The sequence below is a fragment of the Orenia metallireducens genome (assembly GCF_003001995.1).
Classification (GTDB): domain Bacteria; phylum Bacillota; class Halanaerobiia; order Halobacteroidales; family Halobacteroidaceae; genus Orenia; species Orenia metallireducens_B.
Genome location: NZ_PVNB01000006.1, coordinates 115,344 through 173,014, shown reverse-complemented (window position 1 = coordinate 173,014; position 57,671 = coordinate 115,344). Strand labels below are relative to the sequence as shown.

General features: G+C 32.9%; 57 protein-coding genes, 1 tRNA gene and 2 riboswitches (2 of these 60 cut by a window edge). Of the genes, 51 read left to right on the top strand and 7 right to left on the bottom strand.

Annotation, left to right across the window (positions count from 1 at the left end; genetic code table 11):
• Together BX659_RS06400 and BX659_RS06395 are read left to right on the top strand one after the other, a co-directional pair.
• Positions 1 to 1,069: the 3' portion of a LysM peptidoglycan-binding domain-containing protein gene (locus BX659_RS06400; protein ID WP_253250717.1), read on the top strand. The gene continues 494 nt to the left of window position 1, outside the view; 1,069 of the gene's 1,563 nt are visible here — the last part of the coding sequence; its start codon lies beyond the left edge, outside the window; it ends in the stop codon at positions 1,067 to 1,069.
• A gap of 161 nt (positions 1,070 to 1,230) precedes the next feature.
• Positions 1,231 to 1,872 carry an InlB B-repeat-containing protein gene (locus BX659_RS06395; RefSeq protein ID WP_097017700.1) on the top strand — a complete coding sequence of 214 codons (642 nt, stop codon included), beginning with the start codon at positions 1,231 to 1,233 and terminating at the stop codon, positions 1,870 to 1,872.
• Between the two features lie 12 nt (positions 1,873 to 1,884).
• On the opposite strand, the gene BX659_RS06390 is transcribed toward BX659_RS06395, so the two are convergent.
• The gene (locus tag BX659_RS06390) at positions 1,885 to 2,934 is read right to left on the bottom strand and encodes an IS30 family transposase (protein ID WP_097017701.1); all 1,050 of its coding nucleotides are present in this window, start codon (positions 2,932 to 2,934) and stop codon (positions 1,885 to 1,887) included.
• Positions 2,935 to 3,033: 99 nt separating this feature from the next.
• Here BX659_RS06390 and BX659_RS06385 point away from each other — a divergent pair, with 99 nt between their 5' ends.
• The 28 genes from BX659_RS06385 (at position 3,034) to BX659_RS06250 (ending at position 36,534) form a co-directional block, all read left to right on the top strand.
• Positions 3,034 to 4,491, top strand: coding sequence for a leucine-rich repeat domain-containing protein (locus tag BX659_RS06385; RefSeq protein ID WP_097017702.1), 1,458 nt, complete (start codon positions 3,034 to 3,036; stop codon positions 4,489 to 4,491).
• A 30-nt stretch (positions 4,492 to 4,521) separates the two neighbouring features.
• On the top strand, positions 4,522 to 5,193 hold the full coding sequence (locus BX659_RS06380) for a hypothetical protein (RefSeq protein ID WP_097017703.1): 672 nt from the start codon (positions 4,522 to 4,524) through the stop codon (positions 5,191 to 5,193).
• Between the two features lie 201 nt (positions 5,194 to 5,394).
• On the top strand, positions 5,395 to 5,667 hold the full coding sequence (locus tag BX659_RS06375; protein ID WP_097017704.1) for a LysO family transporter: 273 nt from the start codon (positions 5,395 to 5,397) through the stop codon (positions 5,665 to 5,667).
• Between the two features lie 7 nt (positions 5,668 to 5,674).
• Positions 5,675 to 6,268 carry a lysine exporter LysO family protein gene (locus tag BX659_RS06370; RefSeq protein ID WP_097017705.1) on the top strand — a complete coding sequence of 198 codons (594 nt, stop codon included), beginning with the start codon at positions 5,675 to 5,677 and terminating at the stop codon, positions 6,266 to 6,268.
• A gap of 666 nt (positions 6,269 to 6,934) precedes the next feature.
• Positions 6,935 to 7,870, top strand: a complete 936-nt coding sequence (gene rsmH, locus BX659_RS06365) for a 16S rRNA (cytosine(1402)-N(4))-methyltransferase RsmH (RefSeq protein ID WP_097017706.1) — start codon at positions 6,935 to 6,937, stop codon at positions 7,868 to 7,870.
• Positions 7,871 to 7,902: 32 nt separating this feature from the next.
• Complete coding sequence (ftsL, locus tag BX659_RS06360; protein ID WP_097017707.1) at positions 7,903 to 8,409, top strand: cell division protein FtsL; 507 nt, start codon at positions 7,903 to 7,905, stop codon at positions 8,407 to 8,409.
• 113 nt (positions 8,410 to 8,522) lie between these two features.
• Positions 8,523 to 10,604 carry a stage V sporulation protein D gene (locus BX659_RS06355; protein ID WP_097017708.1) on the top strand — a complete coding sequence of 694 codons (2,082 nt, stop codon included), beginning with the start codon at positions 8,523 to 8,525 and terminating at the stop codon, positions 10,602 to 10,604.
• 113 nt (positions 10,605 to 10,717) lie between these two features.
• Positions 10,718 to 12,190 (top strand): UDP-N-acetylmuramoyl-L-alanyl-D-glutamate--2,6-diaminopimelate ligase, encoded by a 1,473-nt coding sequence (locus BX659_RS06350; RefSeq protein WP_097017709.1) that lies wholly within the window; start codon positions 10,718 to 10,720, stop codon positions 12,188 to 12,190.
• Between the two features lie 213 nt (positions 12,191 to 12,403).
• Positions 12,404 to 13,783 (top strand): UDP-N-acetylmuramoyl-tripeptide--D-alanyl-D-alanine ligase, encoded by a 1,380-nt coding sequence (locus BX659_RS06345; protein WP_097017710.1) that lies wholly within the window; start codon positions 12,404 to 12,406, stop codon positions 13,781 to 13,783.
• Positions 13,784 to 13,795: 12 nt separating this feature from the next.
• On the top strand, positions 13,796 to 14,776 hold the full coding sequence (gene mraY, locus BX659_RS06340; RefSeq protein WP_097017711.1) for a phospho-N-acetylmuramoyl-pentapeptide-transferase: 981 nt from the start codon (positions 13,796 to 13,798) through the stop codon (positions 14,774 to 14,776).
• A gap of 14 nt (positions 14,777 to 14,790) precedes the next feature.
• Entirely contained in the window at positions 14,791 to 16,152 is a 1,362-nt protein-coding gene (gene murD / locus BX659_RS06335; protein WP_097017790.1) for a UDP-N-acetylmuramoyl-L-alanine--D-glutamate ligase, read from the top strand.
• A gap of 43 nt (positions 16,153 to 16,195) precedes the next feature.
• Positions 16,196 to 17,293 (top strand): stage V sporulation protein E, encoded by a 1,098-nt coding sequence (spoVE, locus tag BX659_RS06330; protein WP_097017712.1) that lies wholly within the window; start codon positions 16,196 to 16,198, stop codon positions 17,291 to 17,293.
• 13 nt (positions 17,294 to 17,306) lie between these two features.
• Positions 17,307 to 18,416, top strand: coding sequence for an undecaprenyldiphospho-muramoylpentapeptide beta-N-acetylglucosaminyltransferase (murG, locus tag BX659_RS06325; protein WP_097017713.1), 1,110 nt, complete (start codon positions 17,307 to 17,309; stop codon positions 18,414 to 18,416).
• A gap of 381 nt (positions 18,417 to 18,797) precedes the next feature.
• On the top strand, positions 18,798 to 19,703 hold the full coding sequence (murB, locus tag BX659_RS06320) for a UDP-N-acetylmuramate dehydrogenase (protein ID WP_097017714.1): 906 nt from the start codon (positions 18,798 to 18,800) through the stop codon (positions 19,701 to 19,703).
• Between the two features lie 17 nt (positions 19,704 to 19,720).
• A complete protein-coding gene (gene murA, locus BX659_RS06315; RefSeq protein ID WP_097017715.1) occupies positions 19,721 to 20,974 on the top strand; it encodes a UDP-N-acetylglucosamine 1-carboxyvinyltransferase in 1,254 nt (417 codons plus the stop codon).
• Positions 20,975 to 20,990: 16 nt separating this feature from the next.
• Positions 20,991 to 21,929, top strand: a complete 939-nt coding sequence (locus BX659_RS06310) for a D-alanine--D-alanine ligase (protein WP_253250719.1) — start codon at positions 20,991 to 20,993, stop codon at positions 21,927 to 21,929.
• A gap of 438 nt (positions 21,930 to 22,367) precedes the next feature.
• The gene (locus BX659_RS06305; protein ID WP_097017716.1) at positions 22,368 to 23,075 is read left to right on the top strand and encodes a cell division protein FtsQ/DivIB; all 708 of its coding nucleotides are present in this window, start codon (positions 22,368 to 22,370) and stop codon (positions 23,073 to 23,075) included.
• A gap of 295 nt (positions 23,076 to 23,370) precedes the next feature.
• Entirely contained in the window at positions 23,371 to 24,672 is a 1,302-nt protein-coding gene (ftsA, locus tag BX659_RS06300) for a cell division protein FtsA (RefSeq protein WP_097017717.1), read from the top strand.
• Between the two features lie 24 nt (positions 24,673 to 24,696).
• On the top strand, positions 24,697 to 25,803 hold the full coding sequence (gene ftsZ, locus BX659_RS06295) for a cell division protein FtsZ (protein ID WP_106231735.1): 1,107 nt from the start codon (positions 24,697 to 24,699) through the stop codon (positions 25,801 to 25,803).
• A 158-nt stretch (positions 25,804 to 25,961) separates the two neighbouring features.
• On the top strand, positions 25,962 to 26,864 hold the full coding sequence (spoIIGA, locus tag BX659_RS06290; RefSeq protein ID WP_097017719.1) for a sigma-E processing peptidase SpoIIGA: 903 nt from the start codon (positions 25,962 to 25,964) through the stop codon (positions 26,862 to 26,864).
• A gap of 31 nt (positions 26,865 to 26,895) precedes the next feature.
• On the top strand, positions 26,896 to 27,624 hold the full coding sequence (sigE, locus tag BX659_RS06285; RefSeq protein ID WP_097017792.1) for an RNA polymerase sporulation sigma factor SigE: 729 nt from the start codon (positions 26,896 to 26,898) through the stop codon (positions 27,622 to 27,624).
• Between the two features lie 128 nt (positions 27,625 to 27,752).
• Positions 27,753 to 28,085 (top strand): hypothetical protein, encoded by a 333-nt coding sequence (locus tag BX659_RS06280; protein ID WP_097017720.1) that lies wholly within the window; start codon positions 27,753 to 27,755, stop codon positions 28,083 to 28,085.
• 508 nt (positions 28,086 to 28,593) lie between these two features.
• Positions 28,594 to 28,788: riboswitch (cobalamin riboswitch) on the top strand.
• Between the two features lie 124 nt (positions 28,789 to 28,912).
• Positions 28,913 to 29,830, top strand: a complete 918-nt coding sequence (locus tag BX659_RS06275) for an ABC transporter substrate-binding protein (protein ID WP_172431879.1) — start codon at positions 28,913 to 28,915, stop codon at positions 29,828 to 29,830.
• Positions 29,831 to 29,832: 2 nt separating this feature from the next.
• Positions 29,833 to 30,828, top strand: a complete 996-nt coding sequence (locus BX659_RS06270; protein ID WP_097017722.1) for a FecCD family ABC transporter permease — start codon at positions 29,833 to 29,835, stop codon at positions 30,826 to 30,828.
• 116 nt (positions 30,829 to 30,944) lie between these two features.
• Positions 30,945 to 31,721, top strand: coding sequence for a heme ABC transporter ATP-binding protein (locus tag BX659_RS06265; protein ID WP_097017723.1), 777 nt, complete (start codon positions 30,945 to 30,947; stop codon positions 31,719 to 31,721).
• A gap of 451 nt (positions 31,722 to 32,172) precedes the next feature.
• Entirely contained in the window at positions 32,173 to 33,081 is a 909-nt protein-coding gene (locus BX659_RS06260) for a mechanosensitive ion channel family protein (protein ID WP_253250721.1), read from the top strand.
• Positions 33,082 to 33,090: 9 nt separating this feature from the next.
• Positions 33,091 to 33,368, top strand: a riboswitch (cobalamin riboswitch).
• A gap of 214 nt (positions 33,369 to 33,582) precedes the next feature.
• Positions 33,583 to 35,403, top strand: coding sequence for a TonB-dependent receptor plug domain-containing protein (locus tag BX659_RS06255; RefSeq protein WP_097017725.1), 1,821 nt, complete (start codon positions 33,583 to 33,585; stop codon positions 35,401 to 35,403).
• Positions 35,404 to 35,460: 57 nt separating this feature from the next.
• Positions 35,461 to 36,534: an energy transducer TonB gene (locus BX659_RS06250; protein ID WP_172431880.1), complete on the top strand. Its 1,074-nt coding sequence runs from the start codon at positions 35,461 to 35,463 to the stop codon at positions 36,532 to 36,534.
• A 394-nt stretch (positions 36,535 to 36,928) separates the two neighbouring features.
• Here BX659_RS06250 and BX659_RS06245 read toward each other — a convergent pair whose 3' ends face one another.
• The 3 genes from BX659_RS06245 to BX659_RS06235 form a co-directional block, all read right to left on the bottom strand.
• A complete protein-coding gene (locus BX659_RS06245; protein WP_097017727.1) occupies positions 36,929 to 37,273 on the bottom strand; it encodes a hypothetical protein in 345 nt (114 codons plus the stop codon).
• Positions 37,263 to 37,667: a helix-turn-helix domain-containing protein gene (locus tag BX659_RS06240; RefSeq protein WP_097017728.1), complete on the bottom strand. Its 405-nt coding sequence runs from the start codon at positions 37,665 to 37,667 to the stop codon at positions 37,263 to 37,265. The genes BX659_RS06245 and BX659_RS06240 overlap by 11 nt, the downstream gene beginning before the upstream one ends.
• Positions 37,668 to 37,928: 261 nt before the next feature.
• Positions 37,929 to 38,456, bottom strand: a complete 528-nt coding sequence (locus BX659_RS06235; protein ID WP_097017729.1) for a LysM peptidoglycan-binding domain-containing protein — start codon at positions 38,454 to 38,456, stop codon at positions 37,929 to 37,931.
• A 300-nt stretch (positions 38,457 to 38,756) separates the two neighbouring features.
• Between BX659_RS06235 and sigG the strand changes: the two genes are divergently transcribed.
• The 6 genes from sigG to BX659_RS06210 all read left to right on the top strand — a co-directional run bounded on the left by sigG (position 38,757) and on the right by BX659_RS06210 (position 42,543).
• Positions 38,757 to 39,536, top strand: coding sequence for an RNA polymerase sporulation sigma factor SigG (gene sigG, locus BX659_RS06230; RefSeq protein ID WP_097017730.1), 780 nt, complete (start codon positions 38,757 to 38,759; stop codon positions 39,534 to 39,536).
• A gap of 11 nt (positions 39,537 to 39,547) precedes the next feature.
• Positions 39,548 to 40,255 (top strand): stage II sporulation protein R, encoded by a 708-nt coding sequence (gene spoIIR / locus BX659_RS06225; RefSeq protein WP_097017731.1) that lies wholly within the window; start codon positions 39,548 to 39,550, stop codon positions 40,253 to 40,255.
• Between the two features lie 152 nt (positions 40,256 to 40,407).
• Positions 40,408 to 40,671, top strand: coding sequence for a YlmC/YmxH family sporulation protein (locus BX659_RS06220; RefSeq protein ID WP_097017793.1), 264 nt, complete (start codon positions 40,408 to 40,410; stop codon positions 40,669 to 40,671).
• A 176-nt stretch (positions 40,672 to 40,847) separates the two neighbouring features.
• On the top strand, positions 40,848 to 40,991 hold the full coding sequence (locus tag BX659_RS18975; RefSeq protein ID WP_172431881.1) for a hypothetical protein: 144 nt from the start codon (positions 40,848 to 40,850) through the stop codon (positions 40,989 to 40,991).
• A 190-nt stretch (positions 40,992 to 41,181) separates the two neighbouring features.
• On the top strand, positions 41,182 to 41,634 hold the full coding sequence (gene nrdR / locus BX659_RS06215; RefSeq protein WP_097017732.1) for a transcriptional regulator NrdR: 453 nt from the start codon (positions 41,182 to 41,184) through the stop codon (positions 41,632 to 41,634).
• 249 nt (positions 41,635 to 41,883) lie between these two features.
• The gene (locus BX659_RS06210) at positions 41,884 to 42,543 is read left to right on the top strand and encodes a hypothetical protein (protein ID WP_097017733.1); all 660 of its coding nucleotides are present in this window, start codon (positions 41,884 to 41,886) and stop codon (positions 42,541 to 42,543) included.
• Between the two features lie 156 nt (positions 42,544 to 42,699).
• On the opposite strand, the gene BX659_RS06205 is transcribed toward BX659_RS06210, so the two are convergent.
• Entirely contained in the window at positions 42,700 to 43,068 is a 369-nt protein-coding gene (locus BX659_RS06205) for a hypothetical protein (RefSeq protein ID WP_258176115.1), read from the bottom strand.
• 198 nt (positions 43,069 to 43,266) lie between these two features.
• On the opposite strand from BX659_RS06205, the gene BX659_RS06200 reads away from it, so the two are divergent.
• A complete protein-coding gene (locus BX659_RS06200) occupies positions 43,267 to 44,028 on the top strand; it encodes a tetratricopeptide repeat protein (protein WP_097017734.1) in 762 nt (253 codons plus the stop codon).
• A gap of 64 nt (positions 44,029 to 44,092) precedes the next feature.
• Here the strand turns inward: BX659_RS06200 and BX659_RS06195 are convergent, their stop codons facing one another.
• Entirely contained in the window at positions 44,093 to 44,488 is a 396-nt protein-coding gene (locus BX659_RS06195; RefSeq protein WP_097017735.1) for a hypothetical protein, read from the bottom strand.
• Between the two features lie 301 nt (positions 44,489 to 44,789).
• On the opposite strand from BX659_RS06195, the gene BX659_RS06190 reads away from it, so the two are divergent.
• The 7 genes from BX659_RS06190 to BX659_RS06160 all read left to right on the top strand — a co-directional run bounded on the left by BX659_RS06190 (position 44,790) and on the right by BX659_RS06160 (position 51,300).
• Entirely contained in the window at positions 44,790 to 45,869 is a 1,080-nt protein-coding gene (locus tag BX659_RS06190) for a YkvI family membrane protein (protein ID WP_097017795.1), read from the top strand.
• A 531-nt stretch (positions 45,870 to 46,400) separates the two neighbouring features.
• On the top strand, positions 46,401 to 48,005 hold the full coding sequence (locus BX659_RS06185) for a bacteriohemerythrin (protein WP_097017736.1): 1,605 nt from the start codon (positions 46,401 to 46,403) through the stop codon (positions 48,003 to 48,005).
• A gap of 111 nt (positions 48,006 to 48,116) precedes the next feature.
• Positions 48,117 to 48,193: transfer RNA gene (locus BX659_RS06180), tRNA-Arg, on the top strand.
• A gap of 174 nt (positions 48,194 to 48,367) precedes the next feature.
• Entirely contained in the window at positions 48,368 to 48,625 is a 258-nt protein-coding gene (locus tag BX659_RS06175; protein ID WP_143786666.1) for a hypothetical protein, read from the top strand.
• 32 nt (positions 48,626 to 48,657) lie between these two features.
• Complete coding sequence (locus BX659_RS06170; RefSeq protein WP_181186421.1) at positions 48,658 to 48,942, top strand: hypothetical protein; 285 nt, start codon at positions 48,658 to 48,660, stop codon at positions 48,940 to 48,942.
• A 133-nt stretch (positions 48,943 to 49,075) separates the two neighbouring features.
• Positions 49,076 to 49,807 carry a M48 family metallopeptidase gene (locus tag BX659_RS06165; protein WP_097017739.1) on the top strand — a complete coding sequence of 244 codons (732 nt, stop codon included), beginning with the start codon at positions 49,076 to 49,078 and terminating at the stop codon, positions 49,805 to 49,807.
• Between the two features lie 239 nt (positions 49,808 to 50,046).
• Positions 50,047 to 51,300 carry an EAL domain-containing protein gene (locus BX659_RS06160; RefSeq protein WP_216358776.1) on the top strand — a complete coding sequence of 418 codons (1,254 nt, stop codon included), beginning with the start codon at positions 50,047 to 50,049 and terminating at the stop codon, positions 51,298 to 51,300.
• A 206-nt stretch (positions 51,301 to 51,506) separates the two neighbouring features.
• Here BX659_RS06160 and BX659_RS06155 read toward each other — a convergent pair whose 3' ends face one another.
• On the bottom strand, positions 51,507 to 51,812 hold the full coding sequence (locus tag BX659_RS06155; protein WP_097017740.1) for a hypothetical protein: 306 nt from the start codon (positions 51,810 to 51,812) through the stop codon (positions 51,507 to 51,509).
• A gap of 448 nt (positions 51,813 to 52,260) precedes the next feature.
• Between BX659_RS06155 and BX659_RS06150 the strand changes: the two genes are divergently transcribed.
• The 7 genes from BX659_RS06150 to BX659_RS06120 all read left to right on the top strand — a co-directional run.
• On the top strand, positions 52,261 to 53,262 hold the full coding sequence (locus tag BX659_RS06150; RefSeq protein ID WP_097017741.1) for a 2-hydroxyacyl-CoA dehydratase family protein: 1,002 nt from the start codon (positions 52,261 to 52,263) through the stop codon (positions 53,260 to 53,262).
• Entirely contained in the window at positions 53,259 to 54,029 is a 771-nt protein-coding gene (locus tag BX659_RS06145) for an acyl-CoA dehydratase activase (RefSeq protein WP_097017742.1), read from the top strand. The genes BX659_RS06150 and BX659_RS06145 overlap by 4 nt, the downstream gene beginning before the upstream one ends.
• 69 nt (positions 54,030 to 54,098) lie before the next feature.
• Positions 54,099 to 54,770: a 7-cyano-7-deazaguanine synthase QueC gene (queC, locus tag BX659_RS06140; protein ID WP_097017743.1), complete on the top strand. Its 672-nt coding sequence runs from the start codon at positions 54,099 to 54,101 to the stop codon at positions 54,768 to 54,770.
• Positions 54,771 to 54,847: 77 nt separating this feature from the next.
• Positions 54,848 to 55,303: a 6-pyruvoyl trahydropterin synthase family protein gene (locus BX659_RS06135; protein WP_097017744.1), complete on the top strand. Its 456-nt coding sequence runs from the start codon at positions 54,848 to 54,850 to the stop codon at positions 55,301 to 55,303.
• Between the two features lies 1 nt (position 55,304).
• On the top strand, positions 55,305 to 56,051 hold the full coding sequence (locus BX659_RS06130) for a radical SAM protein (RefSeq protein ID WP_097017745.1): 747 nt from the start codon (positions 55,305 to 55,307) through the stop codon (positions 56,049 to 56,051).
• Between the two features lie 119 nt (positions 56,052 to 56,170).
• Entirely contained in the window at positions 56,171 to 56,956 is a 786-nt protein-coding gene (folE2, locus tag BX659_RS06125; protein ID WP_106231733.1) for a GTP cyclohydrolase FolE2, read from the top strand.
• A 571-nt stretch (positions 56,957 to 57,527) separates the two neighbouring features.
• Positions 57,528 to 57,671, top strand: partial view of a hypothetical protein gene (locus BX659_RS06120; protein ID WP_097017748.1) — the 5' portion only. Its footprint extends 1,383 nt past the window's final position; 144 of the gene's 1,527 nt are visible here — the first part of the coding sequence; the start codon lies at positions 57,528 to 57,530; its stop codon lies beyond the right edge, outside the window.

The window sequence follows — 57,671 nt, the reverse complement described above, 5'->3', positions numbered from 1 at the left end:
AAAAAAGGTAATTAAAGAGTTAGATAAGCCAAATAAACAAGTAGTAATAGAAGCTCGAATTGAGGATATTTCCCGTGATAAGTTAGACAATATGGGGATAGATTGGAGTTTTGCTACAGGAACTACTTCAAATGGATCATCGATTATTTGGGATAATAATGATAATGAACAAGTTAAAAAACCAAATCAATTTGAAATTGGAAATATAGGGATAGAGTATCAAAGCGTGTTAGCTGCTTTAAATGAAAATGGTGATAGTGTTACTTTGGCTAATCCACATCTAGCCACTGTTGATGGAAAAGAAGCTATAATTAACATAGGGCAAGAGATTCCTGTTATTAGAGAGACAAAGGATGATGATGAAGTAACAAGAGAGGTTGAGTTTAGAACTGTAGGTACTATTTTAAAATTAACTCCAAGGGTTAATGATGGTGCTGTTACCCTATCAATTAATCAAGAAGTGAGTGAAGTAAATAGTTATGTTGAGAATATGCCAGTAATTAATACTAAGAATGTTACCACAAATATAATGGTTGAAGATGGTAAAACCATTGCAATTGGGGGACTGATCTCCGATAAACAGATTGAAAAGTTATCTAAAGTACCACTATTAGGTGATATGCCTATTTTAGGAAAGATATTTAGTAAACGAAGAGTAGATAATGAAAAAAGGGAGTTAGTTATCTTCATTACCCCTAAGATTATTGATACTGAAAAGGATAATTCAAATGAATTATGGGGAGAAGATATTAAACCATTTAGATATGAGGTAAAGAAAGCAGATACTTTCTGGAGTATAGCAAAGTTATTTAAGGTATCTTTTGCTAAAATTATGGTTTATAATAATATAGATTCTCCAGAGAAGCTAGAAGTTGGTCAAGGATTATTAATTCCTGTTCCTAAGAATCGTTATTACCGACTTAAGGCTAGTGATTCTATTAATAATATAGCAAAAAAATATGATGTTTCTATAGATGATCTTAAGAGGATAAATGGATTAGAGGTTTTTCAAAGTAAAGAGGATGCTGAGTTGGTTCTTCCTGTAGCAGTGGAAGAAGTAGATAAATAGAGATTTAAAAGAAATTTACAATTAATTGTAAATTTCTTTTAAATCTAATAGTATATAGCTCTTATATTCAATTACATATTAAATAATTTAAGAAGAGAGATTTTTATTGTAATAAATCTTCACTTGATTTTACAGTAGATATTAGAAGGAGGAATTGAGATATGATTACTTATGTAAGTAAAAGGTTATTTCCATTAATATTGATTACAACTTTAGTATTTTTATTAACAGGTTGTTCAGAAGATAGTGATGAATTTACTAAGTCAATAATTCAAATAGAAAAGGAGGGGGCTGGAACAGTAACTAAATCACCAGATAAAGATGCTTATAAAATAGGTGAAAAGGTAACTTTAACTGCTACTCCAGCTAAAAATTATAAGTTTGCTGGGTGGCAAACTGCTGATTCTTCAGATACAAATAAAACTATAACTCTTACTGTACAGGCTCCGATTATTAAGGTAAAGGCTATATTCGAAAAAGATGAGAATGCTTCAGATGATGACTCTGATAATAGTTCAGGAGATGAAGAATCCAATTCAGGAGAATATCAACTTATCGTTAATTGTGAGAGTACTAATCATTCTGTTCTAGGTAATGAAGTTGGTGAGATTACTATACGTGATGTAGAAAATGAAGGAATTACTTACTATAGTGGTGATAATATTCCGGCAGGTACAAAGGTTCAAATTTATGCTGAACCCAATGGTAGATATGATAATTATTATTTTAATTACTGGGAGTCTGAAGACAATACTATAAATAACTTAAATTGCAATAATAAATTGAACATTTCCAAACTGTAATAAAATGGTTATTTAGTCATAAAGAATTTCTTTTAATTTATCTTCAAACATTTCATCAGGGGTTAGGTAACCTAAGATTTTTCTTGGTAAAGTATTGCACCAGTTTTGGACTCTAGCAATAGATTCGATAGAAAACTCATTTAAACTATTACTTTTAGGGATAAAGCGTCTTATAAGACCATTATGACGCTCATTAGTTCCTCTTTCCCATGATGAATATGGATGTGCAAAGTATACTTTAGTATCACTAATTTGCTCTAAAGATGACATTTTAGCAAACTCAGAACCATTGTCACAAGTGAAGCTTTTAAATACTTTTGAAAAGTAATCTCCTGTTTCATTAATTAACTTTAAAATAGCATCTTGAACTGCTTCAACAGTCTTTGCGGGGATTTTACGAATAATCTCTTTACGAGTCACACGTTCTGTCATAGTAAGTAAGACTGCTTCATCTTTAGTCTTTTTACCAATCATAGTGTCAATTTCCCAATGACCAAATTCACTACGATTATTAATGCTTTCAGATCGTTGATCTATACTTGTACCAAGCTTCTTTTTATGATTTTTAGTACATTTTGCTTTTGAAGAGCGTTTAAGCTTTAAGGGTAAATCAATGTTTTTAATAGTTAGTAATCCAGCATTCACATAGTTATACAGAGTTTTAGTAGATACCATCTGTGATTTAGAGAATTTATTATGGAGCTTTGCTGAACCACATATAGCATCAAGAGAATGTCCTTTGTCGTAGAATTGTTCTGTAACATACTCAATGAACTCTTCACATTGTAAAAGCTTAAACTTAGGACCACAATTTTTACGATTAGATTCATAAACTCTTTGACCAGTGTCAGGATAATAAACCATAACCTTTTTATTAGCTTTAATTTGAGAAACTGTACCACGCTTTAGCTCGTTTCTAATGGTATTAGAAACTCTACCTAAACGTTTTGCAATAGCATTTGGATTCATTCCTTCGGAATGTAATAATGCAATTTGACCACGCTCATAAGCATTTAGGTGTTTATTTTTTCGAGATTTTGGTGTATCATTTAAGTAATCCATAGTGTGCACCTTCCTGTAATTAGTTATTTTGTGGTGATTTAATTATATTACAGTTCGGTCCACTATGGGTATTTTTATTTTGTTCAATTTGATTTTACAATGAAGCATACTATAAATAATAATAATAAATTTAGAAATCCATTGTCTATAACTATGGATAGTAATAAGGAGCTTACAGTTGTATTTTCTAATGAATTTACAGTTTCAGCTACTGCCAATAGAGCGGGGATAATCAAGGTTAAAGGTGGAGAGATTTTATTTTCTACAGAGGTAGAGAAGGAAGGTAGATTTAGTTATGGTAAAGAGATTACTTTAATAGCAACCCCTCCGGCGGATTATGGCATTGCATATTGGGAAGTAAATGGACAGAGGTTTAATGATAGTGATAATATGAATTTAGATCAGACTGAAATTAGCATCAAGATAGATGGAAATAAAGATGTTAAGGTTATATTTAGCCCTAATGTTTATGAGGGAGATTATGATCAGGATGAAGGAACAATTTGGGGTGCTATCAGAGAAGAGATTAATAAAAAGAAAGGGCCTATTACAGAAGCTAATTTAAAAGAACTGCTCTATATCAATGCTACTGGATATGATATTAGTGATTTAAGTGAAAGTTCAGAGTTAACAGGGGAGAAGTATACTAGCTATTTAATCAATCTAGAGACCCTTATTTTAGATGGATCTGAAATTGGAGATCACCCAGTTGATGCTGATATGTTAGAAACAATCTCTGAAATTAATAGCTTACGCCAGTTAGAAATCTCTGATATCATTGTAAATGATAATGGTGATGATGATTATACTAGTGACGATTTAGGTTATGACCATACTGATTTCGCAGTAATTGATGCTTTTTCTAAATTTGATAAATTAAATAATCTTGAAGTTTTGAAATTAAATCACAATGGGATTACTGATATAAACTTTATTCAAAATTTAACGAAATTAAAGAGTTTGTGGTTATTAAATAATAGATTAAAAGATATTACTCCATTAGAAAACCTAAAAGATAATTTAGAAGAAGTATATTTAACAGGAAATAAATATATTAGAATTGGCACTGATGAATTGCCATCTTCTGGGGATGAGCATTTAGATGATTTAATGATTGAGAATTATCATGTGCTAAATAAATTAAGTAGTGTATATACTGAAGAATGGCCTGAAGTTATTGTAGATATTGAAGGTGATGGAAAATTGAATATTTCTCCAACAAATAATGAAAATTATTTCTTCCCTGGTAGAGATATTTTTATTATTCCTACCCCTCTTGCAAGAGTAGGTGAAGGAGATGTTTTAACAGGCTTAAGTATAGATGGTAATCCAATAAAGATACAGGAAACTGATAATACAGTTGATGATAATAGTGTTCAGGCACTTTTAAATTCTGAAGGAAGAGTCATTAAAGGTGCTATTATTAGTGATGATGATATAATTTATGCTACTTACTATACTAATCCTGACAATGGTCAAACCCATAATATAATAGGAAAAATAGTAGTAATAGATTGTAAAAGTGACATTGATATCTCTGCAACCTTTGAAGAGTAATGATTAATTTATATATAAAGAGGTGATTTTTTGAATAAAAAAACTGTATTATTTGCTATGATGATTATTTTAATCTTTTCATTTAAAGCTATGGCAACTAATGAATTAGGCATTAAATTTGGATTGAATGAATTAGATAGTCAAGATGAGAAGTTAAAGGGTGGAGTTTTAATCTTAAAAAGTAATGAACTTACTCCTTATAACTTATATGAGGAGTTATTTGTAAGAGACTCCTTTGCTAAAAATGGAGATTATGGTTTTAATATTCTTGATGTATTGTTCTATAATAAGGCTGATAGTTTCTCTAAAGATAGTTATATGGGGTGGGGAATTAAGAGAATATTTTTAGATAATTCTACGGCATCGGATTTCTGGTTTACTACAGATATTACTGGATATTTGTTACCAATTAGTTTAAGGATAGGAAAAGAGATTAATGATAATCTTGAGTTAGTTCTTGTTGGAGATTATTTTGCCATTGGAAAATATGAAATGTTAGTTCCTGGTGATAATGGAGAAGGGAATATAGATGGATATAGCGCAAGCTTTGAGATCAATTTTAGATTAAGTGAGAGTTTTAAATTAAATGCTACTTATATTCTTGAAAATTATAACTTTGATAAAGACGATGATATAATTGGTTATAGCGATTTTAGTGAGGGATACCATGGGATTTATTTAGGTGCTCAGATGGTTTGGTGATTTAATAAAACCCTGGAAATACTAACGTTTCCAGGGTTTTATCATTTTTTAAAACAGCTTTTTGATAAGATATATTTAGTGGCAAGATTATTAAAAAGTATGTTATAATTATAGCTGAGTATTAGAAGTAATGTTTAGGATTGATTAAGGAGTAATTAATGAAAAATAAACACTTGTTTTTATTATTTAGGGGAGGGCAGTATGGGGCTGATAGTTATATCTTTAATAATGGGGATTTTAATTTCTTATAAAGGCTTATTAGCAGAGAATTTATATAGTTTTACAGATAAGTTGACTTTAGTTGGATTATTTTTATTATTATTTACTATGGGGGTTAAAATTGGTGGTGATCCAGAGGTAGTAAGTAACCTTAAAACCTTGGGATTTAAAGCTATTGTTTTATCATTAGGGAGTGTATTAGGTAGTGTAATCTTATTGTTCTTATTTGAATTTAAGTTTAAAAGGGAGGATTAAGGGTGTTATGTTAGTGGCTATAATAATTATTATAATCTTGGGAGTGATATCTGGTTATTTTATTATCCCAACTTCATCACTAGAGTATTTAGATTTAATTTCAACTATATCTTTATCTATTTTATTATTAGGAGTAGGTATAGATATTGGAAGAAATAAGGAAGTAATAGCTGATTTAAAGAGATTAGGCTTTAAAATAATGTTGGTTCCTACCTTAATAGCGATAGGTAGTATAGCAGGAGCAATTCTTTTTGGTATTTTAATTAAATTGCCAGTTAATGAGTCATCGGCTATTGCTGCTGGCTTTGGTTGGTATAGTCTTTCAGCAGTTATATTGACTAAAACCTATAGCACAGATATCGGTGCTTTAGCATTTTTAAGCAATGTGTTTAGGGAGTTATTTGCACTAGTCTTAATACCACTACTGGCTAAAATAGGCACTAAGCTTACAGTAATTGCTCCTGGAGGGGCTACAACAATGGATACAACCTTACCCTTAATCACTAAGAGTGTAAATGATGCTGAGATTGCAATAATCGCTTTTGTTAGTGGTGCAGTACTATCTGCATTTGTTCCAATTTTAGTTCCACTTTTGATTTAGTTAGAATTGGTGATTTATGAAGCAATAATTACTTTTTAAAGAGGGATTTAAACCATTTAATAGGTGCAGGTAACTTAAAACCTCCACCAACAGCTTTCATATCATCATGTTCATTTTTAGACCAAGCAAATAAAAAATCAACCTTCATAGTATAACCTCCTTTTTATGTAGGTTCAACTTACTATTTACTTTATGAGAGAGTAGGGATTTTGGTTACAGATTTTTAGGATTTATTTTTATTATATTCATTTTATTATTCTCTTTAGTCCAATTTATACCATTTATGAAAAGGAGATTAATAGTGAGTATAGAATTATTATTAATTGCGGGTATTTTTATCTTTGAGAATTGGTGAGTATTTATATAAGATATATTTAAATGTAAAGATTATTTTAAAATTGTAAGTAGTATGAAGTTCTATAGAAGTTTTTAGCTAAATTGAGCAGAATATAATCTAAATTGCTATTTATATAGAGATGAATTATAAATGTAATAACTTAGTAGAGAAAATAAAGGTTATAGTTTTGGGTTTATGTAGGGTACTTTTATTTTAAATATATATTTATAACATATTAAATTAGAGAATAATTCTTCAATTCATACTTTTTGATACTTATTCAAATAATAAATCTGTATAATATTCATAAGAAAAAGGGTGATAGGGATATGGAATTTGAACATGTGACAGTATTATTAAAAGAGACTATAGATTATTTAAACTGTAAAGAGGGCGGAATTTATGTTGACTGTACTTTGGGAGGAGCTGGACACTCTGAAGAGATAGTCAAAAGAATCGGTGCTGAGGGTAGATTGATTGGAATTGATCAAGATAGTGCAGCAATTAAAGCTGCTCAAGAGAGGTTAAGTAAGTATGATGCTCAGATAGATTTAGTCAAAGATAATTATCGGAATTTGACCTATGTATTAGATGATTTAGGAATAGAGAAAGTAGATGGGTTTGTCTTTGATTTAGGGGTTTCATCTTATCAGCTAGATACTCCACAACGGGGCTTTAGCTATAATTATGATGCTCCTTTAGATATGAGGATGAATCCAGATAGGGGAAAAACTGCAGCTGATTTGGTCAATACATTATCTGAGGATGCACTCTCAGAGATTATTACTGAATATGGTGAAGAGCGCTGGGCAAGTCGAATTGCTGAGTTTATTGTTGAACGCCGTAAAGAAGAGAAGATAGAGACTACCTTTCAGCTAGTAGATGTGATTAAAGCTGCTATTCCAGCTGGGGCAAGGCGAGAAGGACCCCATCCAGCAAGAAGAACCTTTCAAGCCTTGCGGATAGCTGTCAATAATGAATTGGGTATTATTGAAGATGCAATCAAGGATGCAGTGTCTAGGTTGAAGAAGAAGGGAAGAGTCAGTATTATCACTTTCCATTCCTTAGAGGATAGAATAGTTAAACATACCTACAAAGATTTAGCTAAAAAGTGCACCTGCCCACCAAAGTTTCCAGTATGTACTTGTGATACTAAACAAGAGGTGAAGATTATAACAAGAAGTCCAATTGAACCAAGCCCAGAAGAAATCAGTCAAAATCCAAGGTCTAGAAGTGCCAAATTAAGGGTAGCAGAGAAGCGATAAATTGTTCTAAAATAGAAGGTTGGTGAATAAAGTTGGTAAAGAGACCTAGAAGAGAATATCTTGATCATCACCAAGGTGGAATTAGACACAATAGTGAACATAAAGTCAGACAAAAGAAGGATAATAATACCTTTAAGTTGATGTTCTTTTATAGCTTTTTGCTCTTTTTAATAGGGGTGGTCTTCATCATATATATTAATCAATATGTTCAGGTATCTAGATTGAATTTTCAAGTTGAAAAGTTAGAAGAGCAGAGGGATAAATTAAAGACTGAGAAGGCTTATTTACAATTGGAGATATCTAGCTTGAAATCTTTGCGTAGAATTGAAAAGATTGCTAAGGATGATTTGGGAATGGCTGAGCCTGATGAGATAAATTATATTATTGTAGAAGAGCCTCAAGATAAAAAGAATAAAGATATCAATCTAGCTGAGAATAAAGACAAGGAAATAAAAACTGTTAAGAAGAAAGGGATTAAAGATAGAATATTTGCTTGGTTTAATAATATATCTCAAGTGCAGGCAGGAACCCTGGACTAATAATCTTTATTTATAAATTAATATCTTATAAAATATATATCTTAATAGGGGGCACTAATAGAAATTGAAGTCTGTATAAAACCCTCCTAATAATTGGATAAGGAGGTAGTTAGTTGAGAAATCTAAGATTAGAGACTAAAAAGAGGATTAATTTTTTATTTATAATTTTAATGGCGGTAATGTTATTCTTATTAGGTAGATTTTCATGGATACAGATTATAAGTAATAATCTCTATCAAGAAAAAGCCTTAGGACAACGCTTAAGAGAGCTAAAGGTTGAGCCTAAGCGGGGGATAATCTATGACAAAAACGGTGTAGAGCTAGCAGTTAGTGCTAGTGCTGATACTGTTGTAGCAATTCCAAAAGAGATTAAGAATCCAGAAGAGACAGCAAGGAAGTTATCTGAAATTTTAGATCAAGATCAAGATGAAATTTATAAGAGGATAACTAAGAAGGCTGCTGCTGTATATATTTCAAGGAAGATAGGTGATGAACAGTCTAAGGCAATTAGAGAGTTGAATTTATCGGGAATAACCTTTACTGAGGAGACTAAACGCTTTTATCCTAAAGGTATGCTTGCTTCCCATCTATTAGGCTTTTCAGGGGTTGATAATCAAGGGTTACAGGGTATAGAGTTATCATATGATAATCAGCTTAAGGGGAATCCAGGAAGGATTTCGATTGAAAGTGATGCAGTTGGTCGTAAGATTCCAGAAGGGATTAAGGATTATAAAGCTCCTGATGATGGTAATAATATTTATTTGACAATAGATAATGTACTCCAATATATAGCAGAACGGGAATTGGATAAGGCATTGACAGAACATACTGCTGAAGCAGCTACTATTGTGATGATGGATCCCAATACTGGAGAGATTTTAGCTTTAGCAAATCGTCCAGCTTATGATCCCAATAATTTTGCTGAATATTCTCCAGGATTATGGAGAAATCGTGCTGTTTCCGATACTTATGAACCAGGCTCTACTTTTAAGATTATTACCACTGCGGCTGGTTTAGAAGAGGGTGTAGTTCATCCTAATGATAAATTTTTTGATCCAGGGTATATAGAGGTGGCAGGTCAGATTATCCATTGCTGGAAGCATGGAGGCCATGGTAGTCAGACCTTTGCTGAGGTTGTACAGAACTCTTGTAACCCTGGTTTTGTTCAAGTGGGGCAACGCTTAGGAAAAGAGACCTTCTATAAGTATATCAAAGCCTTTGGATTTGGTGATAAGACAGATATCCAATTTCCAGGTGAAGCTAAAGGATTAATGTATACTCTACCTCAAATTGGACCAGTAGAGTTAGCTACTATGGCTTTTGGTCATGGGGTTTCAGTTACTCCAATTCAATTAATAACTGCAGTATCAGCAGTAGCAAATGGTGGTCAACTATTAAACCCCCATTTAGTCAAAGAGGTTAGGAGTACAGATGGTAAGTTAATTAAGAAGGTAGAACCAGAGCCTATTAGAAAGGTTATCTCTGAAAAGACTGCTAGAATTGAAAGAGAGCTTCTAGTTGGTGTTGTTGAGAATGGTTCTGGACAGGCAACGAAATTGGATGGGTATGAGATAGGTGGTAAGACAGGAACAGCCAAGTATTATGGGCAGCGGAAGTACAATGTCTCCTTTGTAGGGATGCTTCCAGCAGATAAACCAGAGTTGGTTGCCTTAGTTGTGGTTTATGGCTTAACTAGTGAGCCCCATTATGCATCTCAAGTAGCAGTTCCTATCTTCCATAATGTGATTAAGGATGCTGTAAGATATTTAGAGATACCACCAAAAAAAGAGAATGAGGACAAGGAAGATGAGAAAGAACATATAAAAAGAGTAAAGGTTCCAAATGTTAAGAACTTATCTTTGAGTGTAGCAGAAGAGATGTTGGTAGATCAAGGGTTAAAGGTTAAGTTAGAAGGAGAAGGGGACATTATTGTTGATCAGGTACCTAATCCTGAAGTAGTTGTTAATAAAGGAAGTACAGTTATATTATTTTTTGATGGTGCTGAGAAGAATAAGAATAGATATAAAGTAACTGTGCCCAATTTAAAGGGAATGAGAGTTAGAGAAGCAGCCAATATAATGAGCGATTTAGGTTTGAGGTTGAGATGGCAAGGGGCTGGAGAAGTTGTAAAACAGCAGCCAGTAGCGGGAAAAACTGTTGACTCTGGAGACTATATTAAAGTTTGGTTAGAATAAATGCACAATTTACAATCTACAATTAAAATATTTTAATTGTAGATTCAATAAATTTTGATTATATGATTTTTATTGTACACTGTACGTTGTCAACTGATATTAGGGGGGGTAAAATGATTAAATTACAGGAACTACTTAAAGTGTTAGAGTATAAAGAGCTTAATCAAGATTTAGATATAGATATTGCAGGGATAACTTATGACTCTAGAAAGGTGGAAGAGGGGTATTTATTTGTAGCTATTACTGGTTTTAAGTCTGATGGGCATCAATTTATTGCCAATGCAGTTGAGAATGGAGCCAAAGCTATCATTGTAGAAAAAGATGCTGAGGCTAGTGGGGTTGCAGTAATTAAAGTAGAGGACTCAAGGAAGGCTTTAGCCCAATTAAGTGCTAAGTTCTATGGATATCCATCTAAAGAGCTAACAGTAGTGGGGGTAACAGGTACCAATGGTAAGACAACAACTACCTATTTAATCGAATCTATGCTAAAAGAGTTAGGAATTAAGACAGGTTTAATTGGTACTATCAAGACTAAGATTGGTGATAAAGAGGAGGATGCAAGTAGAACAACACCTGAATCTGTAGATTTACAGAGAATCTTTGCTGAGATGCTAGAAGATGGAGTGACCCATGCAGTGATGGAGGTCTCTTCTCATGCATTAGAGTTGGATAGGGTATTGGGAGTTGATTTTGATCGTCAAGTCTTTACCAACCTCAGTCAAGATCATTTGGATTTTCATGAATCCTTTGAGGATTATCTAGCAGCTAAGATTAAATTATTTAAGATGAATGATAAGCCCTCTATAATCAATGTAGATGATGTTAGAAGTGAAGCGATTATCAAAGAGGCTAGAGGTGAAGTGATTAGCTATAGTATCAACTCTGAAGCTGACTTGAAGGCAGAGGAGATTGAAGTAAACAAAAAGGGTGTAAGTTATACTCTAAAAACTAATCAGGAGAAGCTAGCAATCAAATTAAACTTGACAGGGCGTTTTAATGTCTATAACTCTTTGGCTGCTATTGGAACTGTTTATAGCTTAGGGTTTAGCCTAGCAGAGATTAAGAAGGGGCTTGAAAAGATTGAAGGGGTACCAGGTAGATTTCAGATTATAAATGAAGGTCAAGATTTTGGTGTGATAGTAGACTATGCCCATACACCTGATGGAATGGAGAATGTATTAAATACTGCCAGTGAATTTACTAAGGGGCGCAAGATAGTAGTCTTTGGCTGTGGTGGAGACCGTGATAGAACTAAAAGACCTATTATGGGTAGAATTGGAGTAACTCTAGGCGACTTTGCTATCGTAACCTCTGACAATCCCCGTAGTGAAGAGCCAATGGCTATTATCGAGGATATTAAGGCAGGTATTGAAGAGGAAGGTAAAGTAGAGGGAGAAGAGTATATTATAATTGAAGATAGAGCAACTGCTATTAAAGAAGCGATTAAGCTGGCTAAAAGTGAGGATATAGTCATTATTGTAGGTAAAGGCCATGAAACCTATCAGATTCTTAAGGATAAGACAATTGATTTTGATGATAGAGAGATAGCTAGAGAAGCGATTAAACAGTTAAGAATTAAGAGTTAAAAGTTAAGAATTGAAAAAATATGAGTAAATAATTTTTAGATATATAAAATATGAAAAAGAAATTAAATTAATCTAGTGGCGAATTTAGTAGGAATGGTATGAATTAAAAGTTTAAAGGTTAAATTCATATTTAAAATTTGTTTTGCTTTAAATTCGTGTAATTCGTTACTAATAATCCTTTTTATTTTTATATATAGAAATTGAGGTGATAGGGTGGAGACTCTCTGTTTAGAGGAGATAGCTCAGGCTATTTCAGGAGAAATTATAGGAGATAAAGGGATAAAAATCGATAATATCTCTATAGATTCTCGTCAGATTGAGCAAGGTGACTTATTTATAGCTATTAGGGGTGAGAATTTTGATGGGCACAATTTTATGATGGATGCCTTTACTAGAGGGGCAAGTGTAGCAATAGTTTCAAAAGAGATTGATTTAGATATTGATAAGACCATAATTAAGGTAGAAGATACCACTAAAGCATTACAGGATTTAGCCCATTATTATCGAAATAAATTTGATATTACTGTAGTTGCAGTTACTGGTAGTACAGGCAAAACTACAACTAAGGATATGATTGCTGCAGTTTTGGGTATGGAGTATAAGACCTTAAAGACAGCTGGTAACTTTAATAATGAGATTGGTCTGCCCTTGACTCTCTTTCGCTTAGATAGTAGTTATGAAGCTGTAGTAGTAGAGATGGGAATGAGAGCCTTAGGTGAGATAGACCTTCTTGCTAAGATAGCTGAGCCAGATATTGGGGTAATTACCAATGTAGGTGTTGCTCATATTGAAATACTAAAGAGTGTTGATAATATTGCTAAAGCCAAATCGGAGTTAATAGTTGCTTTAAAAGCCGATGGAGTTGCTATCTTAAATGGTGATGATGATAAGGTTAAGAAGATGGATAGATTAACTACAGCAGAGGTTATTAACTATGGATTAAAGGAGTATAATAAAGTAAGAGCGACTGAGATAAAAAGCTTAGATGATGGTGCTATCTCCTTTAATCTGCTGATAAGCAATAACTGTTACCAAAAGCCCCTTACTTTACCTGTTCCAGGAAGATATAATGTCTATAATGCCTTAGCTGCTGTAGCGGTAGGATTGGCTTTAGATATTTCTTTAAAAGAGATAGTAGAGGGACTGAGTAACTTTCAATTAACTAAGATGAGAAATCAGATTTTAACTACTGAAGATGATGTTAAAATTATTGATGATACCTATAATGCCAATCCAGCATCAATGAGAGGGGCTATAGATACCTTATTTGATATTGGAGAAGGTAGAAGAATAGCAGTTTTAGGTGACATGCTAGAGTTGGGAGATATAGCTATAAAAGAGCATCAGGCTATAGGTAGTATCCTTGCCGAAAAAGGAATAGATTATCTCTTTACTTATGGAGAATTGGGTAATTATATTGGAGAAGGTGCTAAAGATAGTGGAATGGATAATTCATCTATCTTTAGCTATCAAGATAAAGCTAAATTAATAGAAGATTTATTGGATATTATAACTGTTAATGATACAATTTTAGTAAAAGCTTCAAGAGGGATGAAACTTGAAGAGGTTTCACAGGCCTTATTAGAGGATTAGGGAGTGATAGTAATGATTGACTTAATATTTGCAGCGACTATAGCTTTGGTTGTCACACTATTAACTGGACCCTTTTTAATAAACTGGTTAAGGGTAATGAAGTTTGGACAGAGCATTAGAAAGGTGGGACCTCAAAGCCATCAGAAGAAAGCAGGTACTCCTACTATGGGTGGGATTATAATCATCTTGGCTGTAGTAGTAGCTACTCTAGCCATTGGTGAGATAAGCCAAGAGGTAGTTTTGGCTTTATTTGTACTTCTTGGTTATGGTTTCTTAGGTCTATTAGATGATTCTATCAAGATAATTAAAAAGCAGAATGAAGGTCTAACCAGTAAACAGAAGTTACTGGGGCAGATTATAATTGCTGGAATGTTGGCTTTCTTTGTTCTAACTAGGTTGGAAATAGGGACTGATATCTTAATTCCTTATCTACATAAGAGTATAGATTTAGGTAATCTATTTATCCCCTTTGTGATTATTGTTCTAGTAGGAGCCTCTAATGCTGTGAATCTAACAGATGGTTTAGATGGTTTAGCAGCAGGTGTTACTATTATAGTTACAATTACCTATGCTTATATTCTTTATCAATTCGGAGCTACAGATCTAGCTATCTTTTCTACAGCTATTGCAGGGGCTTGTTTAGGGTTTTCTTGGTTTAATAGTTACCCTGCCCAAGTATTTATGGGTGATACAGGTTCTCTAGCCTTAGGAGGGGCCTTAGCTGCCTTAGCGGTTTTAACCAAGACTGAGCTCTTTTTATTTATTATAGGTGGAGTTTATGTAATAGAAGCTACTTCTGTGATGATCCAGGTGACTTACTTTAAAATTACCCGCCGCTTATATCAAGAAGGTAGAAGAGTCTTTAAGATGACCCCTATTCATCACCACTTTGAAAAAAGTGGATGGGCAGAATCTAAGGTTGTTGTTAGGTTTTGGATTATAGCAATTATATTATCATTAGTAGGATTATTAGGTTTTGCCAAGCTAAGTTAAGAAAGGAAGATAATATGGAATTAAAAGATAAGCTAATAACAGTTGTGGGATTAGGGAAGAGAACTGGTGTAGAGACTGTTAAATTTTTAGATAAACAAGGTGCTAAGATTATAGTGACTGATGCTAAGCAAGAAGCTCAATTAAAGGAAGAGATTGCTGCTTTAAGAGGTTGTAAAGTCAACTTTGATTTAGGTGGACATACTTTAGAGTTAGTTTTAAAATCTGATTTAATTATTATCAGCCCTGGAGTTCCAACAGATATTCCTCTTTTACAGCAGGCAAGAAGTGCTGGAATAGAGATAATTAGTGAGGTAGAGCTTGCTTATCGCTTCTGCAAGGCTCCTATAATTGCTATTACAGGAACTAATGGTAAGACAACAACTACTACTTTAATTGGAGAGATATTTAAGGCTACAGGAAGAAAGACTGTGGTTGGCGGTAATATAGGAAGGGCATTAATTCAGGATCTACCTCAGCTAGAGAAAGAGGATATTGTAATAGCAGAGATTAGCTCCTTTCAATTAGAGGAGATTAAAGAGTTTAGACCTGATATCAGTCTCTTCTTAAATATTACACCAGACCATTTAGACCGACATGGTAGCTTTGAAGCATATATTGAGGCTAAAAGAAAGTTACTTATGAATCAAACTCAAGATGATTATATTATCTTAAATTATGATGACCCTATAGTTAGAAAATTTGCCGACAATACTCAAGGTCAAGTGGTATTTTTCAGTCAGCAAGAAGAGTTAACAGAGGGGGTCTATTTAAGAGATAATAAAATAGTAGCTAATCTATTAGGAAGTAAAGAAGAGATTATTGATAGCAAGGAGATTGGAATTGAGGGGCCTCATAACTTAGAAAATGCTTTAGGAGCAGTAGCAGCTTCTTTATTAATGGGAGCTAGTAAAGATATATTAGTAGAGATATTAAAGATCTTTTCGGGAGTTGAACATAGGATTGAAGATGTGGCTACTATTAATGGTGTTAGGTATATCAATGATTCTAAAGGAACAAACCCTATTGCTTCTACTAAGGCAATAGAGACCTTTGAACCACCACTAGTTATAATTGCAGGTGGTAAGGATAAAGGTTCTGAATTTGATGATTTTGCCAAGATTATTAAAGAAAAGGTTAAAGGTGTAGTCCTCTTAGGAGAGACTGCCGATAAAATTGAAGCCAGTCTCAATAAGCTAGAATATGACTCTATTTACCATGTTAAAAGTATTCAGGAGGCTGTTAAAGTAGCCACAGAGGTAGCTTGTGGTGAAGGGATTGTCTTATTATCACCAGCCTGTGCTAGTTGGGATATGTTCGATAACTATGAACAAAGAGGAAGAGAGTTCAAAGAAGCGGTCAAGAAAGTTGACAGTTAGCAATAAATAGTCAATTGTGTACTATTTTTAGGGAGGAAATATTATGTATAAAAAAGCTCCTGATTTTATAATCTTTTTTGTAGTAGTAACTCTGCTATGCATAGGGGTAGTGATGGTCTTTAGTTCTACATCAATCTCATCTTCTCAAAAGTATGATGATAGTTTTTATTTTCTAAAGAGACAGTTGATGTGGTCGATTGTTGGAATTGGGGTAATGATCTTCTTTATGAGGTTTGACTATCACCAGTATATCAAGTGGGCTCCTAAGATTTTATTGGGAAGTATTGCACTTCTTATCCTAGTTTTGATTCCAGGGATAGGAAAGAGTGTTAAGGGTTCAAGCCGATGGATCGATTTAGGACCTTTACCGCCCTTACAGGTTTCAGAGATTGCCAAGGTATCTATGGTAATTTATATGTCCCGTTTTTTGGCTTTAAAGAATAAAGAGGTTAAGAACTTTTGGAAGGGGCTAGTACCAGCTTTATTTATCTTAGGAATTGTCTTTGCCTTGATCTTGATGGAGCCAGATTTGGGAACTGCTGTTACTATTGGAGGGACTGTATTTGTTATGCTCTTAGCCTCAGGAGCTAGATGGGGTCATTTAATAGGCTTAGGGTCTTTGTCGATTCCAGCGGTATTTTATATGATTATTACAGCACCTTATCGCTTAAAAAGGCTACTCTCTTTTCTAGATCCTTGGAAGGACCCCTTAGGCTCAGGGTTTCATATTATTCAGTCTTTATATGCTTTGGGTTCAGGAGGGTTATTTGGATTAGGGCTAGGTCGGAGTAGGCAGAAGTTTTTTTACTTACCAGAACCAGGAACCGACTTCATCTTCTCTGTATTGGGAGAGGAGCTAGGTTTTGTAGGAACATCTACAGTTATTTTACTCTATTTTGTCTTTGCTTGGAGAGGATTACAGATTGCCCTACAGGCTGAGGACTTATTTGGTTGTTTAATCTCTGTAGGAATTACAACTATGATTACTCTACAGGCGATGGTTAATCTAGCAGTGGTAAGTGGGTCTATGCCAGTTACTGGAATCACTTTACCTTTTATCAGCTATGGAGGTTCTTCTTTAGTATTTATGTTAGCTGGTGTGGGTATTCTATTGAATGTATCACGATTTACTATAAATTAGAGGTGACTAATATATGAAAGTTTTAATTTCTGGTGGTGGAACAGGAGGGCATATCTATCCTGGTTTAGCAATTGCTCGTGGTTTAGAAGAGGAGTTTGATGATTTAGAGATTATCTTTGTTGGGACTAAGCAGGGGCTAGAGGCAGATATTGTTCCAAAAGCAGGCTATGATTTAAAGACTATCTCTGTACAGGGTCTGCCTAGAAAGTTATCCTTGAAATTATTCAAATCTATCTTAAAGACAGGGGTAGGTTTAATTGAGGCTAGAAGGATTGTTAAGAATTTTAAGCCTGATATAGTTATTGGAACAGGGGGCTATGTCTGTGGACCTATAGTGTTAGCAGCAGCTTTATCCAAGGTTCCTACTTTAATTCATGAACAGAATGCCTATCCAGGTATAACTAATAAATTATTATCACGATTTGTAGATAGGATTGCTTTAAGTAATATTGATGCTAAGAAATACTTTAAATCTAAAGAGAAGACCATTTTAACAGGTAATCCAATTAGACCAGAGATTTTAAAGAAGGATAGAAGTGAGGCGCTAAGAGATTTAGGGCTAGCTGAAGATAAGAAGGTTATTTTGGTTTTTGGCGGTAGTAGAGGGGCTAGGAGTATTAATCAGGCTGTTATAGGTCTATATCCTAAGATTAAGAGGTCAAACTTACAGCTTTTGCACATTACAGGTAAGCAAGATTTTGATTTTGTAATAGAGAAAGCTAATGAAATGGGAATAAAGGATATAGAAAGAGGGAACATTATGATTAAGCCCTATTTGTATAACATGGCTGCAGCATTGGCAGTTGCTAATCTTGTAATATCTAGAGCTGGAGCAACAGGCTTGGCAGAGATTACAGCCTGTGGGATTCCTGCTATTTTGATTCCTTATCCTTATGCTGCTGAAAATCATCAACTCCATAATGCCCAATCTTTAGAGAAAAAGGGTGCAGCCAAGGTTATCTTAGATGATCAATTGACAACAGAACTCTTAAATGAGTTTATTAATGATTTATTTACTGATCAAGAAGAATTAATTGAGATGGCTGATGCTAGTAAAAATTTAGGTCAACCAGAGGCTATAGAGAAATTAATTAATTTAATTAAAGATTTACTAGGGGTGTAATAGATTACACCCTATAAATTGTATATAAGTTGGACAGGCTTAATCAGATGGATATTGTGACCTTTAAGTTGAGTTTAGAACTGATAAGATAACAGTTTAGGCTTAAGTCTAAGTAGAAGATAAAAAATTTTTATGGTTTGCTAAAAATTATAATTGATTTTAAAATATAGCTTCATCATTCTATTATTCAATTCTAGAGTCAAAAAACTACAGTTATTAATTAACATTAAGCAATTAGCAATTAACAGATTCTATTAACAGATTGCTTTGAACTTGCATATTATAGGGTGTATTTACCTTTTAGATAAGCTTCTCTATAGATTAATATTATAGATTAATCTTTAAGATAATCTAGTTGTCGATAAAATTGGGGTGGTTATGTTGGAAGAATTACATAAGAAAGAGATTAGCAGTTTAATCGAGGGTGATATTCTCTTTGATGAACCATTAAAGAAGTATACATCTTTCAAAATTGGGGGACCTGCCGAGTTATTGGCTATTCCCAAGGGAGCTAATGATTTAGAAAAACTAATTAAATATCTTTATCAGAATAATATTAATTATTATTTAATAGGTAATGGGAGTAATTTATTGGTCAGTGATAGAGGATTATCTGGTCTTGTCATTAAATTGCCACAAAAAGATGTTAAGCTAGAATTTGTCGGGAACAGATTAATTGCTGATGCTGGTCTGAGTTTACCATTATTATCTAGCAAAGCTGCTAAAAGAGGTTTGAGTGGTTTAGAATTTGCTATGGGTTTACCGGCAACTTTAGGTGGAGCTATTGTAATGAATGCTGGTATAGGTGATTTACGTTCTATAGGTGATTTAATAATCAAAGTAAAGACCTTATTAGCAACTGGAGAGGTCAAGATCTATAGTAGTAAAGAGTTAGACTTTAGCTATAGAAGCAGTCCTTTTCAAAATAGTAAAGAGATCATATTAGAGGCGGAGCTAGAATTAGTTCCAAAGGACTCTAGGAAGATAATAAAAGAAAGCAAAGAACTATTATCAAAGAGGAAGAGAAGCCAACCTTTAAAATGGCCAAATGCAGGTTGTATCTTTAAAAATCCTCCTAATGATTCAGCAGGAAGGTTGATTGATCAGGCTGGAGGGAAGGGTTTAAGGATAGGTGATGCTCAAATATCTACCCAACATGCTAATTTTATAGTCAATCTAGGAGCAGCTACGGCAAAAGAGGTTTTAGAGTTGATGGAAAGAGTTGAGAATCTTGTCTTGAGTAAGTTTGGAGTAAATTTAAAAAGAGAGATTATCTTTTTAAGTTAAAAATAGGAGGTGAAAGGATGGGTAGATTTATAATCAATGGTGGTCAAAAGCTTCAAGGTGAAGTAACTATCAGTGGTGCCAAAAATGCAGTCTTGCCGATTTTAGCGGGAACTGTTTTATCAGGTGGAGAATGTGTTATTGGTAGAGTACCAAAATTGCGTGATGTTAGAGTTATGAAAGAGGTTTTAGAGACCTTGGGTGCCAAAGCTAGATCAGAAGATGACAAGTTGATTGTTGATACTGCAGGTTTGAATTCCTGTGAGATTCCTGAAGAGTTGATGAGAAAGATGAGAGCTACAGTCTTTTTAATGGGACCTTTAGTAGGTCGCTTTGGGGAGTTTAAAATTTCTCAGCCTGGAGGATGTAGTATTGGGACTCGACCTATAGATCTTCATATCAAAGGATTAAAGGCTTTAGGAGTAAAATTTAAACAAGGTCATGGTTATTTAGAAGGAAAAGCAGAGAAGTTGACTGGTGCAGAGATTCATTTGGATTTCCCTAGTGTAGGAGCAACTGAGAATATCATGATGGCAGCAGTTTTAGCTGAAGGAAAGACGGTGATTTATAATTCGGCTAGAGAGCCTGAAATTGTAGATTTGCAGAACTTTCTTAATCAGTTAGGTGCTAGTGTACGTGGTGCTGGAACTGATGTAATCAAAATACAAGGTGTCAAAAAATTACATCCTGTTGATTATCAAGTCATTCCAGACCGAATAGAAGCAGGAACTTTTCTAGTGGCAGCTGCGATTACTAAAGGAAATGTTTTGGTTAAAGATGTTATTCCTGAACATATTGAGGCTGTAATAGCCAAGCTAGTTGAATCAGGAGTAGATCTTGATGTAGATGGAGATCAAATTCAAGTAATTGGTCAGGATAAGTGGCAAGGTGTAAATATTAAGACTTTACCATATCCTGGTTTCGCTACAGATATGCAATCTCAGTTTATGACATTTCTTTCAATAGCTGAAGGTGCTAGTATAGTAACTGAGACAATCTTTGAAAATCGTTTAAAGCATGCCGATGAGTTGCGTAGAATGGGGGCTGATATCAAGATAGAAGGTAATTCAGCTATCGTTAAAGGTGTAAATAAACTCTCAGGTACCACTGTAGAAGCAACAGATTTAAGAGCAGGGGCAGCTTTGGTCTTAGCTGGTTTGGTAGCAGATGGTGAAACAATAGTAGAAAATGTCTATCATATAGATCGAGGATATGAATTTTTAACAGATAAATTAACTAGTTTAGGTGCTAAAATACGCCGGGAAGAGGGCTGAAAGGGGGAAGGTAATATTGAAGGATAAAAAGATTGCAGTTATTAGAGGTGGGAGATCTGCTGAACGGGAGATTTCTTTAAAGACTGGTAAAGCCATCTTAGATGCGTTAAATAGGCAAGGGTATCATACTATAGATATTGACCCAGCCAAAGATTTACATAAGAGACTATATCAAGAAGAAATTGATATTGCTTTTATTGCTTTACATGGGCGTTTTGGTGAAGATGGAACTATTCAAGGATTGTTAGAATTAGAGGGAATCCCCTATACTGGTTCTGGGGTTTTAGCCAGTGCTTTGGCAATGGATAAGATCATGTCAAAGAGAATCTTCAATAACTTAGATATTGATACTCCTAAGTTTGCAGTTTTAAAGGCCAATGAGATAGAAGATAAACTTGAAGAGATAGAGCAAGATTTAATTGATGATTTAGGATTACCAATAGTGGTTAAGCCTGCCTTAGAAGGTTCAAGTCTTGGTCTATCTATAGTAAAGAGTCAGGATGGACTAATAGAGGCTATTAAAGAGGCTTTAAAATATGATCGAGAATTATTGGTAGAGGAGTTTATTCCAGGTAAGGAGATAACTATTGGATTATTAGGTAATGAATCCCCACAGGTCTTACCTATTATTGAGATTAGACCAAAAGAGGGGGTTTATGATTTCAAGTCTAAATATACCAAAGGGATGACAGACTTTATTATACCAGCTGAGTTAGAGGATAAAGTCTATAGGAATGCAGAGTCTTTGGCTCTAAAGGCTTATCAGGCTTTAAAATGCAGGGGAATGGGTAGAGTTGATCTTAGAGTCAACTCTGCTGGAGAGGCTTATGTTTTAGAGGTCAATACTATTCCTGGTATGACTGAAACAAGTCTTTTACCTCAAGCTGCAGAAGTTGTTGGAATAGATTTTGATCAACTGGTAGTTAAGATATTAGAGAATGCCTTAGAGGATTAAAATTAAGGGTTAGTTTTACTAGCCCTTAGTTTTCTTTTATATATTTATGATTTAAATCTGTTTTTATAGGATGATATTGTGATATTTTAGTTATTAGGTGGGTGGATATAGTCGGTTAAACCCCAACTCCCTAACTTCTAACTAGTTAATCACCTAAAAACAAAATTTGGTAATTACCCATAAAGAGTATTTTTGATTTAAGAATGGCTTACATTAAATTTTAGATAATTTTTGTATAGGGGTGTATTTCTGTGTCTATCAAAATGTTGCTAGATTTTAAGTTGAGATTATTGATAGTATTTAAACAGAGATGTTCCTTTGTACATAAGTGAATTGCATTAAGAGAAAGATATTTATGGTTAGAAAGGAGATTATATAAAAGGTAGTTCTTGTTAGGTTGTTTTTCTTAAGTTCTCTCTAGTAAAGTGAGGTGATACTGTGGACAAGCATAAGACTATTTATTTGATTACTATAGGACTATTATTGATATTGGGATTAGTAAGTTTAGTTAATTCTAATTATTTTCAAGTAGAGGATATAGAGATAGAAGGAAATAAGCTACTGTCGGATGAATATATAATTACTTATTGTGATTTAGAAGATATTAATATTTTTAATATTGATCGTCAAAAATTAGCGAATAAATTGGTTGAATTACCTCAAATTAAGGGGGTTGTTATTACTAGAGATTTACCAAAGAAGTTGATTATAGAGGTAAACGAAAGACGTCCTATAGCAATAGTAGGTATTCAATCTTCCTATCAAATTATTGATAGTGAAGGGCAGGTTATAGCTACAACTAAAAATTTAGCTTATTGGAATCTACCTTTAGTCACTGGTGTTGAGGTTATTAATGATGGGAAGCAACTTAAGATTAGTAGTGAAATTAAAAAGGCGATTAGTTATTTGGGTATGCTATCAGATCAACTTCTAAAGGATATTTCAGAGCTGAATATCTCTAAAGGGGATGGGCTTCAATTATTTTTAGTAGATGGCGGAATAGTAAAGTTAAGTAGTAATTTTGATAACAAAGCTAAATCAAAGATATTCACCTCAGTATATAATGATCTCAAATCTAAAGGGCAGAAGATTGAATATATAGATTTAAGATATGGAAATAATGTGATTGTACACCTTGCAAAATGAGAGATAATCTGTTAGAATTTTATTGTTAAATTTTGGTTTGATGGTATTGTCAGCTGAGGCTCTATTTGGGGGATTAAGAGTAGAAAATTTACTGATTTTTATTGTAATATCATCGAATTCTATTATAGAGATTAATTTTTAATGAAGTCTATAATAGTTTTTTTAGAAAATATACCTTTAAAAAGAGGGAATTGAATATGTTTGTTGAATTTAAGATTAAAAAGGATCTTTAGCTTTATTTTAAGATATTAAATTTAGATATTAAATTTGTTTATTATAGAAAGGGGGGCTTTTAGTGGCACGTAGAAATATAATTGCAGGTATTGATGTAGGTACTACTAAAGTATGTACTATTATTGCCGAAATAAATGAGAATAAGAGTGCCAATATAATTGGAATAGGTACCAGCCCTTCTACTGGTTTAAAAAAAGGGATGGTTGTTGATATAGATGACACTGTATCTTCTATAAAAAAAGCAGTAACAAAAGCAGAAAGAATGGCTGGAGTAGAGATAGAATCAGCCTTTGTTGGAATTGCTGGTTCCCATATTTCTTCTACAAACAGCCATGGGGTAGTAGCTGTTACAGGGGAAAATAAAGAGATTACTAGACGTGATATTGAAAGAGTTATTGAGGCTACTAAAATTATTTCTATTCCCCCAGAACGTGAAATTATTCATGTGTTACCTCGAGAGTTTATTGTAGATGGTTGCAAAGATATTAAGTACCCTTTAGGGATGTCTGGAGTTAGATTGGAGGCAGAAACCCATATTATTACAGGATCTGCAACATCTATTCAAAACTTAATTAAGAGTATTCATAAGGTAGGTCTTGATGTCGCTGGAATCGTTTTACAACCACTAGCTGCAAGTAAAGCAGTATTAACAGGAAGCGATAAAGATAGTGGTGTGCTGGTAGATATGGGTGGTGGAACTACTGATATAGCTATTTTTAGAGGGGGTAGTGTCTGGTATACATCCAGTTTACCAGTAGGAGGTGACCATGTTACCAAGGATATAGCAGAGTGGATGAGACGGAATGTTATTATGACCACATCTATTGCTGATGCCGAGAGAATAAAGGTTCAATATGGTTGTGCCAGCTCAGAGTTTATTGGTGAAGATGAACAGATTGAACTGGTAGATAGTTGTAGTAATGAGACTCGGGTATTTTCTCGTGAATTATTATGTGAAATTATTCAGTTTAGAGTTGATGAGATATTTAGCCTAGTCCAGCAAGAGATTATTAAGGCTGGCTATAATGGATTAACCCCTTCAGTAATGGTGGTTACTGGTGGTGGCTCTTTATTAAAAGGAATCCCTGAATTTGCTTCTAGAAAATTAAGAATGCCAGTAAGGGTAGGAGTACCTGACAATATAAATAGTATCTTGGAGTATCTAGATGGCTCTATTTATGATATTGGAGAAGGGTATACTCAGTTTTCTGAAGATAATGGAGCCATCTTCTCTACTGGTGTAGGTTTGGTTCATTATGGGTCTGAGAATTATGAAGACTATTCAGAGCAGGATATGAATGAAGAGCTATTAATCAAGAATTTATTTGATACAGTAGGAAAATGGTTTAAAAATATATTCTAATTAGTTTGCAAGGGAGGAGTATTAATGTTTGAGTTTGGAGCTGAAATGGATAATTTCGCCAATATAAAAGTAGTAGGTGTAGGCGGTGGCGGTAATAATGCTGTCAATCGTATGATTGAGTCTGACCTAAAAGGTGTAGAGTTTATTGCAGTAAATACCGATGGGCAGGCATTGGTAGCGTCAAGAGCAGAAGTTACCTTAAAGATTGGTGAGAAGTTAACTAATGGCTTAGGTGCAGGAGCTAACCCTGAAATTGGGCAAGAAGCAGCTCAAGAGAGCCGTGATATGATTGCTGAGGCTTTAAATGGTGCTGATATGGTATTCATCACTGCAGGTATGGGTGGTGGAACAGGAACTGGTGCTGCTCCAGTTGTAGCAGAGATTGCTAAAGAATCAGGTGCTTTAACAGTAGGTGTTGTAACTAAGCCTTTTACTGTTGAAGGGCGTCAGCGTATGCAAAAAGCCCAATATGGAATTGAAAATTTAAAGGAAAAGGTAGATACTTTAATTATCATTCCTAATGATAGATTATTAGAGGTTGTTGAGAAACAGACAACTTTAATTGATGCTTTTAAAACTGCTGATGATGTTCTAAAACAAGGTGTACAAGGTATCTCTGACTTGATTACAATTACAGGTCTAATCAACCTTGACTTTGCTGATGTAAAAACTATTATGACCGATGCTGGTTCTGCTTTAATGGGAATTGGAAGAGCTAGTGGTGAGAATAGAGCAGCAGAGGCTGCTAAAGCTGCTATTGCTTCTCCTTTATTGGAGGCATCTATTGAGGGTGCCAAAGGAATTCTCTTAAATATTACTGGTGGTAAGGATTTAGGATTACATGAGACTAATGAAGCAGCCAATGTTATCTCTGAGGTGGCTGACCCTGAAGCAAATATTATCTTGGGTACAGTTGTAGATGAGAATTTAGAGAATGAAGTTAAGGTAACTGTAATTGCTACTGGATTTGATCAGGAAGGAATCAGTAAAAAAGAGGTTAAACAGAAGGAAGAGGAAGAGAAACCAAGAAAGAAAGAGCATGTTAGAAGGGATGATGACTTAGATATTAAATCATTTTCCAATGATGATTTAGATATCCCAGCTTTTTTAAGGAGAAATAAAAAATTTTAATTCAATCTCGATGCCATAGGGTATCGAGATTTTTTTATTTCGACATAAAATTAGTAAAAAGGATTTAATTATAGATTATAATTCAAATTTTTTAGTTATATTTTAGGATTTTAGCAATATACTTCTTAATAGGGGAGTGAAGCAGGTGATAATACTAAATGAAGTTAGTAGTTTATTTAGATCTATTTTCATTTATTAATCTAGTGATGAACTATTTAATCTTATGGGCAGCAGCTAAATTATCAGATTTAAATTATAAGATTTGGAGATTGTTTTTGACTTCGGTGGTGGGAACAGTTTATACAATTATAATTATTTTACCCCAATTTAGGTTTTTGAATCGGATTTATTTTCATTTTTTAATATCTATAGTAATGATATTGGTTGCTTTTGCTCCATTATCTCGTAAGTACTTCTTTAAAGCCGTTGGTTATTTTTATTTGATAACCTTTGTAACAGCTGGAGCGATATTTGCTCTTTATAACCTGACAGGAGGGACACCATTAGATAGTTTGGCACAAGTTTTAAATATTTCTCCAGATAATTTGTGGATTATTATTTTGGGTTCGATCTTAGTCATCATAATAGGCAAGTTTGGATGGATGTTTATTCAATATAAGTTATTGCCAGATATATTCTGTATTCCAGTTATAATCAGCTTTGATGATAAACTAGTCAAGCTAAAGGCTTTGGTAGATACAGGGAATCAATTACAAGATCCTTTAACTAAGGTGCCTGTTATAGTAGTAGAGGTAGGTGCTTTAGAGGAGATATTACCTGATAAGGTAAAGGAAGCCTTTTATAAATATAAGAATGATACTGGCAGATTATTAAATGAGATGACCGATAATGACTGGACCAGTAGATTCAGGCTGATCCCATTTTACTCTCTGGGAAAGGATAATGGAATGTTAGTTGGCTTTAGACCTGATATGGTTACAATTACTACCAAGGATGAAATCTTTACAACTAAAAGGGTAATAATTGCTTTACAGGATAAGAGATTAGATAAAGATAATAATTATCAAGCATTATTAAATCCAGAAGTGCTTCGAGCATAAAAAAATAGGGGAGGGGATTATTTTGCGTTCGATGATTGTTCATTTAAAGCTTAGATTTAGACTTTATGCTATTAAAATGTTACAAGTATTAGGGCTTTATAGTGCCAAGAATGTATTTTATGTTGGAAATAGTGAGGCTTTACCGCCACCATTATCTAATAAGGAAGAGGAGTATTTATTAAATAAGTTAGAGAAGGGTGATCAGGCTGTTAGAAGTGTGTTAATTGAAAGGAACCTTCGCTTAGTAGTCTATATTGCTCGTAAATTTGATAATACAGGAATTGATATTGAGGATTTGGTCTCTATTGGTACTATTGGGTTGATTAAGGCTGTCAATACTTTTGATGTAAGTAAGAATATTAAGCTGGCTACCTATGCCTCCCGTTGTATTGAAAATGAAATCCTAATGTATCTAAGAAAGAATAATAAAAAGCGTTCAGAAATATCCTTTGATGAACCTTTGAATGTTGATTGGGATGGCAATGAGTTGAAATTATCTGATGTGCTAGGTACTGAGATAGATTTAATTTATAAATATATCGAAGAAGAGGTAGATAAAGAATTACTTATAGAAGCAATGGAGAACTTAACAAATAGAGAGAAGAAGATTATGATTTTACGTTTTGGCTTACAGAAGAATAAGCAAGAATTGACTCAAAAAGAGGTTGCAGATATATTGGGTATCTCTCAATCCTATATTTCTAGGTTGGAGAAGAGGATAATTGAGAAGCTTCAAATCGAAATTGATAAGATGAAGTAATTTATAGTGATAAATTGAGATTAGAATCTCTATGGTAGTATCATTTTGAAGATTATGTTAATAATATAAGGTATATATTATGATTATCTTTACTAAATTGGCTGATATTAAATAAGGGGGAGAATATAGTGAAAATATCTAAAGGAGAGATATTTACTACAACTGAATTGATGAAGGGAATTTTTGGGATGGCCGATAGATTAATTTATAATATGACTGAAATAGCTAGATATGAGAGGATTTATAGTTATTTAATTGAGAATAATGCTACTAGATTAGAGGATAATGCTCAATATGGGATCTTTAAGCTTAAAGGTGATACTTATTTAATTCCTAAGGAGATTTTTGATGAGTTAGATTTTAGTTGGACTGAAGGATTGAAGCTCAAAGAGAATAGAGAGTTTCAAGCAGAGAATAAAAGAGAGGATAAATATGAGGTTGGCTTAAGATTGGTTTATTAACAACTGCAATTGCAGTTGTTTTTATTTTTGGATATTATTATTTAGAGTATGTATCTCTTTTGCTGATATAATAATTAGCAGAATATAGAGAGGTTACGATACTTTTGAATTTACAATTTACAATTAAAAGAACTTAAAGATTTTTAAGACGAAGAAAATTAGTGTTTGAACGAGGCAAATATTCTAAAAGAACAATAGGTTCAAGATAATCTTTGAATTAGAAGTACCATATATCTTAATCCCAATACATGTGGATTGCTGAGTGAGTTTAATTTTCTTCTAGACTTTTTGGTTACTTTTGTGGCAATGGCAAAAGTAACACGGGAAAAAGCTGATAAGCTTTCCCGTAACTTCTTTAATTAATAAAAATTTTGCTTATTTTTAAAAAGTAAAAGTGTCGCAATACATCCATAATCAGATATTTTGATGATTTTAATAGCTAATTCTCTAAAATAAAGAGGAGAAGATATAAGTATTATAGAAATAGTATTAAACTAGAGATATTTATAATAAAATAGATCTATTAGGTGCCTTTAGTTATGGCTAAGGGAGAATAGGGAATCAGGTGTAAATCCTGAGCGGGCCCGCCACTGTAACAGCAGTCAATAGATTATAGAAACCACTTGTTATTTAATATATCAGGGAAGCCAAAGTCTAGTCTTAAGCTGGAAGTCAGGAGACCTGCCTAATAAGAGTTAAGAAGCTATCTTCGAGGACAAGATAGGGAAGAATAAACCCTAACTATGTCTAAGTTAGGATTTTTTTATTTTAGTTAGATCTTCAGCAGAAATGATTTTGGATAGTCAATGGGTGATAAGGAGGATAAAATGTTTAAGCAAGCGGATAGATTATTATTGGTAGCACTTATGTTAGTGCTGATATTTAGTGGATATGGAGAAGTAAAAGCTAATGTGGAGGTTAAACTCCTTGATGATTTAGGAAAAGAGATTCTTATACAAAGAGAACCACAGAGAATTATCTCCTTAGCTCCTAGTATTACAGAGATATTGTATGAGTTAAATTTGGAAGAGAGAGTTGTAGGTGTAACAGAGTTCTGTGATTATCCAGCTAGGGCAAAGTCTAAGAGTAAAGTAGATGTCAAGAATTTAGAGTCTATTATTGCTTTAAATCCTGATTTGGTACTAGCAGGGGGAATTGTTCCTAAGTCTACTATTAAGAGCTTAGAGGATCTAGGAATAACTGTAGTTGGCTTTAATCCTAATAGTATTGAAGAGACAATAACTGTGATTGCTAAGATCGCTAAGCTGACAGGTAAGAAGGATAGAGGTAGAGAGCTAACAGGAAGATTGACAGCAGAGTTGCACTCAATTAGAAGTAAGGTGGAGAGAGCAGTTAATGAAAAAGATGTAGTAAAGGTGTTTTATGAGGTTTGGAAAGAGCCTTTGTATACAGTAGGGAAGAATACCTTTATCAATGATCTAATTGAGCAGGCAGGAGGGTATAATGTCGGTACTAAAGCAACTGGTAGTTGGCCACAATATAGTATAGAGCAGCTGTTAGCTGAAAATCCTGATGTATATATTGCCACTTATGATAGTTGGAAGGAAAGAATGGCTCCCACTAAGATTAAGGCAAGGACTAATTATCAATATATCAAAGCGATTAGAGATGATAGAGTCTATATCTTTGATGCGAATATTATTAATCGACCAGGACCGAGAATAATTGAGGCTTTAAAGTTATTTGTCCAAGCCATACATCCTGAGATAGATTTGGAGAATTAGCGATGGAGATTAAAGTGAAGGAAATATCAATAATTATAATCTTGTTCATTCTATTAATTCTAAGTATTATTGTTGCTCTCAGCTTGGGCACAGTTAAGATTCCTATTATTACAGGAATAAAAGGGGGATTAACAACTATTGAACAGACGATTATCTATAAGATACGCCTGCCTAGAATCTTATTAGCTGCTTTAGTAGGGATGGCTCTCTCTACTTCGGGAGTAGTATTTCAGGGGATATTTAAGAATGTAATGGCTGACCCGTATATTATTGGTGTCTCATCAGGTGCTTCTTTAGGGGTTAGCTTAGCAATTAATTTTGGTTTAATATATTATTGGAGGGGGATTAGTAGTCTTGCACTTTTTGCATTTTTAGGTGGGATTATTACATCCTTTCTCGTTTATAGTTTGGCCAAGACCAAGGGGAGGATACCTACTTCAACATTATTATTGTCAGGAATAGCAGTCAGTTTCTTTTTGTCATCATTGGTCTCATTGGTGATGATCTTAGATAGCGGAAATCTACAGAAGGTCTTTTATTGGCTGATGGGAAGTCTAGCTAATGGTAGCTGGCAAGAAGTAAAGATGATTTTACCAGCTATTATATTAGGTTTCTTAATCGTGTATTTCTTAGCAGATAATTTGAATATACTCTTATTAGGTGAAGAGACAGCTTACTATCTAGGAGTAGAGGTAGAGAGGATTAAGCTGCTTTTATTAGTAGCAGGTTCATTATTGGCTTCTATGGCAGTAGCAGTCAGTGGGATAATTGGTTTTGTTGGTTTAGTTGTCCCACATGTTTTGAGATTAATTTTGGGACCTAACCACAGAATATTACTGCCTGCCTCGGCTTTAGGTGGGGCTATTTTATTAATAGTAACAGATACAATAGCTAGAACTATCTTAGCACCAACAGAGTTACCTGTGGGGATTATTACAGCATTATGTGGAGCACCTTTCTTTATCTATCTATTACAGAAGAGAAAGGTTAAATTTTAGGTGATTTTTAGATATAGATTTATGATTTTGAAGTTAAATTTGAATCTGACGTTATATATAGATAAATCTATACTTTTACAATTAGTAATTTAGAATTAAATTTGGGTGGTTTAATTATGAATATATTAGAAGTAAAGAATTTAAGTTTCTCTTATAATAAAGCTAAGATAATAGATGATGTTAATTTTAAAGTAAGTAAGGGGGAGCTATTTGGAATTATCGGTCCCAATGGCTCAGGGAAGTCAACTTTGTTGAAGTTATTATCTAATATTATTAAAGGAGAGGATGGAGATATATTTCTGCTAAGAAAGGAGCTAAGCCAGTATAGACGTAAGGATTTGGCTAGGGTTTTGGCTGTGCTACCTCAGAGTACAGAGATTGGCTTTGAATTTTCTGTAAAAGAGATTGTAGAGATGGGGCGCCATCCTTATTTGGAAAATTGGCAGGGGATAAGCCAAGCTGATAAAAAGGTAATAGATAAGGCTTTAAAACTGACCAATACTATTAGCTTAGCAGATAAGCTTATTAATAGTATCAGTGGTGGTGAACGACAACGGGTATTATTGGCTAGGGCCTTAGTTCAAGAGGCTGAGCTATTATTATTAGATGAGCCTACTTCAGCTCTAGATATCAACTATCAATTAGAGATCTTTGAGTTGCTGTCTAGACTAACTAGAGAAGGTACTACTATTGTGGTAGTCTTACATGATCTCAATTTAGCAAGCCAATATTGTGATCGTTTACTATTATTAAATCAGGGTAAGGTAAATACTATTGGTATTCCAGATGAAGTAATAACTCTAAATAACATCAAAGATGTCTATGGCTGTGATGTTGAGGTTGATAATAGTGGCAGGCGACCTTATGTGAAGTTAGTGACGAGTAATGAGTAAAAAATAGAAACAAAAAAATTATTAGCCACAAATTAACACAGATAAAAAATAAGAAATGAAATAATAAAAGGTTTTAAATCAGATCTTAGTCAGATTTTAGTCTGTGTCAAAAAAAGATTTTGATTTATATCTTTTATAAAAATTATTAGTTCAACTTATATAAAATAGGCATTAATCACAAAGTTTGTTGTTGAACCAAAATAAATTATAAAGTCTATTAGAATTAATGATTGTAATTACTTAAATTTTTTGCTTTGATTCGTGTTAATCTCTGTAGGTTAGTTGCAAAAATAAGGTTTTAAATTTCTTTTTAGAATTATTTATCTATAGTTGATATTATAGATTAAGATTAAGTCCAAGTAAAATATTAAAACAGTGTTTTTCTGTTTTACTCAATCTTAGACTTAACCTTAGAATTTATTCTCTAATAAATAATGAGAGGTGTTTTATTTTGGATTTTACTGCTATTGATATCAATGACCCGTTGATACAGAAGGTATTATTATCTGCAGGGGTAGTTGTGATTACATATTTAATAGGCTTTGGAATTGTTAGATTTATTAACTCTAAGGTTGAAGATTTTAAGAGAAGGCATCAAGCTAGAAGGATAACCTATTATTCGGTCTTCTTTATAATTCTAATCTTTATCCTCTTAATCTGGTTGGATAGACCCTCTACGCTGACTACCTACCTAGGAGTCTTATCTGCTGGTTTAGCTTTAGCATTGCATCAAGTCTTATTAAATATTGCAGGGTGGATCTTGATTCTCTTGCGCCGTCCTTTTGGCTTAGGGGACAGAATAGAGTGGAATCAGGTACAGGGTGATGTGATTGATATTCGGGTTTTTTATACTACTTTATTGGAAGTAGGCAACTGGGTAGAGGCTGACCAGAGTACAGGAAGGTTAGTCCATATCCCTAATAGTAATATCTTTAATGCATCTTTGTTCAATTATACCCGAGGGTTTGGTTGTATTTGGAACGAGATTAAATTCCTAGTCACCTTTGAAAGTGATTGGGAGAAGGCCAAGGAGATTATCTTGGAGACAGGTTATGAACAGAGTGAGGAAGAGATAGAGGCAAGGGCAAAAAAGAGGATTTATGAGATGAGTAAGAATTACATGATTAAGTATGGTAAGTTTACTCCAATTACTTATGTAGATATTAAAGGGAGTGGAGTGCAGATTACTTTACGTTATTTGACCACTGTTAGAATGAGAAGAGTTTTGGAGAATAATATCTCTGAGAGTATTCTTAAGAAGTTCAGTCAAGAGCCTAATATTGAGTTTGCTTATCAAACAAGTAGAATCTATCGGAGAAGTGAAGAGGGAAGTCATTTAGAGCATAAAAAAGAGATTTAAGGTTAAAAATTGAATAAAAATAAATTAGGTGCTTTTAGCTATGGCTAAGAGAGAATAGGGAATCAGGTGAAAAGCCTGAACGGACCCGCCACTGTAAAAAGTAGTTAATGGGATTATAGGTCGAGTCAGTTTTTTAGACTCGAAGGGACAGAGTACAGTTAAAAACTGTTGAAGTCAAGAGACTATTAACTTTAATAAATTGTAGAAACCACTTGGTATTTAATATATCAGTGAAGGTACAGTTTAATGCTATAAGTCAGGAGACCTGCCTAATTTATCAGTTTACTGATCTTCGGGAATAAGATTGGTAGATGATTCGATTAATATTTTAATTAATAAGTTTAAGCTTAGAATATACTTAAATCATCTACAATCTTGTCTAAGGTTGTAGATTTTTTATTTTTGAATATTATTTTGAGGGGGGAGATTGGATTGACAATTTAGTAGATTGATTTAGACTAGAGAATACAGTAGCGATAATAAAAATGGAGGTAAGAGATAATGAAGAAAGTTTTATTAAATTTAGCTGTTTTATTATTAGTTAATTTGTTAGGATTTAATGTTATGGCAGAAGAGACTAAGGTAAGTTTTACATTAGATGAGATTGTGGTAACTGCTTCTAAATATGAGGAGAAGCTTTCAGAGGCTCCAGTGAGTATAGAAGTGATTGATGAGGAGGAGATTAAGCAGAAGAATGCTAAGAATACGGCTGATCTATTAAGAGATATCGCAGGAATTGATGTTAATGATTATGGCGGAGTAGTAGGTTCAAAAAATATTAGTATTCGTGGTTCAAGTAGTAAGCAAGTGTTAATTTTAATTGATGGAGTAAAAATGAATAATCATCAAAATGGGGTATTTGATTTAGGTCAAGTATCTATTGAACAAATAGAAAGAATAGAAGTTGTAAGAGGAGCTGCTTCTGCTTTATATGGAGCTAATGCTGTAGGAGGGGTAGTGAATATTATAACAAAAAGCGGTAGTCAAGAACCTGAAACTATTACTAATGTGGGTTATGGGTCTTTTGGTAGCCAAACATATGATTTAATTCATCGAGGAAAGGATGAGAGACTAGGTTATAATGTATCTTTTTCTAAAAGAGAATCAGATGGTCACCGTGAAAATAGTGAATTAGCTCAAGAGAATATTTTCACTAAATTTAATTATGACTTAAATAATTATTCAGATTTATTGCTATCATTACAATATATTGATTCAGATAAAGGATCACCAGGGTCAGAGGTTTATCCAAGTTCTACTGCATATCAAGATGATGAAACTATGAACTTAAATGTACAATGGGATAGAAAGACGGAAGATAATGATAGCAAATTAGCTTTTTATTATAATGACCAGGAAAGAATTTATGAGAATCCTGACTATAACTCTTATTCTAAACATCAAGTTGATAAGATAGGCGTAGATTTTAATCAAACTTTATACTATGACTATAATAAGATAAGCTATGGTGGGGAATTAGTAAGAGAAAATGTTGAAAGTACTGATATTAAAGATGGAGAACAAGATTCTTTAAATAAGGCTTTATTTATTCAAGATGAATGGGCAATAACCAATCCATTAAAGATTATAGTTAGTGGTCGTTATGATGACCATGAGGGATATGAGGCTGAATTTAGTCCTAGATTAGGAACAGTATATACTATTAATTCTAAATTGAATTTACATGCTTCATTAGGTGAAGCATATCGTGCTCCTACTTTTGATGAATTATATGGAAGTTACCCAGGGAGTTCATGGTCATGGTATGGAAATCCAGACTTAGATCCAGAGACTAGTAAAAATTATGAAGTAGGAATGAAGTATTTAGATAAAAGGACTAAAGTAGAATTAAATTTATTTAAAAGAGATGTAGAAGAGATGATAAATGGTAACTATTTTGATGAAGATAAGGGTTATAGTACTGCAGTGAATATTGATTCAGCTGAAATATCAGGGATAGAAGTAATTTTAGTTAAGTACTTAACTAAAAAAATATCTACTGACTTAAACTATACTTATTTAGATGCAAGAGATAAGAAAACAGATAAAAGATTAGCTTCTAGGGATTATCATAATCTAAATTTAGGGTTGAATTATAATACAGAAGAGATTAGTGGTTCTTTAAACGGGCGACTAATAGCAGGGCGAGCTGAGGAATTACCAAGCTATTTTGTAGTAGATGCAAAGCTAAATAAAAAAATTAAAGATAGTATTGAAGTATCATTAGAGTTTAATAACTTACTAGATAGGGAATATGAAGTTGTAAATGCTTATCCAATGCCAGAGCGTAATTATATGTTAAAGATAAGTACTAAGTTTTAATGAATTGATAAAGGTAGGTGTTAACACCTACCTTTAATTTAGATGTGGAGGTTTATTGTGAAGCTATTAAATCGGCTAAACAAAGGGAATGGTCTGTTAAAGGTAGGATTTGTAGTATCTATAATAGTTCATTTATTATTGGGGTATTTAGTTAATAAGCTATACTTTGGAGAGTTAGCTTATGTAGAAGGTAAAAATCTAAGAAGAGAATCACCGGTAATTGAGGTTGCTATTTATTCGGAAGTCAACCAGAAAAAAGCTATTAGTAAAGCTAATCTGGGAGAAGAACCTCAATTAAATCGAGAGGTAATTAAGAGGAAATCGGACCTAAAGAAGAAAGTTGAGATAAAAGATAAAGAAGTTATTAAAGAGGATAGCTTAAAGGAAGTTAGCAAGATTTTTAAGAAAGAGAGAGTTCAGCAGAATATACAGAAGAAAGAAAAGGTAGAAGAAGCTAAAGCAGAAACTAAGCCTAATAAGAACTTAGAGAATAATATTGAAGCATTGAAAACTGAAGGTAAAGTAGAAAGCAAGTTAAAAGATACTAAGAAATTAGAAAGAAAGACTAATCCATCTAAAAATATCTCAGAGAATGAGGTGATAGAAAAAGCTACAAAGGTGGAAGGTGATAGCTCTATGGAGGAGTCTAAAGAAAAAGTAGAGATAGAAGATAAGAAAGAGATACTAGAAGACAGAGAAGTCAAGAAAAATAAAAGTAAAAAAGAAGAGTTGGTTAATAAGAGAAGAGAGGCAAATAATTCTGATAAGCGGGAAGATAATACAGAAGTTATTAATAATAAGGAAGTTAATAACAATGATAAGGCTATTGTAGATTTGACTGATAAGAAAGCTGATAAAGGAATTAGTGCTCCGACAATTAGCAAATATAAGCGACCTACTTATCCTAAAAGCTTAAGAAGAAGGGGGATTGAAGGTAGAGTCTTACTAAAAGTCTTAATAGATGATAAGGGAATAGTAGCAGAGATTCACCTTGCTAAACCCTCTGGTTATTTAGATTTTGACTTGGCTGCCAGGAAGGCAGTAAAAAGCTGGGAGTTCAGTCCTACTAGGCAGGATAATGTAGAAGTTTATTCCTGGGTACTGATACCAATCAGCTTTCGTTTGGATTGATTTATATTGTATTTTTGTAGATAATGGGGCAATTTTGAGTTGATAGTGGTTTACACGAAGAGTCTTATTTTTTTAGACTCGTAGGGACAGTTAAGTCTTTAAAGGTGAAAAAAATTACTGTTTGAACGAAGCAAGAATTGAATTAAGATTTAGAGTTAAATTAGAATTTAATAAAAAAAGTTTAATTAATGACAATAATAAGCAATTTGATTGCGAAGTGAGTTGAATTTTTTTCTAGACTTTCCCGTAACTTTTTTAATTAGATTAATAGAAAATTTGTTTACTTTACAAAGTGAAAAGTGTTGTAATATCCCCATTAAACCCCATTTAAAATTAAAGATTAATAAATAATAAAGAGCCTTCAAGCTAGCTTGAAGGCTCTTTATTATTTAACTTATTTATTTTCAAAAATATTCATTATACTATTAGAAAAGGCATCTGCTTTCTTTTCAAAATCTAGATGCTGCATATTTAGACCAATGAAATAAGGGTGTTTAGGCATATCATCACGGATGTGCTTTACCTCATGAATAAATATCTTTTGCTGTAATTCAAAACTCAAATTTTTATTGATAATTATGTAATAATTACCATGGCTTGATTTATAGACAAAACCCCATAGCTGTGGGGTAAGACCAGTTATTTTGGGGTAGATATCGTAATTGTGGGCAAGTTCGTAAAATTGTTGTGAATTATTCTGTAGATTTTTGAGAAAGGAGTTAATATCCTTATCCCCCATATCTTATTCTCTCCTCATCTTCAATAGTTTTAATTATCTCTATTACCTTATATATTGATTCTGCATCTAAGTTTCTAGTCTGTTTAAATAATAATTGTAAATCCTCTCTTCGTGAAATCTCTTCCCAAAATTCATGTAATACAGGATCCTTTGATAAGACCTCTTTTACATGGAGGTTTGGGTCCTGGCGTTGGTTACTTCTACATAATAAATAATCAATAGATACATTAAATAGATCAGCTAACTTGTTTAAAGTATCTACATCAGGTTTTTTATCACCTAGTTCATAAAATACTACTTCAGATACTGGTACCTTTAGTTCTAAAGCTAATCCTCTTTGGGTCAGTCCTCTCTTCTTTCTCTCATCTTCAAGCCTTTGGCTGAAAGTTGCCATATTATTCACCGCCTTTATTTCATAGTAATATATAAGGGATTATCAGTTATTAGGATTAATATCTAATTAATTTATTCTTCTATAATCGGACAAAATCCTGCTAAAAATTTTATATTAATACATAATTAGATGAAAAATAAAATAGAGGATTGGATAATTAGGTTATTTGTATGAAAAGGGCTTGGGAGGATATCCTCCCAAGCCCTTTTTAAGATCAAATTTTAGTAGAATTTTTTAATTTTTAATTTGGTGATTTTATTTCTATGTTCTAGGAATAATTAAAATTCTACCTGGGAATATTACATCAGGATCAGCTATATTATTCAATTCAACCAATGTGTCTATATCGGTATTATATCTTTGGGAGATCGTGTATAAGCTATCTCCAGGACGTACATAATACTTGATATGTCTAGCTGGTGGTTTTGGAATTTCAATCGGCAAGGTAATTACCTGACCTGCTTGAGGGTTATCACTTAAGCCTGGATTAAGTGCTCTAATTTTAGATACACTAGTATCATATTTGATTGCTAAGGCTCTTAATGTCTCTCCAGGTTGTAGTATATGTTCTGCATAATAACGGTCTTTTGGTGGTGGTGGTGCTTCGTCTTCTAGTACATCAAGCAATCTATTTAACATATTAATCTGTCTAGCTTGTAAGGTTTCTAAATTCTCTGCTACTCTAATGTAACGTGGGTCATCTAAAGAATTTCTTAATTGAGTATATAAAGTGCGATTAGCCTGTTCATTCTTTAACAGCTTTTCTACTAATTCTAAGCTACTAGGCATAGTGGCCTCCTTTCTAGTTGATTACTTTATTACAATATATGTGATGATTAGAATATATGTTAATCTATTTTAAATAAAAATTATATTATCTTTAGCTGTTATTGCTTACTCATTATTTATTATTTATCAATCGTTATTTTTATCTAATTAAAATTGCTAGAAGTAGATTGGCAATAAAGTTATTCTAAAGAGAGTTTTAATTGAATCATGGAATAAATAAAAAATAAATGTATAGATATCCTATTTACAAGGAATAATGTTAATGGAAACTTCAACTTGGCAATAAGTGGAGGGAAGTAAATGGGAAAAAAAGTCGAAATTTGTGGAGTTAATACCTCGGAATTACCGGTTTTAACCAATAAAGAGATGAGAAAATTATTTAGAAAGATGCAAGATGGGGACAAGTTTGCTAGAAATACAATTGTTGGTGGTAACTTGCGCCTAGTCTTAAGTGTATTACAGAGGTTTAATAATCGGGGAGAACCAATTGATGATCTCTTTCAAGTTGGATGTATTGGGTTGATGAAAGCAATTGATAACTTTGATTTAAGTAAAAATGTTAGATTCTCTACCTATGCAGTTCCAATGATTATAGGGGAGATCAAGCGGCATCTTCGTGATAACAATCCAATTCGAGTCAGCCGTTCCTTAAGGGACACTGCATATAAAGCCTTACAAATGAAAGAGAGCATAGAGAATAAAAAATCAAAAGAGCCTAATTTAAGTGAAATAGCTGAAGAATTAGGAATCTCAAGAGAAGATATAGTGTATGCTTTAGATGCAATTCAAGATCCGATTTCACTCTTTGAACCAATCTATCATGATGGTGGAGATCCAATTTATGTGATGGATCAAATCAGTGACAGTAAGAAGGAAGATGATAATTGGTTAGAAGCTATTGCTGTCCGTGAAGCATTAAGAAAATTAGATAATAGAGAGAAGCTAATTTTAGTATTAAGGTTTTATGAAGGAAAGACTCAGATGGAGGTAGCTGGAAATATAGGAATTTCTCAAGCCCAAGTGTCGAGATTAGAGAAAGCAGCTTTAGATAATTTAAAGAAGTACGTTAAGGAAGATTGAGGAGGATTAGTATGAAACGGGTTAGATTTGTAATCTTAATAGTCATAGTAATAGTTTCTTTATTTATCTTACAAAGCAAAAGTAGTATAGTACTAGAAGATAAAGATATTCTTACATATGGGACTGATGATTTATTAAGATTACATATAGTTGCTAATAGTAACACTTTAGAAGATCAGAGAATAAAAAGGGAAATTAGAGATGAAATTATTAAAAGAACCTCTAAACTTTTTGCTTCTCTAGATAATCCTTTTCAGGCTAAGTCTGTTGTTAAAAAGAATCTATCCTACATTAAAGACATAGTTGAGGATAAATTGGCAGAATATAACAAAGATTATACAGTAAGTTTAAAGTTAGGTGAATTTGAATTTCCAACTAGAAGTTATGGAGACATGACTTTGGCAGCAGGCAAATATCAAGCTTTAAAGATACTTTTAGGAAAAGGTGGTGGGGAGAATTGGTGGTGTGTCCTATTCCCACCTCTATGTTTTGTAGATTCTATGGATAAACTATCTGAAGATGATTTAAAGAAATTAGCTACTAATAAGGACTATGTAGCTGCAGAAGATATGGATGTAGAGTTTAAGTTTAAATTTATAGAATATTTAAAGGACAAGCCTACATTTGTAAAATCTAAATTGAAATTCTTTCATATTTTAGAAACTCCCTTTCCAGGTTTGGATAAGATATTCTTTTCTACTGAGAAGGGTAAAGAATAATTATAATAAAGGAGGTAGCGATGAGATCGCTACCTCCTTTATTATAATTAAAGATTATTTAAGATATAGTAACAAACTTATGTTTTATACATATAATATCTATAAAGAGAGTCTCAGATAAGAATTAATTATTAATTTGAAGGGGGATGGGTATAATTAAAACTTCAGAGCTAAAAAATAAAGAGGTTATTGATGTTAATAGTGGAAAGAGGCTTGGGATTATATCAGATATAGATATTGATTTGGTGGAAGGTAGAATTAAAGGTATATCTGTACCAAAGGAGGAGAAAGGATTTAAAATCTTTGGAGCAAAGGAGGATGTATACATAGCTTGGGATGAGATAAGTAGAATAGGTCATGATGTAATATTAGTTGATGCCAGTAGGATAAATAATCATATGATTAATGAGGATTAATTAGTGATAAGTTAGCAGTAATCAGTAAAAACTAAAAACATTATAAATAATAATAACCTCCAAAATTTTGGAGGTTATTATTATTTATAGATTTTAGAATATAAAACTTGAGTATTAGGAAAAATAATTATAAGAATAGTTATAATTTAAAACTTTAACAAAGGAGGTTATTATTTATGTCTTTAAAAGATAAATTTGTTGATGAATTAGCAGAATTGAGTGCAGATGAATTAGATAAATTAGAGAATATGGAAATAGCGATTAATGAGGATAATCAGGGAAAAAGAATAAAGTTGATGGTGTTAAAGGATCAAAGGTAGTAGCAGCCCCCTTTAAGGGGGTTAGCAATTAATTGATTTTAGCTGTTAGCTACCAATTTTAATAAAAAGTCATAATAAATTTAAAATTTATTATATAAAAATTGGACATCTAATATACAGTATGGTATTATTTGAATGTATACAATATATTGTGTTTGGAAGTTATTAAGTTTAAGAAAGGAGAACGACCATGCGATGTCCATACTGTACATATCTTGAAAGTAAGGTAGTAGATTCAAGATCAACAGAAGAGAATACAACAATTAGACGAAGAAGAGAATGCTTAGAGTGTGGTAAGCGCTTTACAACCTATGAAAGAATAGATGAATTGCCAATTATGGTAGTTAAACGCAATGGGGGTAGAGAGAGGTTTGATCGTAATAAGCTTTTAAATGGATTATTAAAGTCCTGTGAAAAGAGACCTATCTCTAGAGATCAATTAGAGGGGATAGTCAATTCGGTAGAACAGCAAATTAGAAATCAGATGGAAGATGAAATAGAGACAACTGTTATAGGAGAGCTAGTAATGAATTATTTAAGTAAATTAGATGAAGTAGCATATGTTCGCTTTGCTTCAGTATATAGACAATTTAAGGATATTGAGACCTTTAGAATGGAATTGGATAAGTTATTAGGAGAATAATCTTACAATTAGCTATATATGTCGATGACTATAAATAAACTATCAACGAGGTCTTATCCTCGTTTTTCTATATTTAAATTAAAATTAGCAGGATAAAAACTATAATTATAGACAAGTATATAGATATAGTTAAATTGAAATAAAAAACAAAGTGATTATTAAGTCATAAACAAATACAGATTGGCACGAGTTAACACCAAATGATAATTATATTATTTAGGCTGTGTAAATACTGACTGGAGGATAGTAATGGATAATTTATCTGAGATAGTTGAGAATTATTTAAATAAATATAAGGTTGAGGACATAATAAATCAAAATTCTAAAATTTTATTTATTTTAGAATCACCTCATACTCAAGAGATAAAGCAGGGATATCCTGTAGCTGGAAGTTCAGGAATAGATATGACTAAATTTATCTATGGGCGAGAGAGCAAGGATCCCTTTGGGAAAATTGTTAGCCAAATAGATAAATATAATGATCTTTATCCTAATTTATCTGAGTTTAGTATATTAAATGTAAGCTCTGCTCCTATGCAAAAGGAAGGATTAAAAGCCCATGAATTGGACAGTGGTGATGGGCAGGTAGTTGCTATTTTAGAGAAACTACGCGTAAATTATAAATCTAAACGCCATAAGAATAAAGATTGGAATAGGATTAAAAGTATTTTGCTAGAAGATTTTAAGCAGCGTCTGCTCTTAGCTTTAAAGCAAAGCAGTAGCATAGAATATTTAGTTCCATGTGGTCGTTTTGCAGAGGCTTACTTAGATTTAATTAAGGAGTTAGAAATGAGTATAGAAGAGAGAAAAATTATCAGTGAGATTCCCCATCCATCCTTTAATCAATGGTTCCATTATGATTCTATGGAAAAACTAAAAAAAGTTTTAGAGGAGATAGGAATTAGCTAATTATAAAATGTTTTTAAGCTATTATTTTCTATGAGTTCGGGTAGAGCTTGATTTTAAATTATTATTAAAAGCAGAGTATGCTCACACTCATTAATTCAGTTGAAGTTTAATTATAATTTAGATTTATAAGTAGAAGCTCTACGATAAAAGTAGAGCTTATTGGCATTTCTTACAGGTACTATCCTCACAATTAACCACATATCTCACAGCTGCATCTAGTTCTACTAAATCTTTCTCTTTGTTATCATTGACTCTGATCATTCCTACTAGTCCATGATCATCCTTCCAATCTAAATACTCTTCAACTATATACTGGACTGCTTCTTCAGAGAGGGGATTATCGTATTTGGACACCGATTGAAAATAGAGCTGTCGAGGGATTTCTAAGACTTTATGTCTGACTTCAAAGCAGAGGTCATTGGCATCTTTTTCCTTGATATTTTTAAATAAATTTTCTAATCTTGAAATTGTTATCACATCCTTTCTTTCTAAATATATTATCCCATTATATATATTGGAATTCATTATTTAGGATAATCTTGGTGCTTTAAGATAGAACCGATTATTATTTGTGATGATAGATTTGATAAAAAAGATATTATTAGCCAATAGTTTAGTTTTATTGTGGTTTTTTTGCAGGAAGTTTTTTATTAAGCTAGAATAGATATTCTAGATACAGATATTAATGAAAAATAAAAAATGATGGGATGGTGAAATAATTATATGAAGACTAATTTTCTTAATAGGACTATTATATTGATCCTTATTCTAACTATAGTAGCTAGTGGAGTTATCTTTGCTGAGGGTGAAGATAAAGTTAACCATTATCAAAAGGGGTTAGCTTATTATCGACAAGGTAATTATCAAGAAGCTGTTCCTGAATTGGTAGAGGCTGTTGCTAGTAACCCTAAGCTAATGTATCCTCATTATATCTTGGGTTTGACCTATTATCGGTTAAATCAATTAGAGTTTGCTGAAACTCAATTGAAGAAGGCTCATGAAATCAATCCTAAGCATTATCGAGTTATGGTTAATTTGGCAAGAAACTATTTAAAACAGAACAAGATAGAGGATGGGATAGATATTCTTAAAGAGGCAGTAGCTGTAGATTCAAAGCAAGATGATGCTTATAATATATTAGGAAGAGCTTATATGAATCAAGGGAATTTAAAAGAGGCTATCAATAATTATAAGCAGTCAGTTGAATTAGCACCTAAGAACTATTATGCTTTAAACAACTTAGGTCTTGCTTATATTCAATTAGGGAAGTATAAAGAGGCGGCGACTGTTTTAAAGCAAGGCGCAGATTTAAATCCTCAAATTCCATATTTATATAACAATTTAGGAATTGCTTATGAGAATACTGGGGAACTTCAGTTAGCTAAAAGTGCTTATGAAAAAGCATTAGCAGTAGACTCTAACTATTCTAAAGCTGAGGTTAATTTAACAAGAGTAAATAGATTGATTAAAAAGAAGGAAGAATAAAAAAATCTCCAACGTAAATATTTACGTTGGAGATTTTTTTAGTTAAAATTATAGTTTTATAGATTTATTTCAATAATAGTAATGATTTTTTATCTCTATGACCTTTGGGAAGATGAACTCCTAAGATATTGTCTTGAGATTTATTAGATTTACTACCCTTTTTTAAATTATTGTCAACATGAAATGTGCGTTGATAATCTGTTGCTTTCAATTTATTTTTCATAAATTTATCCTCCTCTTTCTTCTGTTTATCATGCTCTTTTATCGAAATCCGTAAGTAATCATCATTGCCACTCTCTGTATTTATATCCTCTTCACTAAAATCCATTAAAATTTCCCCTGTAGTCGAATTATTATTTGAATCAGAATCCATGAAATTATTAAAGACATTTGATTTTGGAGATAAGGGTTCTGTAGAAAAGTCTCTACCATCAGTTGATTTCTGCGATAAATCAATCATGATAATGCACCTCCAATTGCTTTATTTTTCATCTTGTACCTATAATTATAGGATGAAATCGATATTTTAGCAAGATCACTCTATGGCTAAATATACCAATTTATTAATCTTAATAGTAATTATTAGCGATTAGCTAGTTGGATTAGAGGATTTGATGCTTAGAGGAGCTTAGGAATGGTTATAAAGTGTAAGGCAAAGTATAAATAATCTTAATTTAGATTAATATAGATATAAGGAGGTGATCTTTTTGAAGATCAATAGTAAAAATAATTTAAGAAATATATTAGATAATATTAAAGGGATAAAAGGAAGAGATGACGGTGGTAGTAAAGTTGAGTTATCAACCTTTAGAATAGCAGCAACTTATATTGGGACGGTGGTAGGTGCAGGTTTTGCTTCTGGTCAAGAGGTTTTACAGTTTTTTGGGTATTATGGTTTGAATGGTTTTGTTGGTCTTGGTTTAGCTACTATTATATTTATGTTATATGGTTATATTATTCTTAAATTAGGTTTGGAGTTAAAGGCTAAATCACATTTAGAGGTTATCAAAAAGGCAGGTGGTAAATGGCTGGGGTGGATAATCGATGCTGTGATTACCTTCTTTTTATTTGGAGCATTGACAGCAATGGTAGCAGGCTCAGGCTCAATATTTGAAGAACAGTTTGCTATTCCATCCTTTTGGGGTAATTTGATTATGGTAGTGACCTCTTTAGCTACTACTTTATTAGGGATAAATGGTGTAATCTCAGCAATTAGTTTTGTGGTTCCACTGCTATTAACTGGAGTATTTGCAGTAACAATTATGACTATTGCTGTAAAATTTCCCTTTGGGATTGGAGCCTTGCAACAGGTGATGCCTGGTCAACCTCCTATTGGTAGCTGGTTTATATCGGCATTTAATTATGCATCGTATAATCTGGTGATTGCAGTAGCGGTTTTAGCACCTTTGGGTAGGGAGGCTAAGAATACTCATCATTTAAAGATGGGATCAATCTTTGGGGGATTGGGTTTAGGGGTTGGAGCTATGTCTATCCTCTTGGCATTATTGCTAAATTTACCTGAGGTTGCAGAGTATGAGATTCCTATGGTCTATGTTTCAGGAAGATTCTCTGTCTGGATTCAGTTGATTTATAGTGCGATCTTAATTGCTGAAGTCTATACCACAGCAGTAGGAAATCTATATGGCTTTGTAGCCCGTTTGACTGACCCTGATGGTCCACGTTATAAGCTTTATGTGCTGATAACAAGTATCTTTGCATTGATTGCAAGTCAGTTTGGCTTTACAACTCTAGTAAGGTTTTTATATCCAGCAGTAGGATATGCAGGCTTCTTACTATTGGGGGGACTGACTATAGGGTTAGTCAAGAGCTATAGTAGATAAATAAATACTATCTATAAAAATAGATTGCTTTTAAAAGCAATCTATTTTTATCTTTAATCAGATAATAAATACTTGAAATTTGTCGAAATAATTGAGAAAATATATTATAGTTTTAGTTATTATACATAAAACAACTATTTTTTAGATATATAGATTGAATTAAAGCACTTCATAAAAAACATTAGACGCAGACTTACGCAGATAAAAAAGGACTAAATTATAAAAAAGTTATTAAATCTTTTAAGTCGGGTCTTAATCAGATTTTAGTCTGCGTCAAAAAAGAATTTAAGGTTTTAAGAATTAAATTTAGTGAAAATTATTAGTTCAACTTATATAGATTCAAATTTCTTTATTGCTTTTAATTACTTTTATAGTAGTAGATTTTGTAGTATAATTTGATATATCACTAGTTCTCTTGTCAGTATACTATAGTTTTGTAATCAAAAATTAACATAAGATGGTAGGGTTTATGATTCAAATGTAGAATATTGTAATAGGGGTAATGATTTCAAGGTATAAGGGGGTTATAAAATGAGAGATACAAAGGAAGGCGTAAATAATTCATCGATAAAGTTGGGTTTAAAGTTTGGGTTGGGAATAATTGTAGCTATACTATTAAGTATTCCCATTGGACAATTTATTAGTAACCTAATAAGTAAGTCTATTTATGGTGGTGAGCAGATAGGATATCTGGCTAAGATAATTGACTATCTGGTTATCTTTGTTCTATTGGAGATTTTATTAAAGCAATTGGTAGTTAATAGAATAAGAAAGATAACTAACTTTTTAAGGAGTTTAAAGGATAATAACCTATCTTCAGATGAGATTAAGATTAGTGGTAATGACGAAATAGCTAACTTATATAATGAACTTGATAGAATTGATAGTTCCTTAGATGGAGGGTTAACCTCTATTATTCAAGGTGTTAGAAATGAGATTGATAGTTTAGCTATTTATAGTAATGAATTATCAGCATCTTCTAAGGAAGGTAATGCAACAATTGATGAGACCCATCAGTTGGTAGAGCATATGATGACAAATGTAGAAGAGATTTCAGCCAGTGCTGAAGAGGTAACAGGCTTTGCTGAGGAGTCTTCGGCTCAGACTCAATTAGGTAGAGATAATATTGAAAGAACGATTAATAGTATTAAAGAGATCAATGATTCAGTAAATAATACTGTAGAGGTCATTAAAGCTTTACATCAAAATTCTAAACAGATTGGTGAGATTATCAATTTGATTACCAATATAGCCAATCAGACTAATATGCTGGCTTTAAATGCTGCTATTGAAGCTGCTAGGGCTGGAGAGCAAGGTAAAGGTTTTGCTGTAGTAGCAGAAGAGATTAGACATCTATCAGAAGAGACCTCTAGTGCTACTGGTGATATTATTAATATTGTTCAAGAGACCCAGTTGAAGTCACAAGAGGTACTAAGCTCTATTGAGAAGGTAGAAATTAAAGCAAAAGAAGGCGAACATATTGCTCAAGAGACAGACCGTGTATTCTTTGAGATAGAAGAATCCAGCCAAGAGACGGCAATGATGATTGAACAGACTGCTCATGCTGCCCAGGATTTGGCTGAGAATAGTGATCGTTTGGTAGAAGAGTCAGAGATAATATCTAGAATTTTTGATGTAGTATCAAGCTCTTCTGAAGAGTTGGCAGAGATGGTTAAGAAGATTAATACTTTAATTAATAATAGTAATAGCATAGATAATGATTTAAGTTTGATTAAATGGGATGATAGTTACTCTGTTGGGGTGGAAAAGATTGATAAACAGCATAAACAACTATTTAATATTGTTAATGACTTAATTAGAGCTAATAAGTTGAACAAAGGAAAGAAAGAGATTGGGAAGGTGCTAAATTTCTTGGCAGATTATACAGTTAAACATTTTAATGATGAAGAAAAATTACAGCAGGAATCAGGCTATCCTGATTATGAAGCCCATAAAAAGTTACATGAGCAGTTTGTAGAGGATGCACTTAACTTTAAGGAAAGATTTGAGAGTGGTCAAATAGATACAGCTACTATGATGGACTTTAATAAGACTATCACTCGCTGGTTGGTACAACATGTTAAGGGGATTGACCAAGAAGTAGGAAAGCATATTAGAGGGGCAGATAATAGATAAAAGATAATAGGGGCGGGCTATTGCTCGTCCTTAAAATGTTTTGTATAAATTACTACTTGAAATTTTATTATAAATAATATATACTATTATGCAGAAAGAAGCAAATGGCGTGGGGCTATAGCTCAGTAGGATAGAGCGACAGACTCCTAATCTGTAGGTCGCAGGTTCAATTCCTGCTAGTCCCACCATTTTAAATGCAAATAATAAATGTACATGATGCTTATCCTTGGGGGTAGGTTTTTTTATTTTTCTGATTTATTTTCAGTGGTTTGGGGAAACTAGACTAACTTTTTATATTAAACTAAGTTTTCGTTCTATGTAGGATTTATAACAATTTTATTGAATAAATATACTTAGATAGGATGTTTAAGTATTTCTACAGAATCTACGATAAATATAATAAGAAGATAGTGGCTTTAGCTATCTTCACAGAGGATAGAAAAGGTTATAAACCAAGCAGCTTTGATTATGATTTTCATGGTACAAAATTAAGTTATCATTACAATAACTATAAGATTTTAGAACAGCAGGAAAGTGAATTATTAGATTCAGATAATCCTTTTGCAATGGTAATTTTAGCAAGATTATATAGTTTAGAAGTAAGGGTAAAGATAGTTTGAGATATAATTTTAAACAGAAACTGTTTAGGTTATTGTTAGAGAGAGGATATAGTAAAGAAAAGATTATAAATATCTTTGAATTTTTAGGTGGAATTTTATTTCTACCTAATGACTTAGAATTAATGTTTAGAGATGATATTAAAGAAAATATCGGAGGTGATGAGATTATGACTAAAGAGTTGACTAATCTTTATCAAGCTGGTAAGTCTGAAGGAAAAAAAGAAAGAGATGTTGAGATAGCAGAAATGATGTTGAAAAACAATGAAGATATAGAAAAAATCATGAAATATACTCAATTGTCGAAAGAGAAGATATAAATAATTAAGAAACAATTTCAGCATTAATTTTAGTTATTGGGCGATTAAATAATGGCTAAAGAGTTGATGCATCAATAGATAAAGGGATTTTAATATCTTTTATCTATTATCTGTTCTTAAGTGGGGTGAAAGAATGGAAGCAATTAAATTCGGTAATAGCAGAATAGAATATGACATAGTTAGAAGCAGTAGAAGAAAGACAGTAGGAATAATAGTAGACCCACAAGATGGTGTAATAGTTAGAGTTCCTAAGGACTTGGCAGAAGCTGAGATAGCAACAATTGTCAAGAAGAAAGGTAGTTGGATAACAGAGAAACAAAGATTACTACAAGAGGTTAAAGCTCCACCTAAGCCTAAGGAGTTCATGAGTGGAGAGAGATTAATGTATCTTGGCAGGAGATATAGGTTGAAGGTAGTCACTACTGATGAAACTAATCAAGTAGAAGTCGGGCTAATTAAAGGTAAGTTTATTATCAAAGTTCCTCTATCCCTTCAAAAAGATAATAGAAGAGAAGCAATTAGAGCTACTGTGATAGATTGGTATAAAGACCATGCTAAGAATAAGATTAAAGCAAGAGTTAACTATTATACTCATAAATTAGATGTAGAGCCTAATCTAATTAATGTTAAAGAGCAGAAGAAGCGATGGGGTAGCTGTAGTAGCCTAGGTAACTTAAACTTTAACTGGAAGATAATTATGGCCCCTATGTCAATTGTTGATTACATAGTTGTTCATGAATTAGCACATTTGAGACATCACAATCATTCTAGTGAGTTTTGGGAGTTAGTTGAAGCTATTATCTCAGATTATAAAGAGCGTAAAGAATGGTTAAGAATTAATGGTAGACAGTTAGCTTTAAAATAGAATAGTAAACTAGTATTAAAACCTATTTATCTCATAGTGGATGGTGGGTTCTTTTTTTATATACAATTATTGGTTAACATATGAGGTGTGCTTGATGTAAAGATTAGAATAAATTATCTAATGATTTGTACTTTATCCAATAAAATAGGTATATCATTACCAAAAACATAACATAAACTTGACACAAAATGATATATCTGCTATAAATATTATATAAATTGATTAAGTGGGTGGTTTAGGTGACAGTTTATAAGAATATAAGTGTAGATTATATTAGTAAGTTGGTTCATTATCAAGAGGAGCAGTTAGTGGGATACTTTAATAATTATCATCTTCATACAGCAGTGCAGCCAATCTTTAGCTTACCACATAAGAGAATTGTCGGTTATGAAGCCTTAGTTAGAGTTAAAGCTATAAAAGAAAGGTGGGTTAGTCCTGCTGAGTTATTTAACAATAAATATACACAAGTTGAAAGTATCTTATTAGATAGGTTATGCCGATACTTACATGTACATAACTTTAGTCAAGTAGAAAATGATTTGAATTGGTTATTCCTCAATGTTTCTCCTCAAACCGTTATTAATGGAAATAATTATGGTGAATTTTTTGCAGAGTTATTAGATAAGACTGGATTTCCACCCCATCGGGTAGTGATTGAGATTGTTGAGTACCCTATTAGTGATAATGATCTTTTATTAGAAACTATAGAATTTTATAGAAACTTAGGTTGTTTGATTGCAATTGATGACTTTGGTGCTGGACACTCTAACTTTGATCGGATATGGAAGCTAAATCCTGATATTGTTAAATTAGATCGTTCCATGGTAGTTGGTGCTACAGAAGATAAGAAGATAAGAAATGTATTAAGAGGAATTGTCTCTTTACTCCATCAGACTGGAGTGTTAGTCTTAGTTGAAGGGGTTGAAACTAAAGAGCAGACGATGATTGCTATGGAAAGTGGTGTAGATTTTGTACAAGGTTATTTTTTTGCTAAACCTACCACTGATTTAAATAAATCTATAGATAATCTTCCAGCCTTTGATAAGATATTTGAGGATTATAAGCAGGAGGTATTGGTTCAAGATACTAATAGTAAGAGTATCTACCAATATTATTATCCTAAATTTGAGGTTACAATAAATAATTTAATCAAGGGGAAAAGCTTAGCTGAGGCTTGTCAAGAGCTATTGGCTGATGACACTGCTATGCGTTGTTATTTACTAATGTCAGATGGATTACAGGTAGGTAATACAGTTCTGTCTGACTCTATCTTTAATGAAAATGACATACGTTTTAAACCTCTTGAAGATGCTGATAGTGCAGACTGGTTTAGAAGGCATTATCTTAGAAAAGCTGTGCTCCATCCAGAACAATTACAGGTAAGTGAGCCATATCTATCGATAACTGGTGCTCATATGTGTGTTACAATTTCTATGATGTTCTCTATTCCTTCAGGATATCGGGTTTTGTGCTGTGATTTAAATTTTGAGTAATATATTTAGGGTTAATACTATAGATATACAAGTCTAAAGTGAGACTTAATGGGTATATTGCGACAGTTTTGCTACTAGCTTATAGCTACTGGTTATTAGCTAAGACCTTAAAAGCTAAAGGCTAGAAGCCAGCAGCTAGTAGCTAATGAAAAAGTGTCGCAATCTCCCTATATAATGTCATATTCAAATATTATTCTAAAGTTATTTTATTGATAGATACTTGTATCTTCTTCTCTATCTATTACAACCACTTCAGAGCCTTCAATCTGTTGATATAAGGTTGAATATATCTGGACTATATCCTCAAGACTTAAGCCATGTACTTCAATACTGGTTAATAGCTCAGCTAGTTTAATATCATGCTCTTCATAAATTCTTGATATTAAACTAACGGTGCCATTGATATCATCCTTAGGAACGATTTCAGGATGAATTAGAATCTTAATATCTTTTATTTGATCTAGTTGGCTATCAAAAAATCTAGTTTTATCTCTTTGGTCAATACCTTGCATAGTTATCTCACCACCTTTGATGTTTATTTGTTAGCTAGTGTAGATGTATTTATAAATTACCCGTAAAATATTAAAATATAATAAAAACTTATGTCTATGATTGAATATAATAATAGAAAGAAGTAATTATTTATAGATTATCAATGCTTTGTATAATTATGATTTATTAGATTAGAAGGTCTAAGTAGGTTTTAATGTTTATTTCTTCTTGCTTAATCTATTTATTCTATGTTATAATAAAGCAGATGAAAATTGAATAAGACAGTTCATTTGTACCATCCTGTCTATAAATAAAACTAGGGCTAACTACCGTCATGATATTTGGTAGTTATTTCGTGTTATGTATATGGATAGGGGGCAAAGTTGCCTCTTTTTTTATTAGAGAATATATAATTTCTTATAATAGAGGTGCGTTAGCGTACCTCTATTATTTTTTTGGAGGTGAGTTATGAAAAAGATTGGGATTACGACTACAGTACCAATAGAGGTATTATTAGCGGCAGGTTATCAAGTAATAGATCTTAATAATATCTTTGTTACAGCAGAAGATTGCAGTGAATATATCGATTTAGCAGAAAGGGATGGGTTTCCTAAGAGTTGTTGTGCTTGGATTAAAGGAATTTATGGAGTCTGCTTAAAAGAAGGGATTAGTGAGATAGTTGGTGTCATAGAAGGCGACTGTTCTAATACAAGAGCATTATTAGAAGTGCTTGAGCTAAAGGGGATCAAGGTTTATTCTTTTGCATATCCCCATAGGCATCAATTAAGGGATGTTAAAGAGGCTATAGATGATTTCAGGTCATTATTTAGTGTAGATAAGGAAGTAGTAGAAGAAATTAGAGATAACTTAAATAAAGCTCGGTCTTTAGTAAAGAAACTAGATGAACTGACATATCTTGAGAATAAGGCTACTGGTTTTGAGAACCATCTTTATCAGGTTAGTAGTAGTGATTTTAACGGAGACTTTAGAAAATTTACAGAGGAATTAGAATCTGTAATAGCTGAAATCGAGAAGCGTAAACCAATTGCCAAGAAATTAAGGTTAGGATTTATTGGGGTTCCTCCAATGACAGCTGATATTTATCAGTATGTTGAGAACTTTGACGCCTGCTTTGTCTATAATGAAGTACAACGGGAATTTGCTTTTCCCCGAGCTATTAACCATAATAACATCTATCAGCAATATTATGATTATACTTATGTTTATGATTTGGACTTTAGATTGGAGTATATTCAAGAAGAGCTTGAACATAGAAAGCTAGATGGTCTAATTCATTATACTCAAGCCTTCTGTTATCGGGAGATAGAGGATGTAGTTATCAAGCAGAAGTTGGATATTCCGATTTTAAATATTAGTGGAGATAAACTCAATAGGTTAGATTCAAGGACTAAGCTTAGAATAGAGGCTTTTTTAGATATGCTAGGTGATTTAAAGGAGGGGAGGTTTTGAGGGCTTTAGGGATAGATTTAGGCAGTAGAGAGGTAAAAGTAGTTGTGATGGAAGATAATCAGGTTATAGAGAAGTTAAAAGTCAGTACTCTCTCTTTCTACAAAGATTATTGTAACTTTGAGGGTAAGATAGTGGTTGATGAGAGTAAATTGAATTTAGGAGAGACAGATATCAAAGTATCCACTGGCTATGGACGGAATAATACAGATCTTAAATCCTTTGAAGCGATCAACGAGATTAAAGCCCATGTCTATGGAGCTATTTATCAGACTGGTCTTAAGGATTTTATCCTTATAGATGTAGGTGGGCAAGATGTTAAGGTGATGAAGGTAGAGAAGGGTCTAATTACTGATTTGGAGCTAAATGATAAGTGTGCAGCTTCCTGTGGACGATATTTGGAGAATATGGCCAATTTGTTAGAAATCCCTTTAAATGAAATGGCAAAGCATTATCAAAATCCTGTAGAATTAAACTCTACCTGTGCAGTTTTCTCTGAATCTGAATTAATTGGACAGATAGCTGAAGGTGCAGAGATGGAAAGGCTCTGTGCAGGCGTGAATTATTCCATGTATAAGAGACTACAACCACTTTTGACTAAATTTAGAGGAAGAAGGCTAGTCTTGTCTGGTGGAGTAGCTCATAATCAAGCCTTGCAGGAGTACTTAAAAGGAGACTATGATGAGTTGCTTCTCTTAGATGATCCTCAGTTAAATGGAGCGATAGGATGTTGTTATTATGGGATGAGGGCAGTGATTAGTGACAAGTGACGAGTAATGAGTAAAAACCTTTGCTTTTTATTTGGGTTCAAATATCAAAATTAAAGAGGTGAATTATTTATGAAGAAAGCAGTGGTTTTATTGTCAGGAGGATTGGATTCAACAACAGCATTATATCTGGCTAAGTCTAAAGGCTATGAGGTTTATGCGATCTCCTTTAATTATGGGCAGAGGCATGATAAGGAGCTAGAATCTGCTAAAAAAGTAGCTGAGGTTGCTGGAGTAAAGGAGCACATTATAGTAGAAACTAACATGAGTGCATGGGGTGGCTCTGCTCTAACTGATCAGAGGATAGATGTGCCAGAGGGTGATGAAAAGAGAAAGGAGATTCCAGTTACCTATGTTCCAGCTAGAAATATGATCTTCTTATCCTATGCTGCTTCTTATGCTGAAGTAGTGGGTGCTCAGGATGTCTTTATTGGGGTAAGTGAAGTAGATTATTCTGGCTATGTTGACTGTCGCCAAGAGTTTATCGATGCTATGGAAGAGGCAATTAATAAAGGAACTGTCTGTGGTGCAGAGGAAGGTAAGCCTATTAAAATCCATGCTCCTTTTATCAATATGACCAAGGCTGAAGAGATAAAGCTGGGGATGAAACTGGGAGTAGATTATAGCCAAACTTGGTCTTGTTATCGCGGAGAAGAGCAGGCTTGTGGTAGCTGTGATAGTTGTGTCTTAAGGTTGAAGGCTTTTAAAGAAGCAGGATATGATGATCCGGTAATTTATAAATAATAAAGAACAAATAATAGAGAATAAATTTGTTCTTTATTAACTATCTATTTATTATTTGGGATTTGTGGGGGGAAATTATGATAACTATAACTAAGGAATTTAGCTGGGATATGTCCCATATGTTAGCTGAGCATGAAGGGCTGTGTAAGAATCTCCATGGTCATACCTATCGGATGGAGGTTACTGTGGCTAAAAAAGAAGGAGCATTGGAGGATGAAGGTTCTAAGGCAGGAATGGTGATTGATTTTAAGGATTTAAAGAAGATAGTTAAAGAGGAGATAGTAGAACCTTTGGACCATTCTTTTATGTATTGGACTCACTCACCTGATGAGATAGAGCATCAGATAGCAAGAATATTACAACAGGATGAGAGAAAGGTCTTTGCAGTGGATTTTAGACCTACTGCAGAGATGATGTCAATTTATTTCTTTCAGAGTCTAGAAGATAGATTTAATGGGATTGATATAAATTTAGTCAGTATTAAGGTCTGGGAGACTCCAACAAGCTATGCTGAGTTTAGAGGAGAGAGATAGTATGAGAATAAGGGAGCTTGAAGAGATAAAGATTCCAATAGTTGAGATCTTTAATAGTATCTCAGGGGAAGGAATTTCTGCTGGTGAAGTAGTTACTTTTCTAAGGGTAGCAGGGTGTAACTTAAGATGTGGTTATTGTGATACTACCTATAGTTATCAAGGTTCTGATGATGAGTATCAATGGCTGACTTTTCAAGAAATTTTAGAAAGATTAAGTCGATATAATTGCAATAAGGTGATCTGTACCGGTGGGGAGCCTTTAGAGACTACTAAAGTTAAACGTTACTTACCCCTATATCTGTTAAAGCAAGGCTATGAGGTTAGGATTGAAAGTAATGGTAGCTGTCCAATTTATAGTCAAGAGGAGCTTAGAGAATTTGCTATTACAGAAGAGATTAATAGATTAGATTATACTTTGGATATCAAAGTACCGAGCTCAAAGATGTCAGATCATAATATTTTTGCAGAGAACTTCATTAACTTGATCTCAGGTGATGAGCTGAAATTTGTAGTGGGTAATGATAAGGATTTAAACTATGCTAAAGAAGTTATAGATGAATATAGAGATATTTTAGCTAAAGGAGATGTGATAATCAACTTTTCTCCAGTATTTGAAACAATTAAAGCTGAAACTATAGTCGAATTTTTAAAGGAGAATAATTCTTACTTTGTAGATAATAATTTGCAGACTCGCTTAAGCTTACAGCTCCATAAGTTTATCTGGGATCCAGAAGCAAAAGGAGTATAACTTTAGTTGAGAGTTGATAATTGATAGTGTATAGTTAAAACTCTTATACAATAAAGAACTCTTGATATTTTTGAACTTAACTACCAACTCTAAACTGCTAAAATAGGAGGTGCTAGCAGATGAAGGATGTACAGAATACTAAAGGTAATTATAAATTTGCAATTAACAAAGTTGGAGTAAATAATTTAATTCATCCTATTAGAATTAAAGCAAAAAGTGGGGAGGCAGTGGCTACAGTAGGGGATTTTTCTCTGGCTGTTAACCTCTCTAAGTCATTAAAAGGGATTAATATGAGTCGGCTACCCCAGCTATTATCAGAATTAAATCGAGATAGATTTACTATAGAGGATTTTAAAGAGGATATATTGAAGGTGTTGGAAGAGATCAAAAGTCGAATGGAGAGTGATAATGCCTACTTTGAGGTTGAGTTTGATTACTTTATAGAGAAGCAGGCTCCAGTCTCAGAGTATAGTGGGATTGCACCTTATAAATGTAGGATAGAAGGTTCTTTAGCAGATGGCGAGTATGACTTGATCTTAACAGTTGAAGTTCCAATCACAACTTTATGTCCATGCTCTAAAGAGATTAGCAATTATTCAGCCCACAATCAACGAGGCTATGTCAAAACAAGTATCAGGTATAATGATTTAATCTACTTGGAGGATATTATAAAGTTAGTAGAAGAGGTAGGAAGCTGTGAAATCTATCCTATCTTAAAGAGAGTTGATGAGAAATATGTAACTGAAAAGGCTTATGAAAATCCACGTTTTGTAGAGGATGTTGTCAGACTGGTAGCAGAAGAATTAAAGATAAATCCTAAGGTTACTTGGTTTAGGGTAAGTAGTAGGCACCAGGAGTCTATCCATCCCCATGATGCTTATGCAATGTTAGAAAGCTGGAAATAAGAAGAAGGTCAAGGTTACTTGATCTTTTTTTTAATGTGTCTCAATTTTCCTATAAAGTCCAATTCTAAATTCACAAATCTATAGATTTTCATCTCCTTCTTAAGATATTAATTACTGTTAATTTATATATATTTTAGTTCTATTAGTGAATAAATTAAAATATATATTTTAAAGATTGTAATTAAAATTAACAAAGGAGGAGATAAAGTGTCTTATTATTATGACTTTCAAAGTGAGTTGACTGTGGTAGAGGCTAAAAGAGTTGCTAAAGCTATCAAAGCGAAGAAAGAAGAAGAGCATTCTCAAAAAAGATATTAGGTCAACAAGACCTTAAATTTATAAATATATAGGGAAGTTAGGGGAAACCTTAGCTTCCTTATTATTTTGTATTGATTTGGATTGTTAAATAATTATCTTAAAATAAATTATAGTTAGAGATAAAGAGGATAGTTTGGTGTAAGTAGCGAAGTTTAGAGAGTAAGGTTATTCTTAAAGAGAATTTAAAAGGCAACTATCCTATTTGTCCTTTATTCAGAAATAATAAATCAACTATTTTCTAAGGAGGAGTCTAATGTATAAAAAGTTTTTAAGCATTGCATTATTGTTAATTTTATTGATAGGGTTAGTGGGTTGTTCAAAGGATAAGGTGACTTCTAAAGATAGTATCGACTATAACTCATCAGGAGTCTATAAAAAGATATTCTCTAAAAATGAG

Bases quoted from the DNA above. Each gene is read 5' to 3' on its own strand.
- BX659_RS06370 (WP_097017705.1), top strand. From the start codon at position 5,675: ATGTTAGTGGCTATAATAATTATTATAATCTTGGGAGTGATATCTGGT.
- sigG (WP_097017730.1), top strand. From the start codon at position 38,757: ATGGGAAAAAAAGTCGAAATTTGTGGAGTTAATACCTCGGAATTACCG.
- spoIIR (WP_097017731.1), top strand. From the start codon at position 39,548: ATGAAACGGGTTAGATTTGTAATCTTAATAGTCATAGTAATAGTTTCT.
- ftsZ (WP_106231735.1), top strand. From the start codon at position 24,697: ATGTTTGAGTTTGGAGCTGAAATGGATAATTTCGCCAATATAAAAGTA.
- BX659_RS06200 (WP_097017734.1), top strand. From the start codon at position 43,267: ATGAAGACTAATTTTCTTAATAGGACTATTATATTGATCCTTATTCTA.
- mraY (WP_097017711.1), top strand. From the start codon at position 13,796: ATGATTGACTTAATATTTGCAGCGACTATAGCTTTGGTTGTCACACTA.
- BX659_RS06150 (WP_097017741.1), top strand. From the start codon at position 52,261: ATGAAAAAGATTGGGATTACGACTACAGTACCAATAGAGGTATTATTA.
- BX659_RS06235 (WP_097017729.1), bottom strand. From the start codon at position 38,456: ATGCCTAGTAGCTTAGAATTAGTAGAAAAGCTGTTAAAGAATGAACAG.
- BX659_RS06395 (WP_097017700.1), top strand. From the start codon at position 1,231: ATGATTACTTATGTAAGTAAAAGGTTATTTCCATTAATATTGATTACA.
- BX659_RS06275 (WP_172431879.1), top strand. From the start codon at position 28,913: ATGTTTAAGCAAGCGGATAGATTATTATTGGTAGCACTTATGTTAGTG.
- BX659_RS06255 (WP_097017725.1), top strand. From the start codon at position 33,583: ATGAAGAAAGTTTTATTAAATTTAGCTGTTTTATTATTAGTTAATTTG.
- BX659_RS06245 (WP_097017727.1), bottom strand. From the start codon at position 37,273: ATGGGGGATAAGGATATTAACTCCTTTCTCAAAAATCTACAGAATAAT.
- BX659_RS06135 (WP_097017744.1), top strand. From the start codon at position 54,848: ATGATAACTATAACTAAGGAATTTAGCTGGGATATGTCCCATATGTTA.
- BX659_RS06270 (WP_097017722.1), top strand. From the start codon at position 29,833: ATGGAGATTAAAGTGAAGGAAATATCAATAATTATAATCTTGTTCATT.
- BX659_RS06205 (WP_258176115.1), bottom strand. From the start codon at position 43,068: ATGAATTCCAATATATATAATGGGATAATATATTTAGAAAGAAAGGAT.
- BX659_RS06375 (WP_097017704.1), top strand. From the start codon at position 5,395: ATGGGGCTGATAGTTATATCTTTAATAATGGGGATTTTAATTTCTTAT.
- murG (WP_097017713.1), top strand. From the start codon at position 17,307: ATGAAAGTTTTAATTTCTGGTGGTGGAACAGGAGGGCATATCTATCCT.
- spoVE (WP_097017712.1), top strand. From the start codon at position 16,196: ATGTATAAAAAAGCTCCTGATTTTATAATCTTTTTTGTAGTAGTAACT.
- folE2 (WP_106231733.1), top strand. From the start codon at position 56,171: ATGAAGGATGTACAGAATACTAAAGGTAATTATAAATTTGCAATTAAC.
- BX659_RS06155 (WP_097017740.1), bottom strand. From the start codon at position 51,812: ATGCAAGGTATTGACCAAAGAGATAAAACTAGATTTTTTGATAGCCAA.
- BX659_RS06195 (WP_097017735.1), bottom strand. From the start codon at position 44,488: ATGATTGATTTATCGCAGAAATCAACTGATGGTAGAGACTTTTCTACA.
- queC (WP_097017743.1), top strand. From the start codon at position 54,099: ATGAAGAAAGCAGTGGTTTTATTGTCAGGAGGATTGGATTCAACAACA.
- sigE (WP_097017792.1), top strand. From the start codon at position 26,896: ATGATTGTTCATTTAAAGCTTAGATTTAGACTTTATGCTATTAAAATG.
- BX659_RS06265 (WP_097017723.1), top strand. From the start codon at position 30,945: ATGAATATATTAGAAGTAAAGAATTTAAGTTTCTCTTATAATAAAGCT.
- BX659_RS06390 (WP_097017701.1), bottom strand. From the start codon at position 2,934: ATGGATTACTTAAATGATACACCAAAATCTCGAAAAAATAAACACCTA.
- BX659_RS06240 (WP_097017728.1), bottom strand. From the start codon at position 37,667: ATGGCAACTTTCAGCCAAAGGCTTGAAGATGAGAGAAAGAAGAGAGGA.
- BX659_RS06385 (WP_097017702.1), top strand. From the start codon at position 3,034: ATGAAGCATACTATAAATAATAATAATAAATTTAGAAATCCATTGTCT.
- BX659_RS06350 (WP_097017709.1), top strand. From the start codon at position 10,718: ATGATTAAATTACAGGAACTACTTAAAGTGTTAGAGTATAAAGAGCTT.
- spoIIGA (WP_097017719.1), top strand. From the start codon at position 25,962: ATGAAGTTAGTAGTTTATTTAGATCTATTTTCATTTATTAATCTAGTG.
- BX659_RS06130 (WP_097017745.1), top strand. From the start codon at position 55,305: ATGAGAATAAGGGAGCTTGAAGAGATAAAGATTCCAATAGTTGAGATC.
- BX659_RS06175 (WP_143786666.1), top strand. From the start codon at position 48,368: ATGTTTAAGTATTTCTACAGAATCTACGATAAATATAATAAGAAGATA.
- BX659_RS18975 (WP_172431881.1), top strand. From the start codon at position 40,848: ATGTCTTTAAAAGATAAATTTGTTGATGAATTAGCAGAATTGAGTGCA.
- nrdR (WP_097017732.1), top strand. From the start codon at position 41,182: ATGCGATGTCCATACTGTACATATCTTGAAAGTAAGGTAGTAGATTCA.
- murA (WP_097017715.1), top strand. From the start codon at position 19,721: ATGGGTAGATTTATAATCAATGGTGGTCAAAAGCTTCAAGGTGAAGTA.
- rsmH (WP_097017706.1), top strand. From the start codon at position 6,935: ATGGAATTTGAACATGTGACAGTATTATTAAAAGAGACTATAGATTAT.
- BX659_RS06185 (WP_097017736.1), top strand. From the start codon at position 46,401: ATGAGAGATACAAAGGAAGGCGTAAATAATTCATCGATAAAGTTGGGT.
- BX659_RS06165 (WP_097017739.1), top strand. From the start codon at position 49,076: ATGGAAGCAATTAAATTCGGTAATAGCAGAATAGAATATGACATAGTT.
- murD (WP_097017790.1), top strand. From the start codon at position 14,791: ATGGAATTAAAAGATAAGCTAATAACAGTTGTGGGATTAGGGAAGAGA.
- BX659_RS06210 (WP_097017733.1), top strand. From the start codon at position 41,884: ATGGATAATTTATCTGAGATAGTTGAGAATTATTTAAATAAATATAAG.